Source organism: Variovorax sp. R-27 (genome assembly GCF_049913215.1).
Taxonomy (GTDB): domain Bacteria; phylum Pseudomonadota; class Gammaproteobacteria; order Burkholderiales; family Burkholderiaceae_C; genus Variovorax.
This window is the reverse complement of sequence record NZ_CP183984.1, coordinates 6,227,501-6,284,893: the sequence shown is the minus strand read 5'-3', so window position 1 is coordinate 6,284,893 and position 57,393 is coordinate 6,227,501. Positions and strand designations below refer to the sequence as shown.

45 protein-coding genes (2 of these 45 only partly in view) are annotated in these 57,393 nt (G+C 67.3%); 27 read left to right on the top strand and 18 right to left on the bottom strand.

Translation table 11 applies throughout. The features are described 5' to 3' along the window. Window positions 1–1,362: the 5' portion of a prolyl oligopeptidase family serine peptidase gene (locus tag ACN9MV_RS29435; protein WP_426390585.1), read on the bottom strand. The gene continues 702 nt to the left of window position 1, outside the view; only the first 1,362 of its 2,064 coding nucleotides appear in the window; the start codon lies at window positions 1,360–1,362; the stop codon falls past the left edge of the window. 211 nt (window positions 1,363–1,573) lie between these two features. On the opposite strand from ACN9MV_RS29435, the gene ACN9MV_RS29430 reads away from it, so the two are divergent. The 5 genes from ACN9MV_RS29430 to ACN9MV_RS29410 all read left to right on the top strand — a co-directional run bounded on the left by ACN9MV_RS29430 (window position 1,574) and on the right by ACN9MV_RS29410 (window position 5,994). Then, on the top strand, window positions 1,574–3,262 hold the full coding sequence (locus tag ACN9MV_RS29430; protein ID WP_093057667.1) for a WS/DGAT/MGAT family O-acyltransferase: 1,689 nt from the start codon (window positions 1,574–1,576) through the stop codon (window positions 3,260–3,262). A 160-nt stretch (window positions 3,263–3,422) separates the two neighbouring features. Next, on the top strand, window positions 3,423–3,977 hold the full coding sequence (locus ACN9MV_RS29425) for a hypothetical protein (RefSeq protein ID WP_093057666.1): 555 nt from the start codon (window positions 3,423–3,425) through the stop codon (window positions 3,975–3,977). 52 nt (window positions 3,978–4,029) lie between these two features. Further along, the gene (locus ACN9MV_RS29420) at window positions 4,030–4,467 is read left to right on the top strand and encodes a phasin family protein (protein ID WP_426390584.1); all 438 of its coding nucleotides are present in this window, start codon (window positions 4,030–4,032) and stop codon (window positions 4,465–4,467) included. Window positions 4,468–4,489: 22 nt separating this feature from the next. After that, entirely contained in the window at window positions 4,490–5,125 is a 636-nt protein-coding gene (locus ACN9MV_RS29415) for a TetR/AcrR family transcriptional regulator (RefSeq protein WP_093057664.1), read from the top strand. Between the two features lie 89 nt (window positions 5,126–5,214). Next, window positions 5,215–5,994 carry an esterase/lipase family protein gene (locus ACN9MV_RS29410; protein WP_426390583.1) on the top strand — a complete coding sequence of 260 codons (780 nt, stop codon included), beginning with the start codon at window positions 5,215–5,217 and terminating at the stop codon, window positions 5,992–5,994. A 15-nt stretch (window positions 5,995–6,009) separates the two neighbouring features. On the opposite strand, the gene ACN9MV_RS29405 is transcribed toward ACN9MV_RS29410, so the two are convergent. Genes ACN9MV_RS29405 through ACN9MV_RS29385 form a run of 5 tightly spaced genes read right to left on the bottom strand, consistent with a single transcriptional unit; the run spans window position 6,010 to window position 11,596 of the window. Further along, a complete protein-coding gene (locus tag ACN9MV_RS29405; protein WP_426390582.1) occupies window positions 6,010–6,546 on the bottom strand; it encodes a pentapeptide repeat-containing protein in 537 nt (178 codons plus the stop codon). Between the two features lie 2 nt (window positions 6,547–6,548). Beyond that, a complete protein-coding gene (locus tag ACN9MV_RS29400; protein ID WP_426390581.1) occupies window positions 6,549–7,796 on the bottom strand; it encodes a hypothetical protein in 1,248 nt (415 codons plus the stop codon). Continuing rightward, entirely contained in the window at window positions 7,796–8,143 is a 348-nt protein-coding gene (locus ACN9MV_RS29395; protein WP_093078957.1) for a PAAR-like domain-containing protein, read from the bottom strand. The genes ACN9MV_RS29400 and ACN9MV_RS29395 overlap by 1 nt, the downstream gene beginning before the upstream one ends. Next, a complete protein-coding gene (locus tag ACN9MV_RS29390; protein ID WP_426390580.1) occupies window positions 8,140–9,309 on the bottom strand; it encodes a DUF2169 family type VI secretion system accessory protein in 1,170 nt (389 codons plus the stop codon). Before ACN9MV_RS29390 ends, ACN9MV_RS29395 begins: the two co-directional genes overlap by 4 nt. Beyond that, complete coding sequence (locus ACN9MV_RS29385) at window positions 9,302–11,596, bottom strand: type VI secretion system Vgr family protein (RefSeq protein ID WP_426390579.1); 2,295 nt, start codon at window positions 11,594–11,596, stop codon at window positions 9,302–9,304. Before ACN9MV_RS29385 ends, ACN9MV_RS29390 begins: the two co-directional genes overlap by 8 nt. A 191-nt stretch (window positions 11,597–11,787) precedes the next feature. Here ACN9MV_RS29385 and ACN9MV_RS29380 point away from each other — a divergent pair, with 191 nt between their 5' ends. Further along, window positions 11,788–12,432: a hypothetical protein gene (locus tag ACN9MV_RS29380; protein ID WP_143042631.1), complete on the top strand. Its 645-nt coding sequence runs from the start codon at window positions 11,788–11,790 to the stop codon at window positions 12,430–12,432. Window positions 12,433–12,454: 22 nt separating this feature from the next. Here the strand turns inward: ACN9MV_RS29380 and ACN9MV_RS29375 are convergent, their stop codons facing one another. From ACN9MV_RS29375 to ACN9MV_RS29365, 3 genes are all read right to left on the bottom strand, one after another. Then, the gene (locus ACN9MV_RS29375; protein WP_426390578.1) at window positions 12,455–15,673 is read right to left on the bottom strand and encodes a bifunctional cytochrome P450/NADPH--P450 reductase; all 3,219 of its coding nucleotides are present in this window, start codon (window positions 15,671–15,673) and stop codon (window positions 12,455–12,457) included. A 381-nt stretch (window positions 15,674–16,054) separates the two neighbouring features. Continuing rightward, entirely contained in the window at window positions 16,055–17,314 is a 1,260-nt protein-coding gene (locus tag ACN9MV_RS29370; RefSeq protein WP_426390577.1) for a branched-chain amino acid ABC transporter substrate-binding protein, read from the bottom strand. Between the two features lie 26 nt (window positions 17,315–17,340). Further along, window positions 17,341–18,030, bottom strand: coding sequence for a TetR/AcrR family transcriptional regulator (locus ACN9MV_RS29365; protein ID WP_093078947.1), 690 nt, complete (start codon window positions 18,028–18,030; stop codon window positions 17,341–17,343). 85 nt (window positions 18,031–18,115) lie between these two features. Between ACN9MV_RS29365 and ACN9MV_RS29360 the strand changes: the two genes are divergently transcribed. The 4 genes from ACN9MV_RS29360 to ACN9MV_RS29345 all read left to right on the top strand — a co-directional run bounded on the left by ACN9MV_RS29360 (window position 18,116) and on the right by ACN9MV_RS29345 (window position 24,926). After that, entirely contained in the window at window positions 18,116–19,729 is a 1,614-nt protein-coding gene (locus ACN9MV_RS29360) for an AMP-binding protein (protein ID WP_426390576.1), read from the top strand. A 13-nt stretch (window positions 19,730–19,742) separates the two neighbouring features. Then, entirely contained in the window at window positions 19,743–23,036 is a 3,294-nt protein-coding gene (locus tag ACN9MV_RS29355) for a carboxyl transferase domain-containing protein (protein ID WP_426393212.1), read from the top strand. A 65-nt stretch (window positions 23,037–23,101) separates the two neighbouring features. Then, complete coding sequence (locus ACN9MV_RS29350) at window positions 23,102–24,421, top strand: SGNH/GDSL hydrolase family protein (RefSeq protein ID WP_426390575.1); 1,320 nt, start codon at window positions 23,102–23,104, stop codon at window positions 24,419–24,421. 133 nt (window positions 24,422–24,554) lie between these two features. Continuing rightward, window positions 24,555–24,926, top strand: coding sequence for a YXWGXW repeat-containing protein (locus tag ACN9MV_RS29345; RefSeq protein ID WP_093057657.1), 372 nt, complete (start codon window positions 24,555–24,557; stop codon window positions 24,924–24,926). A gap of 51 nt (window positions 24,927–24,977) precedes the next feature. On the opposite strand, the gene purU is transcribed toward ACN9MV_RS29345, so the two are convergent. Next, window positions 24,978–25,844, bottom strand: coding sequence for a formyltetrahydrofolate deformylase (purU, locus tag ACN9MV_RS29340; RefSeq protein WP_093057656.1), 867 nt, complete (start codon window positions 25,842–25,844; stop codon window positions 24,978–24,980). 69 nt (window positions 25,845–25,913) lie between these two features. Between purU and ACN9MV_RS29335 the strand changes: the two genes are divergently transcribed. The 5 genes from ACN9MV_RS29335 to ACN9MV_RS29315 all read left to right on the top strand — a co-directional run bounded on the left by ACN9MV_RS29335 (window position 25,914) and on the right by ACN9MV_RS29315 (window position 35,459). Then, the gene (locus ACN9MV_RS29335; RefSeq protein WP_093057655.1) at window positions 25,914–27,248 is read left to right on the top strand and encodes an aminotransferase class III-fold pyridoxal phosphate-dependent enzyme; all 1,335 of its coding nucleotides are present in this window, start codon (window positions 25,914–25,916) and stop codon (window positions 27,246–27,248) included. Window positions 27,249–27,373: 125 nt separating this feature from the next. Next, entirely contained in the window at window positions 27,374–27,943 is a 570-nt protein-coding gene (locus tag ACN9MV_RS29330) for a methylated-DNA--[protein]-cysteine S-methyltransferase (protein ID WP_426390574.1), read from the top strand. 184 nt (window positions 27,944–28,127) lie between these two features. Then, on the top strand, window positions 28,128–28,646 hold the full coding sequence (locus ACN9MV_RS29325; protein WP_256216883.1) for a hypothetical protein: 519 nt from the start codon (window positions 28,128–28,130) through the stop codon (window positions 28,644–28,646). A 14-nt stretch (window positions 28,647–28,660) separates the two neighbouring features. After that, the gene (locus ACN9MV_RS29320; RefSeq protein WP_093078939.1) at window positions 28,661–30,058 is read left to right on the top strand and encodes a CsgG/HfaB family protein; all 1,398 of its coding nucleotides are present in this window, start codon (window positions 28,661–28,663) and stop codon (window positions 30,056–30,058) included. Between the two features lie 73 nt (window positions 30,059–30,131). Then, window positions 30,132–35,459, top strand: a complete 5,328-nt coding sequence (locus ACN9MV_RS29315) for a beta strand repeat-containing protein (protein ID WP_426390573.1) — start codon at window positions 30,132–30,134, stop codon at window positions 35,457–35,459. 69 nt (window positions 35,460–35,528) lie between these two features. On the opposite strand, the gene ACN9MV_RS29310 is transcribed toward ACN9MV_RS29315, so the two are convergent. Then, window positions 35,529–36,398, bottom strand: coding sequence for a ChaN family lipoprotein (locus tag ACN9MV_RS29310; protein WP_426390572.1), 870 nt, complete (start codon window positions 36,396–36,398; stop codon window positions 35,529–35,531). A 303-nt stretch (window positions 36,399–36,701) separates the two neighbouring features. Between ACN9MV_RS29310 and ACN9MV_RS29305 the strand changes: the two genes are divergently transcribed. The 4 genes from ACN9MV_RS29305 to ACN9MV_RS29290 are packed head-to-tail and all read left to right on the top strand — an operon-like array spanning window position 36,702 to window position 40,854. Beyond that, window positions 36,702–37,211, top strand: coding sequence for a Csu type fimbrial protein (locus ACN9MV_RS29305; protein ID WP_093059963.1), 510 nt, complete (start codon window positions 36,702–36,704; stop codon window positions 37,209–37,211). A 31-nt stretch (window positions 37,212–37,242) separates the two neighbouring features. Then, the gene (locus tag ACN9MV_RS29300; protein ID WP_426390571.1) at window positions 37,243–38,010 is read left to right on the top strand and encodes a fimbrial biogenesis chaperone; all 768 of its coding nucleotides are present in this window, start codon (window positions 37,243–37,245) and stop codon (window positions 38,008–38,010) included. A 37-nt stretch (window positions 38,011–38,047) separates the two neighbouring features. Beyond that, window positions 38,048–40,357 (top strand): fimbria/pilus outer membrane usher protein, encoded by a 2,310-nt coding sequence (locus ACN9MV_RS29295; RefSeq protein WP_426390570.1) that lies wholly within the window; start codon window positions 38,048–38,050, stop codon window positions 40,355–40,357. Continuing rightward, a complete protein-coding gene (locus tag ACN9MV_RS29290; RefSeq protein WP_426390569.1) occupies window positions 40,324–40,854 on the top strand; it encodes a spore coat protein U domain-containing protein in 531 nt (176 codons plus the stop codon). Before ACN9MV_RS29295 ends, ACN9MV_RS29290 begins: the two co-directional genes overlap by 34 nt. Window positions 40,855–40,878: 24 nt before the next feature. Here the strand turns inward: ACN9MV_RS29290 and ACN9MV_RS29285 are convergent, their stop codons facing one another. Both ACN9MV_RS29285 and ACN9MV_RS29280 read right to left on the bottom strand, forming a co-directional pair. Next, complete coding sequence (locus tag ACN9MV_RS29285; protein WP_176929076.1) at window positions 40,879–41,157, bottom strand: BTH_I0359 family protein; 279 nt, start codon at window positions 41,155–41,157, stop codon at window positions 40,879–40,881. Between the two features lie 147 nt (window positions 41,158–41,304). After that, entirely contained in the window at window positions 41,305–42,495 is a 1,191-nt protein-coding gene (locus ACN9MV_RS29280; protein WP_426390568.1) for a DUF3108 domain-containing protein, read from the bottom strand. Window positions 42,496–42,636: 141 nt separating this feature from the next. On the opposite strand from ACN9MV_RS29280, the gene ACN9MV_RS29275 reads away from it, so the two are divergent. Further along, window positions 42,637–43,713: a fumarylacetoacetate hydrolase family protein gene (locus tag ACN9MV_RS29275; protein ID WP_093078929.1), complete on the top strand. Its 1,077-nt coding sequence runs from the start codon at window positions 42,637–42,639 to the stop codon at window positions 43,711–43,713. Between the two features lie 9 nt (window positions 43,714–43,722). Here ACN9MV_RS29275 and ACN9MV_RS29270 read toward each other — a convergent pair whose 3' ends face one another. Then, entirely contained in the window at window positions 43,723–44,502 is a 780-nt protein-coding gene (locus ACN9MV_RS29270; RefSeq protein WP_093078927.1) for a helix-turn-helix transcriptional regulator, read from the bottom strand. 89 nt (window positions 44,503–44,591) lie between these two features. On the opposite strand from ACN9MV_RS29270, the gene ACN9MV_RS29265 reads away from it, so the two are divergent. From ACN9MV_RS29265 to ACN9MV_RS29255, 3 genes are read left to right on the top strand one after another with little or no spacing between them, the layout of a single operon-like run. Continuing rightward, window positions 44,592–46,334 (top strand): FAD-dependent monooxygenase, encoded by a 1,743-nt coding sequence (locus ACN9MV_RS29265; protein WP_426390567.1) that lies wholly within the window; start codon window positions 44,592–44,594, stop codon window positions 46,332–46,334. Then, window positions 46,331–46,543 carry a DUF2783 domain-containing protein gene (locus tag ACN9MV_RS29260; protein ID WP_093059947.1) on the top strand — a complete coding sequence of 71 codons (213 nt, stop codon included), beginning with the start codon at window positions 46,331–46,333 and terminating at the stop codon, window positions 46,541–46,543. The genes ACN9MV_RS29265 and ACN9MV_RS29260 overlap by 4 nt, the downstream gene beginning before the upstream one ends. 36 nt (window positions 46,544–46,579) lie before the next feature. Then, window positions 46,580–47,554, top strand: a complete 975-nt coding sequence (locus tag ACN9MV_RS29255; protein WP_426390566.1) for a Bug family tripartite tricarboxylate transporter substrate binding protein — start codon at window positions 46,580–46,582, stop codon at window positions 47,552–47,554. Between the two features lie 21 nt (window positions 47,555–47,575). On the opposite strand, the gene ACN9MV_RS29250 is transcribed toward ACN9MV_RS29255, so the two are convergent. Then, entirely contained in the window at window positions 47,576–48,751 is a 1,176-nt protein-coding gene (locus tag ACN9MV_RS29250) for a toxin-antitoxin system YwqK family antitoxin (protein WP_426390565.1), read from the bottom strand. 1 nt (window position 48,752) lies between these two features. After that, window positions 48,753–49,166 (bottom strand): VOC family protein, encoded by a 414-nt coding sequence (locus tag ACN9MV_RS29245; protein ID WP_093178403.1) that lies wholly within the window; start codon window positions 49,164–49,166, stop codon window positions 48,753–48,755. Window positions 49,167–49,335: 169 nt separating this feature from the next. Here ACN9MV_RS29245 and ACN9MV_RS29240 point away from each other — a divergent pair, with 169 nt between their 5' ends. From ACN9MV_RS29240 to ACN9MV_RS29225, 4 genes are all read left to right on the top strand, one after another. After that, on the top strand, window positions 49,336–50,490 hold the full coding sequence (locus ACN9MV_RS29240) for a TraB/GumN family protein (protein WP_426390564.1): 1,155 nt from the start codon (window positions 49,336–49,338) through the stop codon (window positions 50,488–50,490). A 9-nt stretch (window positions 50,491–50,499) separates the two neighbouring features. Continuing rightward, window positions 50,500–50,871: a DUF2946 family protein gene (locus ACN9MV_RS29235; RefSeq protein ID WP_093079084.1), complete on the top strand. Its 372-nt coding sequence runs from the start codon at window positions 50,500–50,502 to the stop codon at window positions 50,869–50,871. A gap of 116 nt (window positions 50,872–50,987) precedes the next feature. Beyond that, window positions 50,988–53,276: a TonB-dependent receptor gene (locus tag ACN9MV_RS29230; protein WP_426390563.1), complete on the top strand. Its 2,289-nt coding sequence runs from the start codon at window positions 50,988–50,990 to the stop codon at window positions 53,274–53,276. A 29-nt stretch (window positions 53,277–53,305) separates the two neighbouring features. Further along, window positions 53,306–54,214, top strand: a complete 909-nt coding sequence (locus ACN9MV_RS29225; RefSeq protein ID WP_426390562.1) for a copper chaperone PCu(A)C — start codon at window positions 53,306–53,308, stop codon at window positions 54,212–54,214. Window positions 54,215–54,220: 6 nt separating this feature from the next. Here ACN9MV_RS29225 and ACN9MV_RS29220 read toward each other — a convergent pair whose 3' ends face one another. Next, a complete protein-coding gene (locus tag ACN9MV_RS29220) occupies window positions 54,221–55,936 on the bottom strand; it encodes a phospholipase D family protein (RefSeq protein WP_426390561.1) in 1,716 nt (571 codons plus the stop codon). Between the two features lie 95 nt (window positions 55,937–56,031). Then, window positions 56,032–57,393 carry the 3' portion of an ATP-binding cassette domain-containing protein gene (locus ACN9MV_RS29215; protein ID WP_426390560.1) on the bottom strand. The gene runs 543 nt beyond the window's last position, so only the last 1,362 of its 1,905 coding nucleotides appear in the window; the start codon falls outside the window, past its right edge; it ends in the stop codon at window positions 56,032–56,034.

Here is a 57,393-nt window from a genome sequence, read left to right as displayed (position 1 = left end):
GTTGGCCTGCAGGTCTTTGGCGGCGATCTCGAAGTAGGGCACGCGCGTGCCGTCTTTCGAGGTGGTGAAGTGCTGGCTCACGCGATAGCGCGAGGCGTCGAAGAAGGCGGGGCTGTCCTTCAGCACCTTGGGTTCGCCCTGGCCGATGGTGCCGATGTAGAGCGTGGTCGGCTGCAGGAAGCCGCTCACGGTGAGGAAGTAGTCGTCGTTCTCGTCCTCGTCGATGCCGCCCGCCGCGATGGTGGAGAGCGCGGGCGCGCCGCCGAGGCTTTCGCGCGTCCACGCACCTTTGCCGTTCGATGGCGGCGTGAGCACTTCGAGCCGGTTCACCACGTCGTGCATCACGTTGACGATCAGGTGGTGGCGCGTCCACGAGTGGCTGTCGAGTGCGGTCGTGTCGTCGGGCTCGAACAGCACGGTGAGCTCGCGCCGGCCCGCCATGTAGTCGTCGAACTTCGCGGCCAGCAGCGAGCCCGACTTGAAGGTGGTGCCGCCCACGGCCCAGTCGGTGCGCGGCTCGATCAGCATCCACTCGCGCGTGATCTCGGCCAGCGAATCGTCGGGCACGTCGATCTTGGCGAGCTTGCCGTCGGCGCCGCGCAGCCAGGTTTCGCTCTCGTAGAAGTCGATCTGGCGCGAGACGAAGTCGCGTTCGAAGCCGGGCGTGTTGTCGCGGTAGGCGCTGACGGACATGTCCTCGTGCGCGCCTTCGTACACCGTCACCGCGCTGGCCAGCGGCGTGCCGCGCTTCCATTCCTTCACGATGCGCGGGTAGCTGGAGCTGGTCATCGAGCCGGGGCCGAAGTCGGTGGCCACATAGAGGTGATCGATGTCTTTCCAGCCCACGTGGTTCTTGGCCTCGGGCAGCGAGAAGCCGCCTTCGACGAACTGCTTGGTTTCGAGGTCGAACTCGCGCACCACGTCGGCATCGGCGCCGCCGCGCGACAGCGAGATCAGGCAGCGCCTGTAGTCGGGCTCCAGGCAGTCGGCGCCGTGCCAGACCCAGTTCTCCTTGTCAGCCGCGGCCAGCGCGTCGAGGTCGATCACCGTCTCCCACACGGGCTGCGGCTTGCGGTATTCATCCAGCGTGGTGCGGCGCCACAGGCCCTTGGTGTGATCCTTGTCGCGCCAGAAGTTGTAATAGAAGCGCGGGCCGATCTTGCGGACCATCGGAATGCGGTCGTCCGAGTCGAGCACCTCGAGGATGCCCTGCTGGAGCGCCTCGAACGCGGGCGACTGCGCATAGGCCTGCACGGTGAGCGCGTTCTGCGCGCGCGCCCAGTCGAGCTGCTTCTCGCCGTCGATGTCCTCGAGCCAGAGGTTGTCGTCCTGATGCTGCTGCGGGGAGGGGCTGGATGTCATGGCCACAGTGTACGGAGCCTGTGTGAAACGGGCGATGTGAGCAGTTGTCGCCCTGCCCGCCGGGCACCTGGCACTTTTTCGCTACTTCGGGCAAACCCCTGTCGCGCTGGTGCCTTCCCCCGGTGGAAACACTGAAGAACCAGAGGCCCACGAACGCGATGCCCGCGCTATCCTGCCTAGCGGCGCATGCCCCACCAAGGAGACACAACACATGAAACACCTGAGCGGTCTTGATGCCACCTTCCTGCACCTGGAAACGCCGGAAATGCCGATGCACGTGGGCTCCCTGAACGTGCTCGACCTGCCCAAGGGCTACAAGGGCGACTTCTACGAAGACGCCAAGAACTTCATGGCCAGCCGCATCCACCTGGCCGACGTGTTCACGCGCAAGCTCGCGCTGATGCCCTTCGACATGACCAACCCGGTGTGGGTCGAGGACGACGACATCGACCTCGACTATCACGTGCGCCACATCACGCTGCCCAAGCCCGGAACCAACCGGCAGTTGCAGCAATACGTGGCCCGGCTGCATTCCTCGCTGATCGACCGCAGCCGGCCGATGTGGGAGTTCTACATCATCGATGGCCTCAAGAGCGGCCAGGCGGCGCTCTACACCAAGGTGCACCATGCGGGCATCGACGGACAGGCCGGCGTGGAAGTAGGCAAGGCCATCTTCGACCTCGAGGCCACCGGCCGCGTGGTGAAGCCGCCGCGTTCGCGTCCGCGCAGCAGCGGCTACCAGCTGGGCATGGCCGAACTCGCCACCGCTGCGCTGCGCAACACCGCGCAGCAGTACGTGAAGCTCTTCAAGATGGCGCCCGCCATCGCGCGTGCCATCGGCGGCCTCGCCAAGCCCGACGAGAAGGCGGCCGAGAAGGACACGGCCGCCGCACCGAAGAAGTTCAACCTCTTCGCGCCGCGCACCTCGCTCAACGTGTCGATCACCAACCAGCGCACCTTTGCCGGCCGCACCATCTCGCTGGCCGAGACCAAGTACATCGCCAAGCACTTCGGCGTGTCGCTCAATGACGTGGTCATGGCCACGGTGGCCGGCGCGCTGCGCCACTACCTGGCCGACAACAACGAGCTGCCGGCCAAGCCGCTGGTGGCGGGCGTACCGGTGAGCCTGCGCGAGGCGGGCGACCAGACGGCCAACAACCAGGCCAGCATGATCCTCGTGAGCCTGGCCACCGACATCACCGACCCGGTGCAGCGGCTGAAGGCGATCAACGCGTCGTCGACCTCGTCGAAGTCGACCATGAACCGCTTCAAGGCCGTGATCCTCGACGACTTCCCGACCTTCGCCGCGCCCTGGCTGGTGTCGGGCATCGCGTCGATGGTGGGGCGCTCTGGCATCGTCAACCTGCTGCCGCCTGCGGCCAACGTGGCTATCTCGAACGTGGCCGGCGCGCCGTTCCCGATGTACTTCGCGGGCGCGCTCGTCACCTGCTACTACCCGGTGTCGATCGCCAGCCACGGCACGGCGCTCAACGTCACGGTGCAGAGCTACAACGGCCGCATGGACTACGGCCTGATCGCCTGCCGCCGCGCCGTGCCCGACATCACCGAGATCGGCGACTACCTGTTGGCCGAGCACAAGCTGTTGATGGAGCTGACGCAGAAGCACCCGGCCGCCGCCGGTGCGGCGCCTGCGCCGGTGCCTGCGAAGACGATCGAGGAGCCGTCGGACGAGGCCGGGCACGCGCCCGTCGCCGCTGCAAAGAAGAAACCTGCCGCGCGCAAGAAGGCTCCAGTCAAGGTCGCAGCGAAGAAGGCACCCGTGAAAGCAGCTGCAAAGGCACCGGTCAGGACCGCGGCAAAGAAGGCCACGCCCAAGCCGCCAGCCCGCAAGGCCGCGCCGGCCAAGCGCTCCGGCAGCCCCAGGGCCGCTGCGGCATGATCGGCGCACGGGCCCCGGCCTGCTGAAAGAAAATTGGGGCAGTTGGACTAGTTTTCCGACCGTTCTAGTTTTTCAGGCCTAGGCCCTGCAGAAGAAGATAGGCCCATCGCGAAAGACATACCGTTTCCTTCGCGAACCTTTCAACTTCAAGGAAATCACCATGTCCACGCAAACCACCATCGCTTCCGCAGCTGTTCACGTCGTCGGCCAATACAACGACGCTGGCAAGACCCTGGTCGGCGCTTACCGCACCGGCGTGCATCGCCTCCTGGGCGGCGCCGCTTCGCGCTACAGCAACTTCCTCGGCAGCCGCCAGATTCCGCTGGTGAGCGAGCAGGTCAAGGCCAACCTGATCGGCGCGCAAGAAAAGATCAACGGTTTCCTGGCCAACCGCCTGGACATCGACACCAGCCGCATCGTGAACGTGATGGACCGCGTTGCCGCCGGCACCACCAGCGGCATCGAATCGGTCGCCAGCCGCGTGGCTCGCGTCGAATCGCCGGTCGCCACCTCGGTGATCAACGCCCTGGGCGCGCTGAACCAGCCGATCGCCACCGTCTCGGTGCAGATCGCCGACAAGATCGTCGCCGGCACCAAGCAGATCGAAGCCCGCGTGAGCGGCGCCGAAGAAGCCAAGCCGGTTCGCACGGTGAAGGCCAAGGCTGCCGCCGCCAAGAAGCCGGTTCGCCGCGCTGCTGCCCGCAAGGCGGCCTGACCCCCGGGGCGCTTTGCGCCCCTTTTCTTTTTTCCGGCATCTGGAGCACTGCATGGCGACCCGTCCTGACGAAACTGCAAAGTTGAAGAAGAGGGCGGCGCCTGCGAAGAAGAAGACGCCGGCCGCGAAGAAGGCGCCCGCGGCAAAGAAGCCCGCGGAGCCCGGCAAGGCCGAAGTCCTGCTGCGCGCCGGCCTCAAGGCGCTGGACAACGTGCGCAACGACGTCGCCAAGCGCCAGGCCAACGTGATCGAAGGCCTGCTCGGCATCGGGCAGGGCAAGGTCCCCAGCCTCGACAGCTTCGGCATCCGCAAGTTCGAGGACGTGTTCGACCAGCGCGTCGCCACTGCCATGCAACGCCTGGGCATGCCCGGCCCCGCCGAAGTGCAGGCCCTGCGCGACGAGATCGCGCAACTGCGCGAACGCGTCGCGCAACTCGAAGGCGAAGGCACCGGCGCCGCCACCTCCCGTGGCCGCGGCGCCAAACGCTGAGCGACAACCCGACAAGCCGGTTGTGGCCAGTTCCAACACCACACGCGACCGCATCCTGCAGGCCAGCCTCGCGCTGTTCAACGCGCAAGGCCTCGCGGCCGTGTCGACCCACAAGATCGCAGCCGAGCTCGGCATCAGCCCGGGCAACCTGCACTACCACTTCAAGGCCAAGCAGCTGATCGTCGAATGGCTGTTCCGGCGCTTCGAGCAACGGCTCGAGGCCCTGAACGGCTCGTCGGCATCGATCGCGGCCATCGACGACCTCTGGCTCGCGCTGCACCTGCGCTTCGAGGCCATCGACGAATACCGCTTCATCTACCGCGACATGGCCTTCCTGGCCAGCGAATACCCGGCGCTGGGCCAGCGTGCGCAGGCCCTCACCGCGCAGAACCTGCTGGCCGCGCAGACGCTGTGCGAAGGCCTGGTGGCCTCGGGCGTGATCGAAACCAGCGCGGAGCAGGCGCGCATCCTTGCGCTGCAGATGGTCTTCACCACCACCTGCTGGCTGTCGTTCGAGCGGCTCGTGCCGGGGCGCGACGCGCTGGCGCAGGCCGACCCCGGTCTGGCGGCTTTCTACACGCTCACGCTGGTTTCCCCGTATGTTTCCAGCGAATCGAGGGCTTACCTTGATTACCTGAGGGGCAAATACCTCGGATAAATGACGTTGTTGTCCGACGGGGCATTGATTCTTTCGGCCTCATGTTCGTCTTGAAGAAGATAAAAACCAAAAAGGATCCATCCATCATCATGACCACCGCCACCCACGCCAAGGAACCTGTCGCGCCACCGTCGCGCCTGCTGCTGCTGGCCGAAGCCCGCGCACTCTGGGAAACCGGCGCCGGCATCGCCATGTGGCCGCTGCTGCAGCTCACGCCGCGCGGCGACGGACACCCGGTGCTCGTGCTGCCGGGCCTCGTGGCGGGCGACGGCTCCACGCTGCTGCTGCGCCGCTACCTGTGCAGCCGCGGCTACGACGCGCACGGCTGGGGTCTGGGCCGCAACTTCGGTCCGCGCGAAGGCGTGGAAGACGGCATGGTCGAGCTGCTGAAGACCCTGCACGACAACAGCGGCCAGAAGGTCAGCGTGATCGGCTGGAGCCTGGGCGGAGTGTATGCGCGGCTGCTGGCGTCTTCCTATGCGCCCATGATCCGCAACGTCATCACGCTGGGCAGCCCGTTCTCCGGCAGCCCGCGCGCCACCAACGCATGGCGCGTGTACGAAGGCGTGAGCGGCCAGAGCTCGCACGACCCGCGCCGCATGAAGTTCGTGCAGCCCACGCCACCCGTGCCGACCACCTCGATCTTCAGCCGCACCGACGGTGTCGTCGCATGGCGCTGCAGCATCGAGAAGACCGGCCCGCAGTCGGAGAACATCGAAGTCATCGCCAGCCACCTGGGGCTGGGTGCGCACCCGGCAGTGCTCTATGCGGTGGCCGACCGGCTGGCGCAGCCCGAAGGCGAGTGGAAGCCCTTCAATCGCGGGGTGCTGGGGCCGCTGGTTTATCCGGACCCTGACCGCGACAGCTGAGTCGCGGGGCTTGCCTCAGGCCTGCGGATCGTCGTTGTCGACCGTCCAGGCAGCTGGCGGTGAAGAGATCGGGTCGCCATCGGGCCCGAACGCGAAGTCACCGTTGCCCGAGACCAGAAGATCGCCCGCCAGCCGGACGTTGACGAAGCTGCATCGGTTGAAGCGTGTCCGGATCATGGCCGCCTGCGAAAAATCGACATCGACGAGGCGGCACGAGGAGAACACAGTCCCGGAGAGGTCAGTCCTGAACAGCCGGGGAGATTGCAGGGTGCAGCCCTCGAACGCGCAGTCCAGCAATTCGGCCTTGGCCATGTCCACCGATTCGAAGCGGCATTCTTCCAGCCGGTTGCCGATCCAGGTGCAGCCATTCAGCGCCTGGGGCGCTGCAAAGCTGGCGCCCCGAAACAGCGACATCGCGATGGTTGCCCCCGAAATGTCGAGCTCGCTCCATGAGATGCCGGACAGGTCCGCATGGCTCAGATCGACTCCTTGGCCTTCTGCCTGGGCGACCAGGTTCGTGACGACGTCCGCTTGGGAGACTTTCTCTTGCATGATCAGTGGAAGATAACTCGATTGTTGAGGCCTGCATTGCCCACCGCAGTCTGCAGTTCGCCGATGTGCTGGGGCGACATCTTCATCGTGTCGACGATGACGTTCTCGCCGACGCCCACTTCTTTCTGAATCAACGCCATCGCATCGGGTGTGTTGTAGCCGCGCGGCGCGTACTGGGAGTTCCAGCCTTTCACGTCCCACTTCTGGCCTGTGGTGTCGATGAACTCCGATGCCCCGGTGGGATCGCGCGTGATGGGGCCAGGCAGCTTGCCTTGCTCTTCCAGTGAAAGCCCGACCTCCGCTTCTCTGCGTGTCTTGGTCGTCGCCTTGCCTCCTTGCGCCGGGTCCTTGGCCAATTCCTCCAGTCTTTGCGCGCGCTCCTGTGGAGACATGGGACGGCGCGCGACCACCGTGCCCTCGCGTGCGCTGGAAGTGTTGCGTTGCACCCTTTCAGGTACGACTTCCCGCGGTTTGCCCTCCACCGTCCGGCTAATCGGCTCCAATGGCGCCCCGCGCACCGATTCACCGGGCCGCGGAAGCGGCTCTGCTACGCGCTTGCCGCCGCCCAGGCCGACGTGCGCCGTGGCGACGTCGAACATGCTGGCGCCGAACTGGTTGGCCGCGGCAACCTGCTCTTCAGAGCCGCCGAGTACACGCGTGGCCGCACCGGGGGCGCCGAAGATCGGGCCCAGCAAGGCGATGCCCAGCGAGTTGCCGAAGCGCAGATTCTGCGCACTCAGCCAGGCACTTTCGCTGCCGGAAAGCCCGTTCTCCCAGCGTGGCCCCGGCGTATAGACATCCTGCAGGAAAGAGACTCTTCTCTTGAGTTCCAGGGACTGTTCGGGCGGCAAGGGATTTTTGCCGGTGTAGTGGTCGTTCAGCTGCTGGAGCTTGTCGTCCAGCGCCGACTTGGGGATTTCATCCGGCATCTTTTCGCATGCCTGCTGAAATGTCTTCGCGGCCTGCAGCGCATCTGTAGGCTCCAGACGCGCGTCGCGACCAGTGCCGATCCACATCCGCTCGTACCACGGTATCTTTTCGAAGTCTGCCTTTTCCCGCTCGTACCGCTCGCTGCAGATGCCGGGCCGGCGCCGCACCATCGGCCCCTTGGGCACCTCGAAGGTCAGCACCCTGCCGAGCGTGCCGTTGCTGTTGAAAGAGGGGGGCGAAAAGGAGGAAGAGGGCGACGACGAGGAAGACGTGGACAGCACCTGTCCCAGCGTCTTCTTGTCATCGGGAATCGAGCTCATCAGGCGGCCCCATTCATCTCGCAGAGATCGCCGTGGCGGGCCACGGGGCGGCTCTCGACGAAGACCGTCTGCGAGCCGGAGATGATCTTCACGTTGCCCGCGCCGAGCGAGACCCCCGAGCGTACGCCGCTGCCCGCGTTGCCCGCCACGCCCTTGACGATGCTGTCGACCATAAGCACCTTCTCGCTGCGCGCGAACACGGTGTGCGAGTAGGCCGCTTTCTCGGGCGGAAGGATCGACACGATGTCGAAGGGAACCACCTGGTTGCCGACGATGCAGAAGTCCGGCGCCACGTTGACCACCATGAACCGCGACTCCGCATCCGCGATGTGCTTCTCGGCGCTCATGCAGGCACTCCCTGGGGCATGCCGCTGCCTGCGGGAGCCTCGGCGATCGGACGGTCGAAGAGGTCGACCGTCACGGTGTCGAGCGCCTGGTCGAGCGTGAGCCGCCAGGTCAGGTGCACGAGCATCTCGTCGAGGTCGATGTGCACGGTGTCGAGCTTCATGGCTTCGCTGCGCTCGATGCCGTCCCCGTTCCTGCACAGCGCCTCGATCCACAGGTGCGGGAGCTGGGTCTCGGTGCAGGGCGTCGAGGCGAAGAAGCCGCTCATGCGAAGGGATTCGTCGCCCCGCAGGCCACCGGCCACGACCTGGTCGGCGGGGGCGTACTGGAAGAAGCGTTCGTCGAAATCGTCGGCGTAGTCCATGTAGGGCTGTCCAGCGTGGCGTTCGCGCCAGGCGTCGTCGTAGGTTCCCGCCAGCGCGACACGCGGCTGCCAGAAGCGCGCGACCGGCCCGAAGCCGACGGGCTGGGCGTCCTTGTGGTTGGCGTGCTGCAGCGGTGCATCGGTGTGCTCGATCTGCGGGCCGGGGAACGGCTGTCCGGCGGCATGGCGCGCCCCGGGATGATCCTCGCGGGCTGCGCTACCGAACCATCCGGTGCCGCAGGGGTTGGCCGAGTGGGTGCGGGGCGGGGCCGATTCGTCGTCGCCCTGGTCGAATCCCCATCCGCCGTAGGCGAGCTCGTAGCGCAGCGGCACGGCGAGCGTGGGCTGCGCGTCGGACAGGCTGCGCTGCGCGGCGTCCGGCTGCCAGTCCCAGTGGCGCGGCCCGGTCAGACGCAGCGCCTTGTGCAGCAGCGGTGCGTCATGGTGCCTGTGCACCTGCAGCTCCGCGCGCCAATCGCGCCTTGGCGTCCAGTCGAGGGCGTGCGCGGTGCCCGTCACGTAGACATCGGCGTCGGGCTTGAGCAGCAGCACGTCGGTCGCCATGCGCAAGCTCGACAGCGTGGCGTGCGCGGCATCCCAGGGCTCGTCGGCGAAGACCGGGCCGCGATGAAACGCCGCCGGTTCGAGCCGGCCGGGCGCGAGCACGAAGCTCGCGCACACCACCACCACGTCGTGGAAGCGCCGCCCCTTGCCCATCTTGTCGAACTGGAAGTGTGGAAAGGGGGTGCCGTTGCGCAATTGCCTCAGGCGCGGCGCGGGGATCGGCGGCGCGGGCTCAGCCATGGGCGTTGCCCTTGTCCGCCGCCAGCATTCCGACGCCGGCGGAGACCGCGGCCGAGACAGTGCCGAGCACTTGTGTCGCATGGCCTGCAGCTTCGCCGCCTCCACCGCCGCCCCCGGCCACCTGCTGGGCGATCGAGGCGAGCTGCCCCGCCTTGCCAAGCAGGTCGGCGGGGTTGCCGCCCATCAGTGCGCCCAGGCTCGCCAGCGGGCTGCCCGGCGGCTCGGCCGGCGGTGGGGTCGGCACCGCGTTGGGTTGCAGAGCGGCGCCACCGCCCATGGGGTTGAGCCAGATGTGCTCGCCGTTGACGGTCACGTCGTCGCCTTGCGCCGTGATATTGATCTTCTTGCCCGTGACGGCAATCGAGCCGTCGGCCTTGAGCTGCACCACCGACGCGCCCACCCGCAACGAGATGGTCTTGCCGTCCATCTCGATGTGGCTACCCTTGTCTCCGCCCACGGACAGCAGGTACTTCTCGCCGACCTTGGTGGTCTGGGTCTTGCCGACCATGGTGTTGTCCATCATGCCGACGACGGTGTTGCGCAGCATGCCGACGTTGAAGGAGTAGGCCAGGCCGATATTCACCATCTTGGCGAGGCCCACGTTGTGCATGTAGGCCATGCCGATCGTGGCCATCTGGTTGCGGCCCACTTTCTTGCTGCGGTCGCGGCCCACCGAGTGGGTTTCGTCATGCTCGACCTCGATGTCCTGGTTGCGCTCGGCGTGCAGCCACACCTGTTCCTGGCCTTTCCTGTCCTCGAAGCGCAAGGCATTGGCGTTGGCACCGCTGCCGCCCTCGGAGCTGCGTGTGAGCAGGCCGCTCTGCGTGGCGTTGTCGGGCAAGCTCCACGGCGGCATGTTGTCGGCGTTGTAGACGCGGCCCGTCACGATAGGCCGGTCGGGGTCGCCATTCTCGAAGTCGACGATCACCTCTTGCCCGATGCGCGGGATCTGGATGCCGCCGAAGTTGGTACCTGCCCAAGGCGAGGAAACACGAATCCAGCACGAACTGTTCTCGTCCTTGGTGCAATAGCGGTTCCAGTGAAAGCTCAGTTTCACGCGGCCGTATTCGTCGGTCCAGATCTCGCGGCCCGCCGGACCTGTGACGATGGCAGTTTGAGGCCCCGTAGTGCGCGGCCTTGGCTCCGGTGGCACTGGCGCACGAAAAACCTTGCTCGTCGGGATGACCTCGAAGTCCACCCGGCATTCGAACTCCTGCTGCGAGCTCGCATCGCCCACGTCTTGCAGTCGCAGGTGTGTGTTCGTCACGAGGTACTGCCGATTCGCTTCGTTCTGGGGATGGCGCTCCAGCGTGAGCAGACAGCCCGGCACCACCGCACGCAGGTTGCCCGAGCCGCTGGCACGCTCGCCCTGACTGCCGGTCTCCTCCATGCGCGTGCGCACCAATTGCTCGCCTTCGGATTCGACGACGTAGTCGCCTGGCCATCTGTAGCGCTCCCATGTGTTCTGCGCGGTCTTGCGCGGCATGGCACTGACCTGCTGCAACTCGGCCTTGGGACGCTTGAAGTCGAAGTCGTCGGTGACCCAGCGGCCGCTTTGCAATTCCTCATGCGCATTGAAGCGGTCGCAGCGTTCTTCGCGTGCGGTCGCGTCGGCGGCATGGAAAGGAATGGTCTGATAGCCCGCGTGCGCGAAGGGCTGGTGAGAGGCCATGTCGTCCACAATCACCAGCTTGTGGTTGTTTTCTTCGTGCACGAAGCAGTAGTACAGACCCCACTCGTGCAGCAGCCGGGCAATGAAGTCGTAGTCGGTCTCCCCGTACTGGACCTGGAACTCACGAGCCGGATAGCTTCGCGTGGCCCGGATCTCGAAGGGCAAGCCGTACTTGCCGAGAACAGTCTTGACGATGCCCAGCACGTCTTCGTTCTGGAAGATGCGGTAGTCGCTCGTGCGCGTTGCCAGAGTGAGCCAAGGCTCGACGACGGCTTCGTACAGCGCGCGGCGATTTTCCAGCCGCAGGAAGCGCACGCGCGTGACCAGCCCTGAGATGTGGCGCTGCTCCGGACCTGAGCCGGGCCTGCCATCCAGAACGATGTGCGTGGTGAGCGTCTCGCCGATCAACTGCTTGATGGCGACATTGGCCGCCTGACGCTCGTTGTAGCCCTGCTGTTCGGGGGTGGCGAGGGTCAGGGTATAGCGAAAAAGACGGCTCAAACCCTCTTCGCCTTCAATCGCGATGGGCTCCAGTGCCGGCTCGTTGCCGAACGCAGGCATTGCAGACGAGGAAGCGGTGAGAACACGCGCAAGCTGCGCGGTGCCTATTGGCATGAAATCTCCCTGGTGTTCTGACTGACGAAGCAAATCGTAGCAATTCGAGCCTGAAACGCCAGTAGCACGATAGGTTGCTATCGCCCCAACAATCTGGGGGGACCGGGCGGGCGTTTTGCAAAGCCGGCTCGCGTGACCATGACTTCCGTCACTTGTGCCGCAGCGGCCCCGCCCAAAACAATAGCGGCGCCATGTACCCCGACCTGCCGCCCGTCTACCCCCGCATCAAGCACGTCGACTTCCTCGAGGCCGTGCAGCCGATGCTCGACCAGATCGAGGCGCGGGGCGGCAACCGCGAGGCGCAGACGCCCGTGGCCTACCCCTTCGCTGGCGATTCCGATCTGCTGATGACGTTCGCGCTCGACACGCCCACGCAGTTCATCACGCTGACCCAGGAGGGCATGGAGGAAACGGGGCTCGACCCGCAGTCGCTGTACGAACTCGCGATCGACAACATGCTCCGGCAGGTGGCGCACAACCTCGATACGCAGGACCTCGTCATGTACAAGGCGCTGGTGACGGGCGACGGCTTCGAGGCCTGCATGCTGCTGCTGCCGGACCTCTGGGAGCAGTTGTCGCTGGGGTTCAAGGGCGAGCTGATCGCGGTGGTGCCGAGCCGCAGCGTCATCTACTTCATGGACAGCGGGGCGAGCTTCGAGGCCCGGGGGAAGTCGATCACGGCCGAGACCATGCTGGGCCTCATGTGCTCGGCTGCCGCCGAGGTCAAGGCTGAGGCGGGGCCGCACGGCCTCTCGGACAAGGTGATGGCGCTGACCCCGGATGGCTGGCACGTTCGCGGCACCTTCGAGGACCACGCGTCGGCACTGGAGGCCTGACGAGGCCTGCGCAGTCTTCCTTTCAGCTGCCGGCCCACACGTCCAGCACGTAGCGCTGGTCGGCAATCATCTTGTCCATCCACGCCGTGCTGTCTTGCCCGTGCTCGCGCGCAAGGTCGCTCAGCGTGCGGCGCACGTCGGGCTCCATGCGCGAGCCGTCGCCGCACACATAAACCACTGCGCCCGCTTCAAGAAGCTTCCACACTTCGGCCGCCTGCTCGCGGATCAGGTCCTGCACATAGACCTTGCGCTCGCCCGCGCGCGAGAACGCGGTGTGCAGCTTCATCACGCCGCGGTGCGCCCAGGCCTGGAGTTCGTCGGCATAGATGAAGTCCTGCTCGGGATGGCGGCAGCCGAAGAACAGCAGCGCCTCACCGAGCGCATTGCCCGCCTCGACCTGTGCCGCGCGCTCCTGCAGGAAGCCACGGAACGGCGCGAGGCCAGTGCCGGGGCCGACCATGATGATCGGCCGGCTCGCATCGTCCGGCAGCCGAAAGCCCTCGGCCGTGGTCTCGCGCACCACGCCGTGCACCGTGTCGCCGGCCTCCGCGCGCGCCAGGAAGTTGGAGCACACGCCCTCGAAGGTGCCGATGCCCGACTTGGCCGGGCCGCTCACCACACCCACCGTCACGCTGCACTTGCCCGGTGTCATCGTCGGCGACGAAGAGATCGAGTAGTAGCGCGGCGACAGCGGCGACAGCATTTCGAGAAACACCGCGAACGGCACCTGGCAGGCGCGGTGCTCTTCCAGCAGGTCGAGCAGCGATTTGCGCTTGTGGAGCACGTCGGCCTTGTATGCCGCCTGCGAAGTCTCGTCGCTGCCCGACAGCGCCGCGAGCCTGGGCTTGGTGAACGGGCACTCGGTATATGCCGCGAGCGTGGCGATCTGCTTGCGCGTGGCCACGTCCTGCAGCTCGACGTAGTCGCCCAGCAGGCGGTCGACCGCAATCACCTGCTCCACCGGCAGCGCTGCCTTGCGGCCCGCGCCTGCATGCAGGCGCACGTGGGCCGTGCGGTCGAAGCCGAAGCGTGCCATCGCGCGTTCGACCTGCGCCGGGCTGTTGCGCGGCACCACGCTCAGGTGGTCACCGGCGCGGTAGATCAGGCCCTCGGGCAGCATCAGCTCGACGTGCCGGGTGGAGCGGCCGGCTTCTCCGTTGCCTCCGCTTTGCAACTCGCGGTTCTCGATCACCCGCAGCGCCACTGCGCCCAGCGCATCGACGATCGCGTTCTTCTGCGGCGGCGGCAGCTCTTCGAGCGTGTAGAGCGGTTCGCTCTGCACGGGCGTGTCGGCGCCGGTCTTGATGTCGAAGGCCTTCACCAGCTCGGGCCAGAGCGCGTCGCTCCAGTCCTGGAAGGCGCCGTCCATGTCCTCGCGCGCATCGCCTTCGCCGCGCGAATGCACGCGTGTGGCGCCGAGCGCTTCGAGCCGTTCGTCGATGCGGCGCGGCACGGCCTGGTAGGTGGCGGCCCAGTCGGTGTTGCCGCAGCCGAACACGCTGAAGCGCACGCCGTTGAGCGAATCGTCGGCCTTGTCGAGCCAGCGATGGAACTCGGCCGCGTTGTCAGGTGCTACGCCGTTGTACGAGGCGCAGACGATGGCCACTGCGCCGTTGGCCGGCAGCCGCTCGGCATAGTCGTCGAGCGAGGCCAGCTGCGTGGAGAAGCCGCGCATTTCGCCGGCCTCGGCGAGTTGGCGCGCAAGGTCTTCGGCTGTGCCGAGGTTGGAGCCCTGCAGCACCAGCAGCGAGGTGCCGTGGCGTGCAGCCTGGGGTTTGCGCGCGGCAGCTTGCACGGGCTGCACGGGGGCTGCGGCTGCGTCGGTCATGTTGCCGCGCGGACGCGTGGCCGGATCGCGCAGCAGCGCCTTGATCTTGAAGTTCTCCGGCTTGATCGTCAGCGCTTCCTTGATCTTCAGCTTGTAGCCCGTGTGATCCACGAGGTTGAAGCGCTGCAGGATCATGCCCAGCGTGAGCACCGCCTCCTGCAGGGCGAACTGCCGCCCGATGCAGGCGCGCTGCCCGTTGCCGAAGGGCTTGAATGCGTTCACTGGCCGCTCGCGCTCGGCTTCGCGCGTGAAGTTGTCTGGGTTGAACTGATCGGCATCCTCGCCCCAGATGCCCTTGTCACGATGCAGCGCCAGCGCATGCATGATGATCATGTTGTTCTTCTTGATCGTGTACTGGCCGCCGATCTTTGTGTCTTCCTTGGCGCGCATCGAGATCGCGGGCGCGGTCGGGTACAGGCGCAGCGACTCTTTCAGCACCTGCATCACGTACTGCAGGCGGTTGACCTGCGCGTAAGTGGGCTTCTGCGTGGTGTCGGGGCCGAACACGTTGTCGACCTCTGCCTGCGCCTTGGCCATGGCCTCGGGGTTGTTCAGCAGGAAGTAGATGGCAAAGGACAGCAGGCCGCTGGTGGTTTCATGCCCCGCGATGAGAAATTCGATGCACTCGTCGCGGATCATCTTGTCGGTGAGCTGCTCGCCGCTTTTCTTGTCCACGCCCGCGATCATGTAGCTCAGCAGGTCGGGCTTGGTGGCGATGTCGGCGCCGCTCGTGCGCCGCTCCTCGATGATGTCTTCCACCATCTTGTGCATGTAGCGGATGTCCTTGCGCTGCTGGGCGAGCTCCTTCTTGAGCATCAGCTCTTCGAGCGGCAGGCCGCGGCGGTTCTGCACCGTCTCCAGCGTGCGCACCATCGCATCGACGAAGGGGTGGAAGCCTTCGCGGTAGAACGAGTTGAAGCGATAGCCGAAGCCGCACAGGCCGATGGTGTCGAGCGTGAGCGCTGTCATGTCGCGCACCACGTCCACCTCTTCGTCGAAGTTCAGGCGCTCCCACTTGGTGACCAGCTGGCCCGCGATGTCCAGCATCATCGGGTGATAGGCCTGCATCGCGCGCTGGCTGAAGTTGGCCAGCAGGATGTTGTGCGGCTTGGACCAGGTCTCCTCGTGCGTATCGGAGGTGAAGAGCCCGTGCGAGGCTGCCCGCAGCCGGCGCAATGCACCGCGCGTGCTCTTGTCGAAGCGCGGCTCCTCGCAGAGCTCGTCGACCAGCGCGGGCGACGACACCACGATCACCGGCATGCCCGGCATGTCCAGCCAGTAGATACCGCCGAGGTCTTGCGCGATCTTCCACATGTCGAGCACGGGAGAGTCGGACCCGATCGACAGCAGGTTCCCGACGAAGGGTTTCTTCGCCGGATGCGGGATCGGGTAGAGCGAGTTTTTGCCTGCCATGGGTTGTTGTGCCTTTGGAATGGACCCGCTTCGGATATCCGGGATGTAACAACCGGAGTATCCCGACGGCACGGGGGGCAGGCAGGACGGGGTTTCCCTTAGGCTGGGGAGTTCATTCAGGGCGCGCTCACACCGACGGGGTGCCTTGCTCCGCGAATGTCCCCCGGCCTGCGGCCTCCTCCTTTATTTCGCTGCGCAAGGCACCCCATCGGCGTGAGCGTTGGGCAGAGCGGTGGTTCATCGCGAGATCACCAGCAGCGTGCCCCTGTGCGAAGAGCACCGGGTGCTCCCCGCAGCGAAATAAAGGAGGAGCCGAAGGCGGGGGACATTCGCGGAGGGGAGTACCCGGTGTTCTTCGCACACCCCCTGAAAGTCAGCGAGTCAGGGCCGAACCATCTTGCACTCAGTCCCCTGCGCCAGCTCGTTCCCGGTATAGACCGCGTCAGTACGAAAGCCGTAGTTAGTGCCTTCCCAGCCCGTCTTCACGGTCTTGCCGTCCACCGGCACGATGGTGTTGACCACCTGCGGCAGCAACAACTGGTGGTCTTCGGCACGCATGCGCACCGGTCCCACCACAGAGTCGAATGTCAGGTCTTCGAGCGCCCGCGCCACCTTGATGGTGTCGGCGCTGCCGGCCTTGTTGATGGCCGCGGCCAGCAGGCGCGGCGTCATGTCGATGCGCGGCGCGAGAAAGTCCTTGCCCGTCTTGGCCTTGTAGGCCTTGGCCAGAGCGTCGACCTTCGGCGTATCGGCCTCGCCAGGGTGCCATTCGGCCACCCAGGTCAACTGCCCCAGTTTCGCCTGCGACACCGCAGTGACCGTGCCCGGCACCGAGCCCGCACTGTGGTTGAAGTAGCGCAGGTTGTAGCCCGCGTCGCCCGCGGCCTTCAGCAGCAGCGTCATGTCCTGACCCCAGTTGCCGGTGATGACCGAGTCGGCCCCGCTCTGCTTCACGTTGGCGATGTACGGCGCAAAGTCTTTCACGCGGCCGATGGGGTGCAGCGCCTCGCCGACGAACTGGATGTCGGGCCGCGCCAGGCCCACCAGCTGGCGGCCGTAGCTGGCCCACTGCTTGCCGTGTGCGTAGTCCTGGTTCAGCAGGTAGACCTTCTTCACATCGGGCGTCTTCTTGATGTAGTTGGCCAGCGCCTTCATCTTCATCGCCGTGTTGGCCTCGGTCTGGAAGTGCCAGAAGCTGCAGCCCTTGCCCGTCATCTCGGGGTCGATGGAAGAGTGATTCAGAACGATCAGCTCCTTGCCCGGGTTGCGCTGGTTCCAGCGCGCCACCGATTGCACCAGCGCCGTGACCACCGACGAGCCCGAACCACCGGTGACGATCGCCTTCGCACCCTGGTCGATGGCCGCCTGCAGCGCGCTCTGGCTCTCCTGCGCCGAGAGCTTGCTGTCGAACTGCAGCAGCTGCAGCTTCGTTCCACCCAGCACGCCGCCCTTGGCGTTGATGTCTTCGATGGCGTACTGCGTGTGCATCAGCATCAGTTCGCCGACGTTGGCAAAGGGGCCGGAGAGCGGATCGATGTAGGCGATCTTGTAGGTCTGCTGTGCTTGCGCGTGCGCGGCGCCGGCAGCGGCCAGCAGGCAGGCAAGGGCGATCCGCGCCAATGGCGCCTTCTTCAACTTCATGGTTTGTCTCCGGGGTGGTTGTCTTGTCAGTTCTTCGCTTGCAGCCCGATCACGCGGCTCGCGAGCTTCGTGAGCTCGGCAACCACCTCGTCGGGCGACAGGCGTCCACCCGGGCGGTACCAGCTGTACAGGAAGCCGGGCAGGCTGCAGGCCGCGAGCGCGGTGATCTTGGTTTCCGCAAAGTCGAGGTCGCCGTCGCGCCGCGCTTCTTCGAGCAGCGGGCACAGCAGGTCGTAGAAGTGGTGCGCCAGCTTCTTCTGCGCCGCGATGTACTCCGGCCGGTACACCTGCGGCTCGCGGTAGGGGAAGAAGGCGACGGGGTGGTGCGTGATGGTCGCGCGAATCAGCCGCTCGATGCCCTCGAGCACCTTCTCGCTCGCGCGGCGCGGGTCGGTGGCCGCGAAGTCGAGCGCGGTGAAGCAGTCGACCGCCGGGCGCCACGACAGCGTCTCGAAGATCTCCTGCTTGTCGCGGAAGTAGTAGTACACGAAGGGCTTGGTCACGCCCAGCGCGCGCACGATCTGCGCCATGGTCGTGTTGGCGTAGCCCTGCGCGGCGAAGAGCTGCGCGGCCGCCTGCAGGATGCGCTCGCGCTGCAGATCGGTGCCCTGCGTGGCCGCGCGCTGGCGGCCAGTGCCCTGGGGCAGATGCGGCTGCGCCGTCGTGTCGCTCTGGTCTCCAGAGGGTTTGTGCCGTGTCGCGGAAGTTATACCCATGGGTAGGATTGTTCGTGCACCATGCACCATTGGCAAGCGCCTGCCCGGTGCAGGCGGCTATCGATAACCCTGAGAAAGTGACGCCATGGAGACATTGCCCGACCGCCCGCAGCAGCCGCTGCACGAGTACCTGCGCACCCACGCACGCGAGCGTGGCGGCAGCACCGCCTGCCTCTGGTACGGCCATGCGATGAGCTGGGCCGAACTCGACCGCGCCAGCGACGCCTTCGCGGCGCGCCTGCAGGCGCTGGGCGTGAAGAAGGGCGAGCCCGTGGTGCTCTTTCTCAACAACTGTCCGCAGTACCTGGTCGCGCACTTCGGCATCCAGAAGATCGGCGCCATCGTCTGCCCGAGCGGCCCGCTCAACAAGGAGCACGAGCTGGCCTACCAGGTCAACGACCTGAAGGCGCGAGTGATCGTCGCGGCCGCGCCGCTGCTGCCGGTGGTGCGCAAGGTGCAGCCGGAGAGCTCGATCGAACACGTGTTCGTGGTGCACTACGCCGACCTGCTGCCCGACCCGTCGTCGCTCGACCTGCCGGCCGAACTGGCCGCAGAGCGCAAGGCCGAACGCAGCGTGCCCGAAGACTGCGAAGACTTCCTGGCCGTGATGCGCGGCAACGCCAAGCAGCAGCCCGTGGTCATCGACATGGACGACGTGGCGCTCATGACCTACACATCGGGCACCACGGGCCTGCCCAAGGGCGCGATGCTGAGCTACGGCAACGCGCTCTTCAAGACGCGCGCCGCGGCCGACTGCAACGGCGTGGGGCCGGGCGACGTGCTGCTGTCCATCGCGCCGCTGTATCACATCGCGGGCATGCTGATGGGTGTCAACGTGCCGGTGCTGACCGGTGCGGCATCGGTGCTCTTGCACCGCTTCGACCCGCGCGCCGTGCTGCAGGCCATTGCCGCCTACAAGGTGAGCTGGTGGTACAGCATCGCGCCGATGAACGTGGCCTGCATGCAGGTAAGCGACATCGACAGCTTCGACCTGCGCAGCCTGAAGATGAATCCGGTGACCAGCTTCGGCATCACCTTCACCGAACCGCTGGCGCAGCAATGGCGCACGCACGCACCGAACTGCACTTCGTTCGAGGCGGCCTACGGACTGAGCGAAACCCACACCTGCGACACCTACACGCCGCACCATGCGCCGCGCTGGGGCACGCAGGGCATCGCGGTGCCGGGCGTGACCATCCGCATCATCGACACGGACACGCAGGCCCACATGCCGGTGGGCGAAGTCGGCGAGATAGTGCTCACCAGCCCAGGCACCTTCAAGGGCTACTGGAACAAGCCCGAAGCCACTGCTGCCACGCTGCGCAACGGCTGGGTGCACACCGGCGACATGGGCAAGCTCGATGCCGATGGCTATCTCACCTTCATCGGCCGCTTCAAGGAAATGATCAAGGTCTCGGGCTACAGCGTGTTCCCCGAAGAGGTCGAAACCATCCTCATCAAGCACCCGGCAGTGGCGCAGGCGGCCGTCATCGCGCAGCCCGATGCAGAGAAGGGCGAGGTCGTGAAGGCATTCATCGTGCGCAAGCCAGGTGCCGGGCTCGATGCCGACGCCCTCATCGCCTGGGCGCGCGACAACATGGCGAGCTACAAGGCGCCGCGCGCCGTGAGTTTCATCGACGCATTGCCGACGACCGGCGCGGGCAAGGTGCTGCGCCGCTTGCTCAAAGACAAAAGCTGAGAGGTTCCGTTTGCTGTTCTCCAAAGTTCTGATTGCCAACCGCGGCGAGATCGCCGTGCGTCTGGTGCGCGCGCTGCGCGACCTGGGCATTGCCAGCGTGGCAGTGCATGCGCGCGACGATGCGGCGGCGCTGCATGTGCAGCTGGCCGACACAGCAATCGCGCTCGATGCGACCGGGCCTTCGGCGTACCTCGATGTCGCGGCGCTCATCGCGGTGGCCAAGGCGCAGGGCTGCGATGCGGTGCACCCCGGCTATGGCTTTCTCAGTGAGCGTGCCGATTTCGCACAGGCCTGCGCGGACGCCGGCCTTGTCTTCATCGGCCCCACGCCGGAGCAGCTCGGCCTGTTCGGCGACAAGGCCCGCGCACGCGCACTGGCCACGCAATGCGACGTGCCCGTGATGCCTGGCAGCGCCGGCGCAGTGACGCTCGCACAGGCGCAGGCCTTCTTCGCCGAGCAGCATGCGCAGGGCGCGGGCGTGATGGTCAAGGCCATCGGCGGCGGTGGCGGGCGCGGCATGCGCGCGGTGCTGAACGCTGAAGAACTGCCCGAGGCGCATGCGCGCTGCATGTCCGAAGCCAAGGCCGCATTCGGCATCGAAGGCGTGTATGTCGAGCGGCTGATGCGCAATGCGCGGCACATCGAAGTGCAGGTGCTGGGCGACGGCCACGCCGTGGCCAGCCTCGGCGAGCGCGAGTGCACGCTGCAGCGGCGCTTTCAGAAGCTGGTGGAGATCGCGCCGAGTCCTTCGCTGCCTGAGGCCTTGCGCGCGCAGGTCACGCAGGCTGCGCTGCGCATGGCGAAGACGGTGGGCTATCGCGGCCTCGGCACCTTCGAATTTCTGGTCGATGCGGCATCGACGACGCTGCCCTTCGTCTTCATCGAGGCGAACCCACGCCTGCAGGTCGAGCACACGGTGACGGAAGCAGTGACGGGGCTGGATCTCGTGCAGTTGCAGATCGCCGTGGCAGCGGGGCAGTCGCTGGGCGAACTTGGTGTTGAACCCGATCGCACCGCACCGCAGCGCGGCTTTGCTGTGCAGTGGCGCATCAACGCGGAGACGCTGGATGCGCAAGGCAACGCGCGGCCTTCGGGCGGCACGCTCGCGCGCTTCGATCTGCCGGCAGGCCCCGGCGTGCGCGTTGACACGCACGGCTACGCGGGCCTTGCGCCTTCGCCGCACTACGACACGCTGCTCGCCAAGCTCATCGTGCATTCGCCGTCGCCGCGTTTCGAAGACGCGCTGCGCCGATCGCTGCGCGCGCTGGACGAATGCCATATCGACGGCATCGCCACGAACCTGTCGCTGCTGCGCGCCATCGCGGCGCGGCCCGAGTTTGCGACGCAGGCGGTGCATACGCGTTTCGTGGAGGCGCATCTGGGCGATCTGCTGGCGGTTGCGGCAGCGCTTGAAAAGCATGCGAAGAAGACGGTGGTGGCACCCGTAGCGCAAGCGGTCGTCACCGAGGACGACTCCGACGAGCTGACCGTCAAGGCCCCGATGCCAGCCCGTCTCGTGCAGTTCGAAGTTGCCGTCGGCGACGTGCTGCCCGCCGGCGCGCAACTCGGCGTGCTCGAGGCCATGAAGATGGAACACCTGCTGCACGCACCGGTGGCCGGCCGCGTGGTCGCGCTGCTGGCCGAGCCCGGTGACTACCTGGTCGAAGGCCAGTCGCTGCTGCAGCTGGAAGCCGTCGATGCGCAGGCCGTCGAGGTCGAGGCGCGCGCCGAGCACGACCTGGACGCGATCCGCCCTGATCTGCAGAAGGTCATCGACCGCCACGCGCCCACGCTCGATGCCAACCGCAAGGCTGCCGTCGACAAGCGGCACGCACAAGGCGGCCGCACCGCGCGCGAGAACATCGCCGACCTGTGCGACACCGAGTCCGACCCCGGCAACTTCATCGAATACGGCGCGCTCGCCATCGCCGCGCAAACGCGGCGACGCACGCTCGAAGACCTGATCGCCAACACGCCCGCGGACGGCATGGTCACGGGCCTGGGCAGCATCAACGCGAAGCAGTTCGGCCCCGAGGTGTCGCGCTGCGCCGTGCTGGCCTACGACTACACCGTGCTGGCCGGCACGCAGGGCATGCGCAATCACCACAAGACCGACCGCCTGCTGGCGGTGGCGCATCAGCTCAAGCTGCCTGTAGTGCTGTTCGCCGAGGGCGGCGGTGGTCGTCCCGGCGATACGGACATGCCGATCGTCGCGGGCCTGAACAACCACACCTTCAGCCAGTTCGCGGCCCTGTCGGGCAAGGTGCCCGTGGTGGGCATCGTGCATGGGCGCTGCTTCGCGGGCAATGCGGCGCTGCTGGGGTGTGCCGACGTGATCATCGCCACCAAGGGCAGCAACATCGGCATGAGCGGCCCCGCGATGATCGAGGGCGGCGGGCTCGGCACCTTCGCGCCCGAGCAGATCGGGCCCAGCAGCGTGCAGTCGCGCAACGGCGTGATCGACATCCTGGTGGAAGACGAAGCTGCTGCTGTCGCTGCTGCGAAGCAATACCTGTCGTACTTCCAGGGCGCGACCGCCGACTGGCAATGCGCCGACCCGCGTACGCTGCGCCATGTGGTGCCCGAGAACCGCCTGCGCGTGTACGACGTGCGCGCCGCGATGCGCGGCGTGGCCGACACCGGCTCGCTGCTCGAACTGCGCGCGGGTTTCGGCGCGGGCATCGTCACTGCGCTTGCGCGCATCGAGGGCAGGCCGGTCGGACTGATGGCCAACAACCCGCACCACCTCGGCGGCGCGATCGATGTGGAAGCGGCCGACAAATCCGCGCGATTCATGCAGCTTTGCAATGCGCACGGCCTTCCAATTGTTTCGTTGTGCGACACGCCCGGCTTCATGGTCGGGCCCGAAATCGAGGCGCAGGCACAGGTGCGTCATGTGTGCCGCATGTTCATGGTGGCTTCGCATCTGCGCGTGCCGTTCTTCGCCGTGGTGCTTCGCAAGGGCTACGGACTGGGCGCGCAGGCGATGACTGCGGGCGGCTTCGACGCACCGGTTTTCACCGTGGCCTGGCCCACCGGCGAATTCGGCGCGATGGGGCTGGAGGGTGCTGTGCGGTTGGGTTTTCGCAAGGAACTGGCCGCTGCACCCGAGGGTGCGGAGCGCGATGCGCTGTTCAAGAAACTCGTCGCGCAGCAGTATGCGAACGGCGAGGCGATCCACATGGCGCAGACGCTGGAAATCGACGCGGTGATCGATCCGGCCGAGACGCGCACCTGGTTGGTGCGTGGCTTGTCTTCTGCCACGAAGGGCTCGAGCGTTGCTACTCTCTACGTAGACACTTGGTAACCCGGCCTTAGACCTCGTCACGCGCGGGGGAACAGTGGCTCCGTACACTGCGACGCTTTGCGCGCATGAAACTGGTTTCCATTTGGGCAGAGCGCCTGCGCGACGTGACTGTCGCGCACTGGGTGGCAGCCCTTTGCCTCGCAGTGCTGGCCGTCGGCGTGCAGGCTGTGACGCCCGACGACCATCCGCGGCAGCCCGCCGAGGCGCATTGGGTTGCGAGCTGGGCCGTGGCACCGGTCGATTTCACGGAGATGGCCGCAGCCCCCGGTGGTGCGAACTATTCGTCGCCTGCCGGCAATGACCTGCGCGGGCAGACACTGCGCCAGAAGGTTGAACTGTCGCTCGACGGCGAGCGCATCCGAATCCGCTTCTCGAACCGCTTCGGCAAGACACCGCTGCGCATTGCCGCCGCGAGCGCAGCACGCGGCACCGGCGCCGATGCGTTCTCGCCGACCACGCTGCGCGTGCTGCGCTTCGGCGGCCGCACCACCATGACCATTGCGCCCGGCGCGGACGCCTGGAGCGACGGCATCGACCTGCCGGTGCAGGCGGGCCAAACGGTGGTCGTGAGCGCCTTCTTCGACCGCACCACGCCGTTTGCCACTGCCTCCATGCTGGAGCCGGGCGCGACATGGGTAGCGCCCGGCAACGCAGTGATGGCACCGAAGCTGAAGAACCCCTCGCCACTGGTGCTGAACCAGATCGTGACCGGGCTCGACGTGCTCACCACCAAGTCCGTGCGCACCGTCGTGGCCTTCGGCGACTCGATCACGATGGGCACCTCGGAGGGCAACTTCGGGGCCTACCCCGACATGTTGGCCACTCGCTTGCGCGATACGCAGCGCGAAGGGCAAGACGTTGCGGTGCTCAATGCCGGCATTGGCGGCAATCGCCTGCTGGCCAACGGACTGGGGCCCAGCGGCCTCTCCCGGTTCGAGCTCGATGCGCTGCGGCAGAGCAGCGTGACGCACGCGATCATCCTTATGGGCACCAATGACATCGGCCGCACCCTGTTCGCCAAGGTGCCGGGCGCCGAGCTGAAGCCGCGCGACATGCCGACGGCCGAGCGCATCACCGAGGGGTTGGAGCAACTGGTCAAGCAGGCCCGCGCCAAGGGCGTGAAGGTGCTGCTCGGCACCGTGCCGCCATTCAGGAACACGCCTTACTGGAGCGAGGGCAACGAGGCCATGCGCGAAGCCGTCAACCGCTGGATCCGCGGCCAGCAGGACATCGACGGCGTCGTCGATTTCGATGCGGCATTGCGCGACCCTGCGGACCCGAAGGCGCTGAATCCGCTGTTCGATTCGGGCGACCACCTGCACCCCAACAAGGCCGGCCATGCGGCGATGGCCACGGCCATCGATCTGCGCGAATTGCAGGAGTGAGCGCTCGCCGGGGCGCTCGAAGGCGCTCAAAGGCGAGTCACAGCTTTACACAAGACTTCGTGCATTGCTTACAGGCGGTTCACATAGACTGGGCAGCATGAAGGCTCCTCCAACAACTCATGAGGAGTCCTTCATGAAAAAACTCGCATTGGCTCTTTCCGTCGGCGCTGCATCGCTTCTGTCGGTGGGCGCATTGACTGTTCCCACGGCCGCGCAGGCGCAACCCGTGGTCATACAGGTGGCGCCGCCCCCTCCGCGCTCCGAACGCGTGCCCCCGCCGCGCCGCGGCTATGTGTGGGCGCCGGGGCACTATGAGTGGCGCGGTGGGCGCCATGTATGGACCCGCGGCGTCTGGGTGCGTGCCCGTCCGGGCTATGCCTACCGTGCGCCGGAGTGGCGCGAGGAAGGCGGACGCTGGCAGTACAACGCAGGCCGCTGGGACCGTGACGGCGATGGCGTGCCGAACCGCTACGACCGTCGGCCGAACAACCCTAATCGCAACTGACGCTGAGCGGGATGCATGCCTCCGAAGTGGAGGCATGCTTTTTTCGGAGGCCTAGCGGAACACCACCGTGCGGTGCCCGTTGAGCAGCACGCGGTGCTCGCTGTGCCACTTCACCGCACGCGCCAGCACCTGGCTCTCGGTGTCGCGGCCGCGGGCCGTGAGGTCTTCCACGGTGTCGGTGTGGTCGGCGCGGGCCACGTCCTGCTCGATGATCGGGCCTTCGTCGAGGTCGGCCGTCACGTAGTGGGCGGTGGCACCGATCAGCTTCACGCCGCGGTCGTGTGCCTGGTAGTAGGGCTTGGCGCCCTTGAAGCTGGGCAGGAACGAGTGGTGGATGTTGATCGCGCGGCCGGCCAGGTTGCGGCACAGGTTGTCGCTCAGGATCTGCATGTAGCGCGCGAGCACCACGAGTTCGGCGCCTTCGGCCTCGATGATTTCAAGCTCCTTCGCCTCGGCCTGTGCCTTGGTCGCGGCCGTCATCGGGATGTGGTGGAAGGGCACGTTGTAGCTGGCGGCCAGCTGGTAGAAGTCGCGGTGGTTCGAGATGATGGCGCGCACGTCGATGGCGAGCAGGCCGCTCTTCCAGCGGAACAGCAGGTCGTTGAGGCAGTGGCCTTCCTTGCTGACGAGGATGACCGTCTTCATCGGCTCGGCGGCGGCGTGCAGTTGCAGCGTCATGCCGAAGCCGGCGGCGAAGGTCTTCAGCTCTTCGCGCAGCGTGGCTTCGCTGTGGTCGCCGCAGGCGAAGCGCACCCGCATGAAGAAAAGACCCGTGTCGTGGTCGTTGTACTGGGCGGCCTCTTCGATGTTGGCGCCGCGCTCGAGCAGGAAGCCCGACACGGCGTGCACGATGCCCGTCCGGTCGGGGCAGGAGAGGTTCAGGATGTAGGCGGGCGAGGTAGGCGTAGAGGTCGTCATCAGGGCGTGATTGTCGCAGGGGTGCCAGAATCGCGATTTTCCTCGACCACATAACCGCAGGAGACACGCATGGCCTTCCAGGACTTCAACATGGACAACCAGTGGTTGCCCTTCACCCCCAACCGTCACTTCAAGAAAGACCCGCGGGTGTTCGTCGCGGCCGACGGCATGGAGTTCACCACGCACGACGGCAAGAAGGTGATCGACGGCATCTCGTCGCTGTGGTGCGTGGGTGCGGGCCATAACCGCAAGCCCATCAACGAGGCGATCAAGAAGCAGCTGGACACGCTCGACTACGCCACCGCCTTCCAGGTCAGCAACGACAAGGCCTTCAAGGCGGCCGAGATGATCGCCTCGCTTGCGCCCGGCGATCTCAACAAGGTGCTGTTCTGCAACTCGGGCTCCGAAGCTGCCGACACTTCGATGAAGGTGGCTCTGGCCTACCACCGCGCGCGTGGCGAAGGCCACCGCAACGTGTTCATCGGCCGCGAGAAGGGCTACCACGGCGTGGGCTTCGGCGGCATGTCGGTGGGCGGCATTCCGGGCAACCGCAAGGTGTTCGGCTCGGCCTTTTTGCCGCGCGTGGACCACATGCGCTTCATCCATGACCCGGTGAACCACGCCTACATCCACAACGAGGAGCCGGTGTGGGCCGAAGACCCGCTGGTCGAGCTCGAAACCCGCATCCTGCCGCTGCACGACCCGAGCAACATCGCCGCGATCATCGTGGAGCCCGTGGCCGGTTCGGCCGGCTGGTACCTGCCGCCCAAGGGCTACCTGAAGCGCCTGCGCGAGATCTGCGACAAGCACGGCATCCTGCTGATCTTCGACGAGGTCATCACGGGCTTCGGCCGCATGGGCACCAACTTCGCGTCCGATTACTTCGGCGTGGTGCCCGACATGCTGAACTTCGCCAAGTGCGTGACCAACGGCGTCATTCCGCTGGGCGGCGTGATCTGCCGCGACAAGCTCTACGACGCGATGATGAAGACCGACGCGCCCGAGCACGTGGTCGAGTTCTTCCACGGCTACACCTACTCGGGCCACCCGGTGGCCTGCGCAGCGGCCATTGCCACGCTCGATCTCTTCAAGGAAGAAAACCTGTTCGCGCGTGCCGGTGAAATGGGCAAGGTGCTGGGAGATGCCTTCCACAGCACCTTCAAGGGCCTGCCCAACGTCATCAGCATCCGCAGCCTCGGCCTTGCCGCGGCGGTGGAGCTCGCGCCCATCGCGGGCACGCCGGGCAAGCGCGCCTATGAAATCTTTCTCGACTGCTTCCACAAGGGCGCGCTGGTGCGGCCAGCGGGCGACGTGCTGGTGATTGCGCCGCCGTATATCGTGGAGAAGTCGCACATCGACACGCTGGTGAACACGCTGGCGGATTCGATCAAGGCACACGCCTGAGCGGGAAGGCAGCGCCGGCGTGAGCCGGAGATCGATGTCCGGATACGGCGAGTGAAGGCGGCAGGGAGCGCGCAACATGTGAATGTTCGCGGCCCTGCCGCCTTCTCTTTTGTGAGGACACGATCATGAAGCTGCAACTGAGCCATCTGGCTTCGCCGATGGGCGAACTTCTGCTGGTCACCGACGCTGCCGGTGCCATTCATGCGCTGGATTTCGCGGACCATCGCGCCCGCCTGCATCGCCTCCTGCGGGAACTTCACGATGAGGTGGAGCTGACCGAAGGCGCCGCGCCGCAAACGGTGGCCGACGCCCTCGATCGCTACTTCGACGGCGATCTCACGGCCATCGAAACGCTGCCCGTCGCAAGGCTGGGCAATGCGCTGCAGCAGCAGGTCTGGGAGGCGCTTCGCCGCATTCCTGCAGGCCGCACGACCAGCTATGGTGAACTGGCGAAGCAGCTCGGCTTCGACGATCCGCGCGCGGCCATCGATGTCGGTGCCGCCAACGGGTCGAATCCGATCAGCATCGTCGTGCCGTGCCACCGTGTGATCGGCAAGAACGCAGACCTCAAGGGCTACGCCGGCGGTGTCTTCCGCAAGCGGCATTTGCTGCAGCACGAAGGCGCGCTGCCGGCTTCCGACGCGAAGCCCCGAGGCGAAACCGTGGTGCCCGAGACGATTCAACTCGCGTTCTGAACCACGGCGCCGCACGCCGTCGGGATCGACCCGGGCCCGGGTTGGCCCTTTTCATTTCTACCGGTTCCCGGGATACCTCCTACCGGTTCCCGGGATACCGGCCGTGGCCGTCGATCCCTAGCATCCCCTCCCGAAACGTAGCACTTATGAGTTCATCAAGTGCGTCTTCCAGAGAGGGACCGTCATGCAACGCGTATTTCTTATGGCACTGGTGTGTGCGCCTTTGGCTGCGCTCGCCAACAACGTCGGCGAGAACGCCGCATGGCAGTTCCAGACCAGCACCGACAAGGTGAACCAGGCCGCGATCCAGGACATGATCCGCAAGCAGAAGAGCGGCTACTACTCGGCGCCGGTCTACAACACGACCAACAACATCGGTCGCCAGTACAACTGCAACGTCTCCGCGACCTCCACGGGCAACGACGGCAACAACAGCACGGTCGCGAATTCGCCGTCCACTTCGGGCGCGACTTCGAATGCCTCGGGCAATGACAGCCGCACCGCGGTGGGAACGCTCGGCGGCGCGACGGTGGGCACCACGCAAGCCAACTCCGGCGCGGTCGGCTCGGCCATCGTGGGCGGCACCAGCACGCAGGTGCAGGGCGCGGCCAACCAGGCTCTGAACTCGAATCAGAGCAACTCGGGTGCGCAGACCGCGAGCGTCGGCGGCAGCTCGGCGTGCGCGTTCGGCGTGCTCAATTGAACGGGGCACGCGACATGCAATACCCCATCACCCGCACCTTCGCTCTCGCAGCCATCGCCACGGTGGCGCTCGCCGGTTGCGTCTCCGCTCCGCAGCAACGCTTTGCGCCCAACGAGGCACCCGTGGTGCTCGGCCCCTCGGTGCGCGACAACATCACGCCGATGGAGGCGGTGCTCGCCTGCTACGCCGACCACATCGCGGCCACGCGGCGCCCGCCCATCGTCATCGGCGTGGGCGACGTGAAGGACTACACCGGCAAGTACAGCATCAACGAAGGCAACGCGATCACGCAGGGCGGCGCGCTGATGGTGTATTCGGCACTCGGCAAGCTTGGCGGCGCGGTGAGCATCGCCGAGCGCTTCGACCCGGTGATCGCCGAGCGCGAGCTCGCGTACGCCGACCGCCGCCAGCTCGGTGACGGCCGCACGCACCAGGTCGGCGGACCCAACGGCGGGCAGGCGGTGCCGTGGCTGCCGTACTTCGGCGGCACGATCAACAAGTCTGATTACTTCATCGTCGGCGGCATCACCGAGCTCAACTACAACATCAACTCGGGCGGCGCGGAGTTCGCGGTGAACCAGGTGGGCGTGAAGGCGCGCACCTTCAGCCAGTCGGTGAGCGTGGACCTGCGCATCGTCGACACCAAGTCGCTGATGGTGGTGCGCACGGTGAGCCTCACCAAGCAGTTCAATGGCTACGAAGTGGGCCTGAACGTGTTCCGCTTCTTCGGCAGCAAGCTGTACGACGTGGACATCGGCGCCAAAGGCCAGGAGCCTGTGCAGATGGGCGTGCGCGCGGCGCTCGAAGAGGGCGTGGTGCGGCTCATGGCGGCCGTCACGCAGGTCGACCACCGGCCTTGCATGACGATGCGCCCGGGCGCCGGCGAGCAGATTCCTGTCGTGCCCGCGGCCGACCTGCGCAAGGTCGACAACCCGGGCGATGCCGCCGTAGGCGGCGCGGCCGTGACCTCGCCCGTGGTGCAGAGCGGCGTGGCCGTCAATGCCGCGGGGCAGGGCGGCGCGCGCCTCACGGGCACGGCAACGCAGGTGTCCTTCGACTTCGGCGCGACCACGCTCGGTGGCAGCTCGCTTGCGCTGATCGACCAGATCGCGGGCCTGGCCAAGAAGGGCTCGACCGACATCGTGCTGGTGGCGCGCGACACCGAGAACTGGGACGCCCGCAAGCGCGACGAGCTCACCGACCAGCGCATCGCCGCCGTCACCTCGGCCCTTGCCAACCGCGGCGTGGCACCGGGCGCCATCAGCCTCACATGGCGGCCCGATGCCGCCGACACGTCGATCCACCGCGACGGCCCGGGCCTGCAGGAGATCGCCAAGCTGCGCATCGGCAGCGCGGTGGTCGGCGGCGCCGCGCCAACCTCTTCTTCCGACGGCGCAGTCAAGGGCGACTGACCTGCCGTTCCGCGCGCATCGCGCATCCACTTTCCGACCCAGACCGCTTCCACAACATCCGAGGAGTCACGCCATGAAAGCACGCAAGATCCAGAGCCGGGCCGTACGCGCGCCCATGTTCAGCCGCAGCAGCATCGGCACGGCCGTCGCGATGGCGCTGATTGCAGCAGCCTCCGGCGCACAAGCCGCGGAGACTTCGGTCGACGCTGCCTACAACGGCACCGCCACCGGCACGCCGACGGTGAACTCGGACATCAACAACACCGGGGCCGTCAACGCCACCATCACCAGCGCCACCGTGGGCACGACCTCCACCGGCACGCCGCTGAATCCCAACCCGGTGGCGATGAGCACCAGCGGCAACCTGGTCGGCGCGAGCGCCACCGGCAACAGCTTTGCCAACAGCATCCAGCCGGCGCCCGGCACGCCGGTGAACAACGCCGCGACGCTGGGCGTGGCGACCAACACCGGCGTGATCAACAGCGCAGTGAGCAGCAGCAAGCTGGCGGTGGAATCGAGCACGCTGCAGACCGGCAGCGTGGTCAACGCGGACAACACCATCTCGGCCACCACCACGCTCAACAGCGGCAGCTCGGTGGTCTCGGGCGCCGCCGCGGTCGGCGCCTCGCCGCAGGCCGGCACCTCGGTGCTGACCTATCCGGCGGGCGCACCGCTGTTCGATGCCAAGGGCAACATCGTGGTGACCTCGCTGCAGTCGGCCACGGGCGCGAGCTCCAGCGCGCAGGTGCTGGGCAACACGGTCGACCTGATGCTGACGGCGAGCCCGGGCATCACGCTGACCACCGCTGCCGTGCTCGAACGCAATTCGATCTCGGCGGTGCTCAAGGCCAACAGCGCCACCAGCACGGCCGAAATCCAGTCGGGCGGCGCGCCGGCTTTCGCGGGCTCGGCGGTGGTCGCGAACCTGCAGGCAAACGGCAACGGCATCCTCGCCGCCACGCACAGCGCAACCAATACGGGCTCGGTGATCACGGGTCTCGTGAGCGGCGTGCCAGCCGGCGGCTCCAACGTGCTGCAGGGCTCGCTGTCGGTGCAGGGCAATGCGATCTCCAGCGCGGCCACGGGCAACGAGGCGCTCGGTGCCACCGCCGGCACGGCGGGCAACCGCATCCTGATCGACGACGTGACGATCGCGGGCACCGGCACGGCAGCCACCGCGGCCAACAACAGCATCCACAACGGCGTGGGCGTGACCAGCAACGTCAACAGCGACCTGGCCATCGTCAACAGCCAGGGCAACATCGGCGTGACCACCTTCGCCCAGACCGCGGGCGCACAGATCCTGGCCGGCGTGCAGTCGAGCAAGAACAGCCAGGTCGCGCTCGCCGACAACAGCATCACGGCGGACGCCACCGGCAACACGGCGTCGAGCGCGATCGCCAGCGGCAAGAACGCGGCTTCGTTCACCGGCACGGCGGCGGTGTCGAATCAGCAGGCCAACTCGGCGGCACCGCTGACGGCGTTCCTGCTCCCGTCGGTCATCTCGGCGCAGACGGGCGAGTCGCCCGGCACGGGGCAGACCAGCGGCAGTTCGGTCACCGTGTCCGGCAACACATCGGCGGCCACCGCGCAGGGCAACCAGATCACGCAGAGCCTGGCGATCCAGGCAGCCACGGTGGCACTGGGCAACGGCAACGCCGTGCTCACGGGCGGCACCGACTCCGACGGGCGCGTGTCCGCCAGCGGCGCGGCGACGCTCACCAACCTGCAGGGCAACTACAACGGCAGTGGCCCCGCGGCGCTCAACTTCGGCTCGCAGATCCTGCTGACCGCCAATGGCGGCGGCGCACCGGTCGCGAACAACACGCTGGCGCTGACCGACAACCGGCAGGAAGCCGTGGCGCTCGGCAGCGGGGCCACCAACACGCTCACGCTCAGCGGCAACTCGGTTGGCACGGGCGCGGGCATCGCGAGTGTGCAGATGTCCGATGCGACTTCCGGTGCCGGCGCGGCGCTGTTCGCTCCTGAAGCGCGCATCACGGTGAACGGCAACCTCACGGGCGGCTCGGTCGCGCTCACCGACAACCTGCAGCGCGCCATTGCCTACGGCAACTCGGCGACGAACACGCTGGGCGTGAGCACGGGCAACCTGGCCGTGGCGCCAGGCCCGTTCCTGGGTACGCCGGCCTCGACCGTCACGGTCGATGTGCTCAGCGGACTGCCGTTCAGCAACGCGGCCGGCGCCCTGCCGACGGTGACTGCAGCCTACGGCATCCTGAACGACCAGTCGGTGCAGGGGAACATCGGCAGCTCGGCGACCGGCTCCAACACCTTTGCGGCGAACGTCAACGGCAATGTCTCGGCCGCCAGCGTCGCGAACAGCGACAACGCCTTCGTCGCAGCCACCTACGGCAACGACGCAGCCAGCGGCGTGACGCTGGGCCTGAACAACGTGAGCGGCTCGAACGCCTCGATCGCCAACGTCACCAACACGCAGGCTGTGGCGGGCACCAACACCGTCATCTCGGCCATCGCGGCCGGCGGCATCGTGGCGCGCACCACGGTCACGGGCACGCTGAGCAACGGCTCGGTGTCCAGCTCGGACAACGCGGCGCAGGCACTGGCCTACGGCAGCCGCGCCACCGGCAACACGGTGAAGGTGACGGGCAACAACATCGACACTTCCGGCCTCTCGCTGGCGGGTGCGACGCTGACGGGCAACGTGCTCGCCACCACCGCCGCCTTCAGCGTGCAGAACGCGCAGTCGGGCCAGGGCACGGTGTCGGCGCAACGCAGCGGCGGGCCTGAAGTGCAGACCACCGTCACCGGTGCCATCAGCAACTCGAAGGTGGACGCCAGCGGCAACACCACGCTGGCCGGCGCGACCAGCAACAGCGCCGTCAACGGCGTGAGCGTGGATGCGGTCGGCGTCTCGACCACCACCGCAGTGCAGAACCTTCAGCTCACCAGTGCGGCGGTCAGCTCGCTGACCGGGCAGGAAGGCGCGCTGCTCAACAACAAGGACGGCGTGCAGGTGGTGCTGGGCGGCGCGAGCATCCAGAACTCGCAGGTCACTGTCGACGGCAACGCCGCCGGCGGTTCGGCCACGGGCAACGCTGCCGTCAATCGCATCGACGTGAAGGGCAACACCATCGCCGTAGGCGACGGCTTGCCGCTTGCCGGTGCGACCAGCCTCGCGGGCCTGGCAGGTGCGGTCGGCGATCATGCGCTGTCGAGCATCCAGCTGGTGACGAGCCCGACGATCTCTTCCAAGGTGGCAGCCGCCTTCGGTGTCGACACGGCGCCCGGCGCGGTGATCTCCGGCTCGACGCTGAGTGCTTCCGGCAACACGCAAAGCGCGAAGGCCGTGGCCAACACGGGCAGCAACGCCATCACGCTCGCGGCCACCGATGTGTCGGCCCGCTCCGCGCTGCTGTCTGCACAGGGCAGCACGGCGGCGGTGGAGTCGCGCTCGTTCATGCAAGCCTTTGCGCCGGCCTCGGTGACGGGCTCGTCGGTGAAGCTCTCGAACAACAGCAACTCGGCGCTGAGCGTGATCAACGACGTGGACAACAAGGTCGCCGTTGCGGGCGGCTCGTCTGTCGCATCCTTCGTTCCCGCGATCATTCTTCAGGGGGCGCTGCCCGGCAACACCGCGGCGCTGGGCGACCAGGTGCTGGTGAACCGCCAGTCGGCCGGAACCTCGGCCACCAGCACCGCCGACACCGCGATCTACAACGAAGACAGCCTGGTGCCCGCCAACGCGGGCCTGGTCAACAGCAGCTTCACCGCCTCGGGCAACTCGACGTCCTCGGAAGCAGCAGCCAACCGCGCGACGAACGCTGCCTCGCTGACCGGCGGCGCATCGCAGTCGGCCAAGACTGCGGTGCTGAATGCGCAGGACAGCAACGCAACCGTGGCAGCCAACGCCAACAACGTGACCAGGCTCACGTTGACCGGCCCCAACGCGCTCACCGGCAGCAGCGCCACGCTCGACGGCAACATCACCAGCGCAGCCGCCACCGGCAGCGCTGCCACCAACAGCATCGACGTGAAGAGCAGCACCATTGCCGGCAGCACGCCGCTGCCGGCCGTGGCCGCAGCCGGCCCGGCGCTGTTGGTGACAGTGACGGCAGACCACGCACTGGCCAACGTGCAGATGGGCACCGGGCCTGTGTCGGCCACCGCGACGGGCATCGTGGGCATCGACACGGCACCGGCATCCATCGTCGGTACCTCGACGCTGGGCGTGACGAACAACGGCCAGAGCGCGAAGGCCGTGGCCAACACGGCGCTCAACAGCGTGACGCTCGCGGGCTCCAACGTTGGCGCGCGCTCGGCGCTGCAGTCGACGCAGTCGGGCACCGCCGCGGTGACGGCAACGTCCACGCAGGAGCTGTTTGCACCGGCCGCATCCACCGCCTCGACAGTGCGCCTCTCGGGCAACAGCAACACGGCGCTGGGCGTGATGAACGACGCGACCAACACGCTGAGCGTGAGCGCGGTCAACACCCTGCCGCCGGGCGCGACGGGTTCTGCCACGCTGAACGAGACCGGCAGCGCCGACAACGTGGTGGCCACCGGCGACCACGTGCTGTCGAACCGCCAGTCGGCCGCATCGACCGTCAGCAGCACGGCCAATACGTCGATCCACAACGACGACAACGCCGCACCCACGCCGGGGCTGATCAACGGCGCGCTCACCATCTCGGGCAACAGCACCTTCGCAGAGGCCACGGCCAACCGCGCGGCCAACACCGCCACGGTGGCGAGCAGCGCGACGCAGGGGGCCAGCGTCGGCATCGTCAATGTGCAGGGCAGCACGGCCGACGTGACGGCGACGGCCAGCACGGTGGCGAATGCGACGCTGGCCGGCGCGGTGCCGCTCAACGGCAGCAGCGTCTCGCTCGACGGCAACACCACCGTTGCCCTGGCGCGCGGCAATGCGGCGACCAACGTGCTCGAGTCCAGCGGCGGCAGCAGCTACGGCGGCGCGGCGACAGTGGGTTCGTCGAGCCTGGTCGGCACGCCGCTGGCGCTGAACGTCGGTGCGAGCGCGGCCATCCTCAACAGCCAAAGCAACTCGGGCGCGGTGTCGGCAACCAGCGTGGGCACGAGCTACCAGGTGGCGCTCAACAGCACCGGGGCTGGCGTGTCGAGCGGCTCGGTCGGCGTCACGGGCAACGCACTGGCGGCGCAGGCCGTCGGCAACAGCGCGACCAACCGCTTGACGCAGACGGCGCTGAACACGGGCGCGCCGAGCGCGGCCATCGGCAACTACCAGGTCAACACCGGCGCAGTGACGGCCACGGTGACGAGCGTGAACTTCGGGGTCGGCGTGTCGGGCGCTGTGGGCAACAGCACGCTGCGCACCACGGGCAACCAGATCACGGCATCGGCCACGGGCAACTCGGCGGTGTCGGCGATTACCTCGCGCTGAGCTGCTGCGTACTGAAAGAAAAAGCCGCGGGCCTTTGGGCTCGCGGCTTTTTTCTTGTCGATGGGGCGCTCAGGCTTTCGGTTGCGGTCTTGCCTGCCGCTTGAACTCTGCGCAGTAGTCTTTTTCGGGCAGGGGCGGTGTCCGCCATGTGCGGTCGTAGTCGCCCGCCACCGCTTCGGGCGAAGGAGCAGCCGGCGCGGCCATCAACCGCACCGTAGCGACCTTGACGTCGTCGGGCAGGTGCTGCGGCACGCCGAGCGTGCGCACGACGTGGCCGGCTCCGGCGATCAGCAGCACCGTCTGGCCCGGGCGTTTCGCCTTGACGATGGCCTGCGCCATCGCACGGTCGCGGCCGACCTGGATGCGCGTCATCGGGACGATCTGCGACTCGGGGAGCATCCTGCAGTGGCCATCGCGCACGGCGTCCTGCTGCGCGGTGTAGGCCTCGCCGTTGAGCTGCACGTCGAGCGAGACGTCGGCCATGGCGTCTTTCATGCGGACGCGCGGCAGGTTGGCGCCGACCACGGGCACGCCCGCGCGCACGGCGGCCATCACGGCGGGGCCGTAGCTGGCCCAGGGCCAGGCCTTGTCGCTCCAGTCGAGGGCGGCCTGCACCTGGGCCTCGGTGGCGGTGGGCGTGAGCTGCGCGGTGCTGCGGCCTTCCTCGGCCATCTCGAGCGCCAGCGCGGCGAGGTGGCCGCGCGCGACCAGCGCCTCGACGGTTTCGCGTTCGATGACATGGTGCTCGGGCGCGTCGTGCTGCTCGCCGAGCAGCAGGGCATCGATCGGTTGGAGCGCTGCGACGCGGCGTGCGATGGGCGCGTCGGGCGCATCGGCGCCGGAAGAGGACAGCGCCGAACAGCCCGTGAACGCGGTGGCGGCGAGCAGGGGGAACAGCAGGAATCGGGAGGCCCGGGTGGGCCAGTTTGGAGGAGGCATCGCGCCATCGTATGCCCTAGGCATGCGCGCGCAGTGCCGTCCATTTCCTCCTGTGCCTGTCGTCCGCGCCCTCCCGCTTTTTTCGTTCGCGCGCTGGCCAGGCAACCGCCGCCGAAGTTCCGGTGGATTTACCGCTGAACACTTCTGAAACTTTTAACTGACAGCCTGCTAATTTTTTACTAAGTCTTTGGGTTTACTCGGCCCGTCGCGAACAAGTCATACCAAAGACCACATGTGACTCGCGATACGGGCCGGATATCCATCTATCCGGGGAGTTCAATTTCCGACACTTACGGGGTAGATATGAATAACTTGAGACTCGGTGGCGCCATTGCCACTGCCCTGGTGGCGCTTGCCGTGCTGCCGCTCCAGTCCGCACACGCCACGACTGCCACCACGACCTTCAAGGTGACGGCCACGGTGCTCAGTTCCTGCGCCATGGCCACGCCCGACACGCTCGCGTTCGGAAGCTTCACCCCGGGCACTGCGCTCACCGGCGCGACCTCGTTCACCGTGCAGTGCACCTACGGCACCACCTACTCGCTGGGCATGAGCGCAGGCACCAGCGGCTCGGTGACGGCCCGGACCATGACGAGCGCCACGGCGACGAGCGGCTACAACAGCCTGTCGTACGGTCTCTACAAGGACTCCTCGTATGCGACCAACTGGAGCAACAGCACGACGGGGTCGGACTACACCGGCACAGGTTCGGCCGTGACCCATACGGTCTACGGCAAGGTCCCGGCCGCCCAGTACGCAGTGGCGCCCGCAACGGACTACACCGACACGATCACCCTGACGCTCACCTACTGAGCGTTCACGGTCCATGTCCCTCGATTGGGCTATGCGCCAGCTCCTGCCGCGCGCGGCGATCATCCTCGGTTCGGCGGCGGCGATGGCCGTCTCGGCCGTTCCTGTCGACGTTCGGGCCGCGAGCATCCAGATCGCGCCGGTCCGCGTCGTGCTGCAGCCCAACCGGCCGGTCGCTTCGCTGGTCGTGACCAACGACGGTGCCAGCGAGATCTCGATGCAGGCCGAAGTCATGAGCTGGGCGCAGAAGGACCAGCAGGATGTCTATGCGCCTACGCGCGAGGTGCTGGTCAATCCGGCGATCTTCCGGATTCCGGCCAATGGCCGGCAGATCGTGCGCCTCGGCCTGCAGGTGCCTGCGCTGGCCGACGAGCGCAGCTACCGCATCTTCCTGAGGCAGTTGCCGCGCGACAAGGCGCTGCCAACGGGGGCCGAGGGGGCGGGCGCTGAATTGCAGACGCTGCTGCAACTGGTCTTGCCGATCTTCGTGCCTCCTTCGTCCCCTGCGGGAGCGCCTTCGGTCGCGTGGCATCTGAGCGCGTCGGCGCTGACCATCGACAACCTGGGGCGCGAGCACATCCAGATCACGCAAGTCACCGTGCGCCATGCGGATGGCAGCGAACTCTTGCGTCAACGTATGTCGGTTTACGTGCTGCCGCAGCAAAGCGCCAGGTTGCCGGTCGCACTGCCTTCACTGCCGCCGGGCGCCAGACTCCAGCTCGAAGCGCAGGCGGACTCCGACGTGCCGCTGTCCCCCGTCTTCCTGCAAGTTCCCGGTGCGACGGCTGCAGCAGCTCAGTAGCCTGGTCGCTTTCGCTTGCTGGCTGCCGGTGGCACACATGGCGCAGGCCCAAGTGATTGCAGACGACCGAGCGTTCACCCCGGTAATCATCGACGTCGAAGTCAATGGCACGGCAGAGGGGCCTGCACGCTCTGCGCTCCGGCACGGGGGCAAGCTGTTGTTCAGCCGTGCCGATTTGCAGGCGTGGCGCGTCATCGTTCCCGCCCAGGCGACGGCCGTGGTCGAGGGGGGCGATTACTACGACCCCGCTGCGTTGCCCAATGGCAGCGTGGCGCTGGAAGAAAGCACGCAGACGGCGCAAGTGCGCTTGCCCGTGACGGCATTCGTGGCCAGTGCACTCACCGGCAAGGCCGCGAACCGGCCGTCGCCGACGCCTTCCGTCAATGCCGCCTTCGTCAACTACAACATGGCGTTGCAGCACGACAGCAACGGCACTGCCGCATCGGGACTGCTCGACAGCACGGTTTCGGGCCAATGGGGATTGCTGGCGAACAGCGTGCTCGTCGGCCAGTCGGCCTATCAGAATGCAACGGGCCTTTCGTCGTTGAGCAAGATGGTCCGGCTCGACAGCTACTACCGCTACGACGACCCGGATCGCCTGACGCGGCTGACGGTTGGCGACGCCATCACGCAGAACGCCGCGTGGTCCACGCCGTCGCGCTTTGCCGGGGTGCAGTTCGGCACCCAGTTCGGGTTGAGCCCCGGGTACATCAGCTATCCGGTGCCGTCGCTCACGGGCGGATCGGCCGTCGCATCGACGCTCGAAGCCTACGTGAACAACACGCTGCACTATCAGGGGCAGGTCGATTCGGGCCCGTTTTCGTTGAGCAACGTGCCGGTGCTCAGCGGCGCGGGTGAGATGAGCTTCTCGGTGTCCGACGCGCTGGGCGTGCGGCGCACCGTCACGACGCCTTACTACGTGAGCACGAATCTGCTGCGCGCGGGCTTGTCGGACTACTCGGTCAACGTGGGGTGGAGCCGCCTCAACTATGGCCTTCAGAGCAATGAGTACGGCAGCCCGTTCGCTGCCGGCAACTGGCGCCGCGGACTCAGTGAGACGGCCACCATGGAACTGCATGGCGAGGCCGGTGCGCAGGTTCAGGTTGCTGGCGCCGGCCTGACCTGGGTGTGGGCGCCGCTGGGGGAGTTCGGACTGCACGGCGCGGCCAGTCGCTCGCAGGACGCGGGCAGCGGAACGCTCGGGCGCGTCTCGTTTGCGCACATCGCTCCCGAGTGGAGCTTCTCGGCAAGCCGGCAATCCGCCAGCGCAGGCTTCATGCAGGTTGCATGGCTGGACAGCCAGACGCACACGACCGGGCAGACCCAACTGTTCCTGGGGCGCTCCCTTGGCCGCCGCTATGGCAGCCTGGGCCTGGCCTACACGGCATTGCGCTACAGCGGCGGCGACGAGGCCAAGGTGCTTTCGCTCAACCATTCCATTCAGCTCGGTGCCGTGTTCCTGAACACCTATGTGGCGCGCACCGACTCGGGCGCCACGGCGAATCGCCAGCGCGTCGCATCGGTCGGCTTGAGCCTGACCCTTCCGCTGGGCGACCGGCAGACCGCATCGGCCACGACCAACCGGCAGAACGGGAAGACCACCACCACGGTCGACGTCAGCCAGGCGACTCCGAGCGATGAGGGGCTGGGCTGGCGCGTCGTTGCCTCGAATGGCGAGACAAAGCGCGCCCAGGCCGAGGCAACCTGGCGGACCCCCTATGCGAGCTTCAACGCGCAGGTCGTCGACCTCAACAAGGAGACCAGCGCCAGGGTGCTTGCCGAGGGCTCACTGGGCTATACGTCGGGCATGTTCTTCGCGGCGCAATCGTCCAGCGACGGCTTTGCGCTGGTGACGGTGCCTGGCGCGGCCGGCATCAAGATCTACCGGGAGAACAACCTGGCGACGACGACCGACGGCGAGGGGCATGCCCTCGTGACCGGGCTGCGTGCCCATGAGCTGAACAAGATCAGCGTGGACAACGGCGATCTGCCGATTTCGGCGCAGGTGCACTCCGACGTGCTGCAGGTCGTGCCGTCGTACAAGGGCGTTGCGGCGGCCACCTTCGACATCTCGCGCGACCTGAGCGCCACCATGCAGATCCGGCTGCCCGACGGGTCGCCGCTGCCGGCTGGCATCGACGTTGTCGGCGAAGGCCGTCCGTTTCCATTGATCACCGGCTACGGCGGCACGCTGCAGCTCGATCGCCCCCGTGCGGGCGAACGCTTCGAGGCGAATTGGCGCACTGGCCATTGCAGTTTCACGGTCGGCCCCATTCCGACCACCGGCACGCTGCCACAAATCGGGCCCTACACATGCGAAACGATGCTTCCAACTACAGCGCGCTGATCTGGGTTGCCGGTCTGATTGGCGCGCTGGCTGCCGCGTCGGCACATGCGTCATGCACGTCGACGGGGCTCGGGACGCCGACCTGCTCTGCCACCATCAGCGCGACGGCCCTGAGCTTTGGAAACTACAGCGCGGCCACGACGAGTGCCACCACAAGTACCGGCACCATCACGGTGTCGGCCACGTTTTCAGGAAGTGTCTTCGGAACCAGCACCTTGAGCTATACGGTCAGCCTTAGTGCGGGGAATTCGGGAACGACCACGAGCCGCTATATGAGCTATGGCAGCTACACCCTGAACTACAACCTGTACACCAGTTCGACCTATGGGACGGTCTGGGCGACCAGCACGGTGTCGGGCAGCGCGTCCGCCTCAGGTGGGTTCGGGACCAGGACGGCAAGCACCACGCACACCGTCTACGGTCGCCTGCCTGCCGGCCAGTACACGGCTGCGCCGGGCAGCTATACCGACACCATCACGGTGACCGTGACCTACTGAGTCGTTGTTTCCGGGGTTTTCGGCTCAGTGCACCAACACGGGGGTGTGGGCCAGCTCGGCATAGCCTTCGAGCGTGTCTTCGACCTCTTCCTGGGTGGGAGTGTTGAGCTGCCAGGCGGCGATCTGCTGCTGGAACAGTTCGGCCCAGGAGCCGTCGAGGTATACCTCCTTGCCCGAACGCTTGTCCACGATCTCGAAGCCATGGCGCTCCAGAACCGGCACATTCGGCTGCGCGGGCTCCTCGCCTTCATTGGGCTGCACGTGTACGACGACGAAAGACTCCGAGTCATAAAGCATGTTCATGGCGGGCCCTGTGAGTATGTCGATGGCGTTCATGGGGTTTAGATAGCAATCAACGCGCCAGTTTCAAGATAGGTTGTCTATTTGTAAAACCAACAGGCTAATCGGCATATCTCCAGGACCTTTTGCTTCGATAGTGTGACTTTCTCCTCAATTCGAGGGGCCTGCGGGTAGGGGTTTGCGCAATTGGGCGTCAGCGAAGTCGCCGTTTGCTTCCGTCTGCCTGATGCGCACGGGCAGATAACCGTACGCCGGCGCAAGCCAGAGCTCCAGTTTTCTATCGAAATCCCGGCGCGGGTTGCGGGTGAGCTTGCGCGCGGTGTATTCGCCGGCCGGGAGGGCTATCTTTTCCTCTTCGCCGACCACGAAGACCCAGACGTCGGCATCGCGTGGCCCCACGGTCTGGACCGAGATCCGGGTGCCCGCCGGATAGCGATCCGGGCTGGCCGCCAGCAGGCCGCCGAGCTGCATCATGACGCTCATGCGGTCCTGCGCGCCGGCCAGCAGGGGCACGGGGGGCGTGTTGTTGCTGAACACGATCTGCCCCTGGTCGCGCACGAAATGCGACGCCACCTCGGCCTTGCGGCTTTCGGAGTACCGCTCGGGCTCTAGGCCGGAGGGGCCGATGCGGCCGGTGCTGTGCCAGTTGAGCAGGGTGAAGAACACCGCCTTGAGCGTCAGCCGCCCATCGTAGCGGGAGCCATCCTGCAGCCAGACGAGCTCACCGAACACGCCCCGCTGCGGGGAGGCCCCCACCTGGCCCGTGGCTTCGAAATCGAGCGTGACCGAACCGGGGATCCTCAGCGCCTGGGTGCCGGCGATGGTTCCCGAGGCTTCGCTGCCGCCGGCCGTCTTGGTGCCGCTGCCCGTGCCACCGGCAGGGGAAGACGCACCAGCCGGGGCGCTGGCGGCTGCTTCGGGCGGTGCTGCTCCTGAATCGGGAGCAGCCTGGGCCGTCAGGTCGGGTGTTTCCGGAGCAGGGGGCACGGAAGCGTCTGGCTCCGGCGCCGGCGTAACGGCCGCAGGAGCCGGCTTCGGACGGGGCGCCGACGGCTCGCGGGGCCGGCGCGGCTTGGGCGGCGGTGCTGGCTTGGCTTCCGCCGGGGCGGCAGCCGGCGCAGCGGGCTTTTCAGAAGCCGGCGGCGCGATCACGATCGTCCGCGTGCTGAACTTGCTCGCCAGTGGCGAGGGTTCCGGCCCGATGGCCACCGGCGCCAGCCCGAGCACCAGCAGGTGGATCAGCGCCACCAGCAGCGTCAGACCGATCAGCACCCGCCACGACGGACGCCCGGGCAGGCCGGGAGGCAGCAAGGAAGAAGGAGGGGCGACGAGCGTCGACATCAGTGTGTGGAGTGAGGCGCCGGCCCGGAGGTTCACGAAGACCACCTCGGTACACTGCCGCCCGTTCAACCAGTTTAAGTGGGAGCGGCGCCCGGCCTCGTGCACGCGCCGTGTCCCGCGCCATCACGCACGCACCGCATCATGAAACTCGCCACCCTGAAGGACGGCTCGCGCGACGGCCAGCTCGTCGTTGTCTCGCGCGACCTCACGCTCGCCCACTACGCCACCGGCATCGCGAGCCGGCTGCAGCAGGTGCTGGACGACTGGGGCTTCATGAGCCCGCAGCTGCAGGACCTGTACGACTCCCTCAACACCGGCCGCGCGCGCCACGCCTTCCCCTTCGATCCGTCGATGTGCATGGCCCCGCTGCCGCGCGCCTACCAGTGGGCGGATGGCTCGGCCTACATCAACCACGTCGAGCTGGTGCGCAAGGCGCGCAACGCCGAAGTGCCCGAGAGCTTCTACACCGACCCGCTGATGTACCAGGGCGGCAGCGACGACTTCCTCGGCCCGACCGACGACGTGATCGTGCCCAGCGAAGCCATGGGCATCGACTTCGAGGCCGAGATCGCCGTCATCACCGGCGACGTGCGCATGGGCTCCACGCCCGACCAGGCGCTCGACGGCATCCGCCTCGTGATGCTGGCCAACGACGTGAGCCTGCGCAACCTGATTCCGGCCGAGCTGGCCAAGGGCTTCGGCTTCTTCCAGAGCAAGCCCGCCACCGCCTTCAGCCCCGTGGCCGTGACGCTCGACGAGATCGGCGAGGCCTGGCAGGACGGCCGCGTGCACCTGGCGCTGCAAAGCAGCTGGAACGGCCGCAAGGTCGGCATGTGCGACGCCGGCCCGGAGATGACCTTCCACTTCGGCCAGCTCATCGCCCACATCGCCAAGACACGCAACGTGCGCGCCGGCAGCATCGTCGGCAGCGGTACCGTGAGCAACAAGGGCGTGGAGAAGAACGGCCACATGGACTGGCCCAAGGGCTATTCGTGCATCGCCGAGAAGCGCTGCATCGAGACCATCCAGACCGGCCAGCCCTATACCGACTTCATGAAGTTCGGCGACACCATCCGCATCGAGATGAAGGGGCTCGACGGGCGTTCGCTGTTCGGCGCGATCGACCAGGAGATCGTGTCGACGGCCGGGCGGCCGAAGGAGGCGCCGGTGTCGCTGGTGAAGCCCGCCCCGGCGCAGGAAGAGACCGCGGAAGACTGAAGCCGCGTTTCAGCCCGGACCGGCACCGCGCAGCAGTTCTTTCTGCGACCGTATCCCCAACCGCCGGAACGCCCGGTACTGATGCGTGCGCACAGTCGTCAGCTCCACGCCGATCTCGCGCGCAGCTTCCTTCGCCGTCTTCCCAGCCATCAGGTGGCCGATGACCTCGCGTTCGCGCAGGCTCAGCCTCAGCAGCCGCGAGGCCAGCGTGGGCTCCACCGCCTCCCTTACGGCCACAGCGCTGCGGCCATGCGCCGCGGTGGCGTCGGCCAGCAGCGTGGCGTGCGCCTCGATGCGCGCGAAGTCCGATGCATCGAACTCCGGCTGCGCGAGGCTGCGGTAGAAGCTCACCGCCACGCGCTGCCCCGTGGGCAGCAGCAACAGCACCGACGCGCGCTCGCGGATGCCGACGTCGCCATAGCAGGCGGCGCGGTAGGCCGGGTCGGCCACTTCGTCGGCGTGCTGGTGGCCCAGCCATAGCTGCGCGCGTTTCGGCAGCTTGCGCGCAGCGAGCCAGGCCATGTTCGGGTCGAGCAGGTCGAAGCGCTGCGCCACATAGCGTTCGGTGGTGCGCTCTGCCGTGCTGCCGTAGCTGCTGGCGGCAGACACCGCCTCGATGCGGCCGGTGGCATCGACCACGAACACGGTGCAGAAAGTCACCGGCATCACGCGCTGCATCGCCTTGAGGTAGCTGGTTGCCAGATGCGGCGTGCCCACGCCGGAGAGCACGTCGCCGACGACGGCTGCGGCCAGCGCGGTGTCGGTCGGGTGGATGCGCCAGCGTCTCATGCGTGAAGAAAAAGAAGAGCAGTTCGGGTAAGTACCTCGTACGAAGTTATGACATTGACGGCCCCCGCGCATCGGGACAATCCCGTCGGATGACGAACTCTCCCGATGCCGCCAGCGGCCCCGTGCCTCCGCCGGCCAGCGCCACTGAACTGCCGCCGTCGGTCGGCGCCTTCCACTACACGCGCTACAAGCCCTGGACGCCGCCGCTCGAAGAAGGCGGTATCGAACCCGGCCGCCATCCAGTGGTGATCGCGGGCGGTGGGCCGGTCGGCATGGCGCTTGCGCTGGGGCTCGCGAGCCACGGCGTGCGCAGCGTGATCCTCGAAGCCGACGACACGGTGTGCGTGGGCAGCCGCGCGGCCTGCATCTCGCGGCGCAGCCTTGAAATCATGGAGCGGCTCGGCGTACTGCCCGGCTTCATGGCCAAGGGCCTGCCGTGGACTGGCGGTCGCAGCTTCTACAAGACGGCCGAAGTGTTCCGCTTCGAGATGCCGCACGACGCGCAGCAAAAGCTGCCGCCGATGATCAACCTCGAGCAGTACTACGCCGAGCACTATCTGCTGGAGGAAATCTTCCGCCGCAACGAGCAGACGCCGGGGCTCATCGACATCCGCTGGGGCACCGAGCTCACCGGTCTCGCGCAAAGCGATGAGGGCGTGACGCTCGACGTGCGCAACGTCGAAGGCGCCTACCGGCTGCACGGACAGTGGCTCGCGGCCTGCGACGGCGGCCAGAGCTTCGTGCGCAAGGCGATGGGGCTCGCGCTCGAGGGCACGGGCTATGAAGGCCGCTACGTGATCATCGACATAGAGCTGCACAGCGGCCATCCCACCGAGCGCCGCGCGTGGTTCGACCCACCGTGGAACCCCGGCTCGACCGTGCTGATGCATCGCCAGCCCGACGACATCTGGCGCATCGACTACCAGCTGCGCCCCGGCCAGAGCACCGAAGAAGCGCTGCAGCCGCCGGCTGTGGCCGAGTTCGTGCAGCGCCACCTCGACGCCATCGGCGAAGGCCACCTGCCGTGGAAGACGGTGTGGACCTCGGTCTACCGCGCCGGCGCGATGACGCTCGACAGCTATCGCCACGGCCGCGTCGTGTTCGCGGGCAACGCGGCGCATGCAATGCCGATCTTCGGCGTGCGTGGGCTTAACTCGGGCTTCGACGATGCGGACAACCTCGCGTGGAAGCTGGCGTTCGTGGCCAGGGGCTTGTCAGATGCGGCGCTGCTCGACTCGTACTCGCATGAGCGCATCGCGGCCTTCCACGTGAACGCCGAGAACGCGATGCGCAGCACCGAGTTCATGTCGCCGCCATCGCGGGGCTTCGACCTGCTGCGCGAGGCGGCGCTGTCGCTGTCGGAAGCGCATCGCGGCATTGCGCAGCTCATCAATCCGCGCCAGACGCAGGCCGTGCGCTATGTCGATTCGCCACTGTCTAGCGAGGGTGACGGACTGCCGACGGGTCCGCTGCCGGGCGAGGTGATGCCCGAGCAACAACTCGCGCAAGGCCACCTCACCGACTGGATCGCGCCGACCTTCACGCTGCTGGTGCTGCGGCCCGATGTGGCCCCGCTGCCTGCAGCCGACATTGCGCAGGCACTGCAGGGCGCGCTGCCCTTCGTCGTGCGCAGCATCGCGGCCCCGGGCATCGACGGCGTCGACGGCGCCGACGCGCATGCATCTCCCGCCGTCTTCGAAGCGCTCGGCGCGCAAGACGGCGCGGTCTACCTGCTGCGTCCCGATGGCCACGTGGCCGCGCGCTGGCATCGCCTGCCGCCCGGCGCCCTGCAACCTGCACTGGCCCGCGCGGCCCAGGAGCCCCTCGCATGACCACGACACCGCTGAACCCCGACGCCCGCGACCGCCTCTATGCCGAGTGCGCACGCGCCATCACCGAGGCGGGCGCCGAGCGCGAATCGCTGTTCCTGGCGCGGCTTGCGCTGCTGCTGTTCGAGCAGGTCGGCGACGAGGCGCGCTGCCGCGCCGCGCTGGCCGATGCGCTGCACGAGCTGCCCGTACCATCGCTGTCCGCTTCCTGATTTCCAAACCAATTACAAACGACTGGAGACTGATCCATGGATCGCCGCACCCTTCTCGCCACGCTCGCTTCCGGCGCCGCAGTGGCCGCCACGCCTTTCGCCCACGCGCAGGAGTACCCCGCGCAGCTCATCAAGTGGGTTGTGCCCTATCCGGCGGGCGGCGGCACCGACGTGATCGCGCGCGTGCTGGCCGAATCGATGCGCCAGACGCTGGGCCAGCAGATCGTGGTCGACAACCGCCCCGGCGCCTCGACCAACATCGGCGCCGACCTGGTCGCCAAGAGCAAGCCCGACGGCTACACGATCCTCTCGGCCGACAACGCGGTGCTGGCCTTCAACGAGCACCTGTTCAGCAAGCTGCCGTTCAACCCCGAAAGAGACTTCACCTACATCGGCGCGATCGGCAAGTTTCCGCTCGCGCTGGTGGTGCATCCGGACTTCCCGGCGAAGAACTTCAAGGAGTTCCTGGCCTACGTGAAGGCCAATCCCGGCAAGGTCAACTACGCCTCGCCCGGCAACGGCTCGCCGCACCACCTGGCAATGGAAATGTTCAAGGTGCGCACCGGCACCTTCATCACCCACATTCCGTACCGCGGCGCGGCGCCGGCCATGGCCGACGTGATGGGCGGGCAGGTGCCCTGCATGTTCCTCGACCTGGCCTCGGGCCTGTCGATCATGCAGAGCAACAAGGTGCGGGTGCTGGCCATCGGCTCGGGCGCGCGCAGCAAGCTGCTGCCCAACGTGCCGACGCTGGCCGAAGTTGGCGTGCCCAACACCGAAGTGTTCGCGTTCCAGGGCATCCTCGGCCCGGCCGGCCTGCCGCCCGCGGTGGTGAACAAGCTCAACGGCGACCTGAACAAGGCATTCGGCACGCCCGCCGTGCAGAAGCGTTTCGAAGACTTCGGCATGGAGGCGATGCCGGGCTCGCCGGCGCAGTTCGCGGCGCTGTCGCGCGCGGAGTCGAAGCGCTGGGGCCCGATCATCAAGCAGGCCGGCATCAAGCTGGACTGATGCCGGCAACCGGCGTTTGCCCTAGCGGGTAAACGCCTTTCGCGAGCCGTCTTCGAAGACTTCGTCGTCCCGCTGCAATTCGCCGCTTTCGTCCCAGGTGCGCTCGCGCGTCACGCGGCCCTTGGCGTCGAAGCTCGACTCGGCCAGCAGCGTGCCCTTCTCGCTGAAGCGCTGGTGGGTGCCGACCGGAATCTGCCGGTTGCGGCCCGCGATCTCGTAGCGGCCCTGCGCGGCGCGCTGGCCGCTGTCGTAGAACTCGGTGATCTCGACCGCGCGCGCGTCGCCGCTGCCGCTGTATGCCGACTTGCTGCGCGGCTGGCCGTTGAGGTAGTAGCCGTCGTCGACGATCGGCTCGCCCGCGCTGTTCCAGCGCTGGTCGCGCACCAGCGTGCCTTTTTCGGAGAAGGCCTGCTCGCGCACGCGGATGCTCGCGCGCTCGACCAGCAGGTACACCGTCTCGCGGCGCTTGATGCCTTCGGACGAGTAGTTCTGCTCGGTGCGCTGGTTGCCCACGGTTTCGTCCAGCGATGCGGTCTTGCCGTTGTCGTAGAAGCTCTGCGAGCGCACCCGCTTGCCCGACACGAAAGAAAGCCGCGAACGCAGGCTGCCGCGCGCGTCGAACAGGTCGACCTGCGACGGGCCGGTGCCCGTGAAGCCGCAGAGCTTGGCGTCGTCCGCCACCGGCGCGAGCGTGGGCGCGTCCGCGCAGCGCAGGGCCGAAAGCTGGCCGTTCTCGGTGAATTCGACCGACGCGCGTTCGCTGCCGCTGCCGGTGTCGGGATAGAAGATGGCGCGCCGCAGCTTGCCGTCGGGGTAGAAGTTGCGCACCAGCCCGCGCTCCTGGCCGTCGTCGTAGGTGGCGTCGCGCAGCACGCGGCCCGTGGGCGAGAACTCGCGGGCGCGGCCGTGCAGGTTGCCCTTGGCGTTGAGGCTGTGCTCCTTGGCGAGCTTGCCCTTCTCGTAGATGCGCACCAGGCCCATCGACACGCCGTTCTGGATCTGCTCTTCGCGCTGCAGCTCGCCGGTTGCGTGGTCCTTGCAGCGCAGCAGGCCGGTCTTGCCGGCGGTGCTGCTGCCGTTGGCCGGGTTCACGCTGCGGCCGTTGAGCTCGCAGTCGAGCTGGGCATGCGCCGCCGTGGCACAGAGGAGTGCGAAGAGTGCGGCGGCGCCGCGAGGGGCGATCCGGCGCGGGGTCATTTCACTTGTCGTACAGCGTTTCGAGGGAGCGCAAGCCCTTGATCTCGATCGGGTTGCCGAACGGGTCGAAGAAGAACATCGTCCATTGCTCGCCCGGCTGGCCCTCGAAGCGCACCTGCGGCTTCAGCACGAACTCGGTGCCGGCGGCTTCGAGCCGCGCGGCCATTGCCTGCCAGTCGGGCAGGGCCAGCGCGAGGCCGAAGTGCGGCATCGGCACCATCACGTCGCCGACGCGGCCGGTGCGGGCGGTGGCGAAGGGCTCGCCGAGGTGGAGGGAAATCTGGTGGCCGAAGAAGTCGAAGTCGACCCAGGTGTCGGTGCTGCGGCCTTCGGCGCAGCCGAGCACGTCGCCATAGAAGCGGCGGGCGCCGTCGAGGTCGCGAACGTTGAAGGCAAGGTGGAAGATGCTCTGCATGGTTTCGGATTATGGGCAGCGGTGCTGTGAGAATGCCGGACTTTCTTTCATCGTGGAGCAAGCCTTGCGGATACTCCGGGTCCTCGCCGCGCGGATGCGCGGCATGCATGTCATCGCGCGGATGCGCGACATCCTCTCTCTTCTTCCTTCCGCGCCGGATTTCCGGCGCATGCCACGCCAGATCCTGGCTGGCGCGTGCTGTGTGTTCAGCTTCGCGGCGGCACATGCCGCCTGCCCACCATCGGCCATCGCCAGCCTCGAGAAGCCGGGCATGGGCGTGCGCAACGGCGTCGACCGCGGGGTGCTCTGGCGCATCGAGCGCGACGGGCGCACCTCGTGGCTCTACGGCACCATCCACGTCGGCCGCGGCGACTGGGTGCGACCCGGCCCGACCATCCAGAAGGCGCTGACGCAGAGCGACACCCTCGCGCTGGAACTCGACCTGCGCGACGAGGCCACCGCCCGCGCCATGGCCCGGCCGGCCGACCCGGAGCTGCTGGCGCGCATGCTCAGCGGCGAGCGCGCCCGCCGGCTGGAGCGCCAGAACTCTGAAGCTTGCGTGCCGCCGGGAACGCTGTCGAAGCTGCAGCCGATCCTGCAGGTCACGGCGCTGGCCGGCCTGGCGGGGCGTGCCGATGGGCTGTACCCGGAATTCGGCGTGGACGAGACGCTGGCGGTCTCCGCCCGCAACAGCAGCAAGCCGATCGTCGCGCTCGAAAACGCGGCTGAACAGATCAAGGTGCTGACGGGCGAGTCCGAAGCCGAAGAAGCCGAGCAGGTCGATGCGGCACTCGACGAGCTGGAGTCCGGCAAGCTGCGCGGCCAGCTCAAGGAACTGGCCGATGTCTGGGCGCGCAGCGACGCGGCCAAACTGGCTAGCTATCCCGAGTGGTGCGACTGCCTAAAGACGCCTGCCGAGCAGCGTCTGATGAAGCGCCTGCTCGACGACCGCAACCCGAACCTGGCCGATGGCATCGAGCGCCTGCACGCCGGCGGCAAGGGCGTCTTCGCGGCGGTCGGGGCGTTGCACATGATCGGCCCGCAGGGGTTGCCCACGCTGATGGCTGCGCGCGGCTTCACCGTGACACCGGTGCTGACCAACGCACAGGCGCAGACGGCGCAGCCGATGCCCGCGCTCGCGGCGCCATCGCCCGCGCCAAGGGCCGTGCGCGGCGGCAAGGCCGTGAAGGGCCAGCGCGGGCAGGCGGTGCAGAAGGGCGGCAAATCGACGAAGGCGGCACCCGCCGCCAGGGGCGCCAAGGCCCCCGCCAAAGCGCCAGCCAAGGCCGCGGCCCCTGCCGCCAAGGGCAAAGTGCGCAGATAATCGCCCGCCATGCACGCGTTGCGAACCCACACCCGCTTCCTCGGCCTCGTCGGCCGCTGGGTGCTGCTGTGGTTCGTGATGTCGCTGGGCGTGGCGGTGGCGTCGCCGCTGGTGAATCCGCAGTCGATGGAGCTTGTGTGCTCCAGCGCCGGCTCGATCAAGGTGGTAGTCCACACCGAAGACGGCGCGCAGGAAATGGGCGCCTCGCACATGGACTGCCCGCTGTGCGTGCTGACCGGCGCGCCGCCGCCGGCCATGGCGGTTCCGGTTTTCGATCTTCCCTTGCCGCTGGGCCGCGTGGTCCAGTCCATTCCCGCCGCGCGCCTGGCCGCGGCCACCGCGGCGCCGCTGCCGGCGCGCGGGCCCCCGACTTTCTCCTGACGCTCTCAAAACCATAGCTGCATACGCACGACCGAGTGCGTGTGCGGCCTGTCTGGCTTGAAGTTTCGTGGAGAAGGTTCCTCTTGAAAAAGCATTCCCGCGCCCTGGCGATCGCCATGGCATTTCCTCTTGGCGCGCCCGCGCTGGCGCAGCAGCAGCCCGCCGAAGCGCCTGAAAGCGGCACCGGTGGCCGTTCGCTCAGCACCGTCACCGTGAGCGGCGGCCGGCCGACCTCGCTGCCGGCGCAGATCCCCACCACCATCGAAGGCGTGACGCACGACCAGATCGTCGAAACCGTCAACGCCACCGACAGCGAAGACGCGCTCAAGTACCTGCCGAGCCTGGTCGTGCGCAAGCGCTACATCGGCGACTTCAACCATGCCGTGCTCGCCACCCGCGCCTCGGGCACGGGCAACAGCGCTCGCTCGCTGGTCTATGCCGACGGCATCATGCTGTCGAACCCGCTGGGCAACGGCGCCACCTACGCGCCTCGCTGGGGCATGGTGTCGCCGGAAGAAATCGAGCGGGTCGACGTGCTCTACGGGCCGTTCTCTGCTGCCTACCCCGGCAACTCGGTGGGCGCGGTGGTCGACTACGTGACGCGCATGCCCACGCAGCTGGAGGCGCACGTCAAGCTCAGCGGCTTCGTGTCGAACTTCGATCTGTACAACAGCCATTCCTCCCCGGCCGGCCAGCAGCTCGACCTGTCGCTGGGCAGCCGCAGCGGCGACTGGTCGTGGTGGCTCAGCGCCTCGCGTACTCACAGCAAGGGGCAGGCGCTGGTGTTCGGCAACCGGCTGGTGAGTGCGGGCACGATCGGCAGCGCAGGCACGCCCGTGACCGGCGCGGTGCTGGGGCTGAACCCGTCGAACCAGCCGTGGTGGCTGGTGGGCGGCTCCACCATCTACGACACCACGCAGGAGCAGGCCAAGCTCAAGGTGGCGTACGACTTCTCGCCCACCGTGCGCGCCACCTACACGCTGGGCGCGTGGAACAACACCACGCACGGCGGCGTCGACACCTGGCTGCGCGATGCGCTCGGGCGGCCGGTGTACGGCGGCCGCGTGAACATCGGCGGGCGCACCTACAACCTCGATTCACCGAGCGCCGCGCTCGCACCGACCGAGACCGCGCTCACTCACTACATGCACGGCCTCTCGGTGAAGAGCCACACCGGCGGCGTGTTCGACTGGGAGGTGGCGGCGAGCCTGTTCGACTATTCGAGCGACACCTCGCGCACGCCCACCACGCCGCTGCCGGGCGCCTTCAGCGGCGGGCCGGGCCGCACCACCGACACGGGCGGCTCCGGCTGGAACACCTTCAAGGCGGCCGGCACCTGGCGGCCTACCGGCTCGGCCGAGGGCGTGGGCGCGCACGTGGTCGACTTCGGCTTCCAGCAGGACACGGCGCGCCTGCGCACCAGCGTCGGCAACACGCTCGACTGGATCAACGGATCGCCCGTCACGCCGTTCTCGGCCTTCAACGGCAACACCCGGCTGCAGTCGCTCTACGTGCAGGACACCTGGCGCTTCGCGAAGGACTGGAAGACCACGCTCGGCCTGCGCCACGAGCGCTGGGAAGCCTACGGCGGCCAGCTCGGCAGCGCGGCCACGCTGCTGAACTTTGCGCCGCGCAAGAACAGCTACGACTCGCCCAAGGCCGCCATCGCCTGGCAGGCCACGTCCGACTGGCTCCTCAAGGCCTCGACCGGCCGCGCGGTGCGCATGCCGACGGTGAGCGAGCTCTACCAGGGCTCGATCAGCGGAAACCAGATCATCAACACCAATCCGAACCTGCGCCCCGAACGCTCGTGGACCACCGAGCTCAGCGCCGAGCGCGACCTGAAGGGCTGGGGGCTCGATGGCGTGCTGCGCACCACGCTGTTCTTCGAGAACACGAAGGACGCGCTCTACACGCAGGCCCTCACCAACCTCGTGAGCACGGTGCAGAACGTCGACGCCATCCGCACGCGCGGGCTCGAGGTGGCGATGAATGCGGTCGATGTGGGCGTGCGGGGGCTCGACCTCGGCGGCAGCCTCACGCTGACCCGCTCGAAGATCACCGCCAACAGCGGCTTTCCCGCCAGTGTCGGCCACGACCAGCCGCGCGTGCCGAAGGTGCGAGCCACGCTGCTCGCCACCTACCGGCCGGACGCCAACTGGAGCTACACCGTCGGCGCGCGCTACAGCGGCAAGCAGTACGGCACGCTCGACAACAGCGACCCCAACGGCTTCGCGTACATGGGCTTCTCGAAGTTCTTCGTGGTCGACGCGCGCATACGCTACCGGATCGACAAGCAATGGAGCGCGTCCTTCGGCATCGACAACCTGAACAACAACAAGTACTGGGCCTTTCACCCGTACCCGCAGCGCACCTACGTGGCCGAACTCAAGTTCGACCTTTGACTCTTTCACTCCAACTGCAAGGACACGATATGAACAAGACTTCGATGACCGCCCTCAAGACCGCTGCTGCCTGCGCCATGCTGGGGGGCATGGGCGCCGCCGTGGCGCACGTCACCCTGCCGCCGGGCGGTGCCACCGTCGGTAGCGACTACAACGCCGCTTTCCGTGTCGGCCACGCCTGCGAAGGTGCCAAGGCCACCACCGGCCTCGCCGTGCGCCTGCCCAAGGGCTTCGTGCTGAGCGACGCGCAGGAGCGCAAGGGCTGGAAGCTCGACGTGCAGAAGAGCGGTGATGGCGAAGTGCGCTGGACGGCAGAAAAGCCCGAGAACGCGTTGCCCGGCAGCGAGCGTGCCGAGTTCGTGCTGCGCGGCAAGGTTCCCGCGACGCCCGGCACGCTGTGGTTCAAGGTGCTGCAGACCTGCGATACCGGCGTGGCCGACTGGGCCGAGGTGCCGGCCTCGGGCAGCTCGACCGCCGGCCTGAAGAGCCCGGCCGCCAAGCTGAACGTGGTGGCGCAGGGCGTGGCCACGGTCGACGTGCGCGACGGCTGGGTGCGCCAGTCGGTGCCGGGCCAGAGCGGCACCGGTGCCTTCATGAAGCTCACTGCGCCCACCGGCGTGAAGCTGGTGAGCATCTCCACCCCGGCCGCCGGCATTGCCGAAGTGCACGAGATGAAGATGGAAGGCGACACCATGAAGATGCGCGAACTGACCGGCGGCCTCGACCTGCCCGCGGGCCAGACCGTCGAGCTCAAGCCCGGCGGCTATCACGTGATGATGATGGACCTGAAGGGCGCGCTGGCCAAGGGCGGGACCGTGCCGATGACGCTGAAGTTCGAGGACGCCAAGGGCGTGAAGACCGCGCTGGACGTGACGCTGCCGGTGGGGGCGCCCGAAGGTGCCGATGCAGGCGGTTCGGCGCACCAGCACAAGCACTGACGGCGTCTATAGCAGCTGGTCGGGCGCCAGCGGCCCGAAGAGCTTGAGCAGCAGCCGCAGCGTGGCGCTGGCATCGGGCTCGGTGGTGGTGTCCTTCAGGCCGCTGCCCTCGGGCGCGCGCCACAGCAGGGAGCCGTCGACCAGCTCGACATGCCACGAGCGCTCGCGCATGCCGCGTTCGATCTGCTCGGACGCGGCGCGCGAGAGTTCGTTGCTGCGGATCAGCAGCGCGATCTCGGTGTTCTGCAGTTGCGATCGCAGGTCGAGGTTCATCGAGCCGACCACCAGCAGACGGCCGTCCATCACCAGCACCTTGGAGTGCAGCATGGCGCGCGATTCGCCGGTGGCGCTGCTGCCGCCCGAGGAGCCGAAGACGTTGCCGAAGCCCGCCTGCTCGCTGCGCAGTTCGTAGAGCTCGATGCCCATTCCGAGCAACTCCTCGCGGTGGCGCGCGTAGCCCACGTGCGCCACCGGCGCGTCGTTCGAGGCCAGCGAGTTGGTCAGCACGCGGATGCGCACGCCCCGGGTGCGGGCTGCGGAAAAGGCTTGCAGCATGTCTTTTCCGGGCACGAAGTAGGGCGAGATGATGAGCAGGTCGGCGCGCGCCTGGCCGATCAGCTGCAGCAGGCCTTCGACCACGGTGTCGCCGCTGGCGGCCAGATCGGACGCGGCTTCCAGCGAGGCCGCACCGGGCGAGGTGCCGGCCTTGTCGCCGGGCCGGCTGACCACGAGGCCCGGCGCCTTCGCGCTTTCGGGGCCCGAGTCGGCGGGGATCTTGCCGGGCTTGTCCGCCAACATCGCGGCCGGCGCCCAGACGAAGGTGGCGGTGCGCAGGTCCAGCGGCTTCTCGTCCCAGGCGCGGGCGCGCTGTTCGGCGGTGGGAGGGGCGTTGTCCGAGGCTTTCTGCTGGCTGGCAGATTCCTCGGCCAGCTCCTGGTCGGCCTTTCTCGCGCGGTCGCGCATGGCCTGCAGCTCCTCGCGCGTGACCAGCGATTGCACCGGGTAGGCGCGCTCGTTGTTCCAGTAGCTGTCGAAGCTGCGCGAGAGGTCTTGCACGATGGGTCCGGCCGCCAGCACGTCGACATCGACGAAGTTGCCGTTTGTCGCGTTGCCGAAATACGCATCGCCGAGGTTGCGCCCGCCCGTGACGCCGAGCACGTTGTCGGCCAGGAACAGCTTGTTGTGCATGCGCTGCTGGATGCGCGAGGCGTCATCGATCGAGTTGAGCAGGCGGCTGAAGGTGGAGTCGCGCGAGCCGGCCAGCGGGTTGAACAGGCGCATCTCGATGTTCGGTATGAAGGCCAGGCCCAGCACCAATGCGTCGCGGCCGGTGGTGTGGAAGTCGTCGAGCAGCACGCGCACCCGCACGCCGCGCTCGGCCGCCGAGCGCAGGCCGCGCAGCAGGCGGCCGGTGCTGGCATCGGCGTGGATCGCGTAGTACTGCAGGTCCAGCGTCTTCTGGGCACCCTCGATCAGCGCGAGCCGGCTGCCGTAGGCGGCCTGCGGACCGCCCAGGAGCAGGAAGCCGGATTCATAGCGGGCCTTGTCGGTCTGCCGGCGCTGCTGCACCAGATCGGCCATCGCGGTGCCGGCGGCTGGTGAGGCGAGAGCGGTCGAGACGGGCCGGTCGACGTTCTGGGGCAGCTGTGCGCAGGCACAGAGGATCAGCAGCGCGAGAAGCGCAGTGGAACGGCGCAAGAACGTCTGGAAGGAAAAAGGCATGCGGCTTTCCCGGGGCTTGGAAGGGTGAGCCGCATATATAGCCTAGTCGGCGCCCGCCCGGCGTCGGACGGGCGGACGATCGGCGCCGACGGGTGTCAGCGTCCGGCGGTGAGCTCTTCCTGGCGCTCCAGGGCGGAGAGCAGTTCGTCGTCGATCCTGGCGTGGCGCTCGGCCAGTTCGGCGGCGCGCGACGCGTCGCTGGCGTAGATGGCGCCGCCGTCGAGTTCGAGCATTTCGGTGATGCGGGTCTGCTCGGCTTCGAGTGCTGCGATCTGGGCGGGGAGGGTGTCGAGTTCTCGCTGCTCTTTATAGGAGAGCTTCTTGCGGGCGCCTGCAGCCTTGGGGGCGGAGGCTTCCGCCGCGGCCGGGGCGGGTGCGGGGGCTGGCGTCGGGGCGGGTGCCGCGGCCGCGCGCTGCTCGGCGATCTCTCGGGCGCGCTTGGACTGGATCAGCCAGTCCTGCACGCTGCCTTCGTACTCGCGCCAGCTGCCGTCGCCTTCGTAGGCAATGGTGCTGGTGACCACGTTGTCGAGGAAGGTCCGGTCGTGGCTCACGAGGAACACGGTGCCGTCGTAGTCCTGCAGCAGGTTTTCGAGCAGTTCCAGGGTGTCGATGTCGAGGTCGTTGGTCGGCTCGTCGAGCACCAGCACGTTGGCCGGGCGCGCGAACAGGCGCGCCAGCAGCAGGCGGTTGCGCTCCCCGCCGCTGAGCGAGCGCACGGGGGAGTTGGCACGCGCGGGGGAGAAGAGGAAGTCCGAGAGGTAGCTCTTGACGTGCTTCTTCTGCGAGCCGATCTCGATCCACTCGCTGCCGGGGCTGATGAAGTCTTCCAGGGTGGCGTCGAGGTCGAGCTTGTCGCGCATCTGGTCGAAGTACGCCACCTGCAGGTTGGTGCCCCGGCGGATCTTGCCGCTGTCGGGTTCGAGCTCACCCAGGATCAGCTTCAGCAGGGTCGTCTTGCCCGCGCCGTTGGGGCCGAGCAGCCCGACCTTGTCGCCGCGCAGGATGGTGCCGCTGAACTTGCGGATGACGGTCTTTTCGCCGAAGGATTTGGTGGCCTCGGTGAGCTCGGCCACGATCTTGCCGCTGGACTGGCCGGAGGCCACGTCCATGTTGACGCTGCCTTGCACCTCCCGGCGGGCGGCGCGGCTGGCGCGCAGTTCCTGCAGGCGGCTGATGCGGCTCTGGCTTCGGGTGCGGCGGGCTTCCACGCCCTTGCGGATCCAGATTTCTTCCTGGGCCAGGAGCTTGTCGGCCTTGGCGCTGATGACGGCCTCCTGGGCGAGCTGCTCTTCCTTCTGCAGCAGGTATTGCTCGAAGTTGCCGGGGTAGGAGCCCAGCTTGCCTCGGTCCAGCTCCACGATGCGGGTGGCGACGCGGTTCAGGAAGCTGCGGTCATGGGTGACAGTAACGACGCTGCCCTTGAAGTCGATCAGCAGCTGTTCGAGCCATTCGAT

Bases quoted from the DNA above. Each gene is read 5' to 3' on its own strand.
- ACN9MV_RS29430 (WP_093057667.1), top strand. From the start codon at position 1,574: ATGAAACACCTGAGCGGTCTTGATGCCACCTTCCTGCACCTGGAAACG.
- ACN9MV_RS29425 (WP_093057666.1), top strand. From the start codon at position 3,423: ATGTCCACGCAAACCACCATCGCTTCCGCAGCTGTTCACGTCGTCGGC.
- ACN9MV_RS29420 (WP_426390584.1), top strand. From the start codon at position 4,030: ATGGCGACCCGTCCTGACGAAACTGCAAAGTTGAAGAAGAGGGCGGCG.
- ACN9MV_RS29410 (WP_426390583.1), top strand. From the start codon at position 5,215: ATGACCACCGCCACCCACGCCAAGGAACCTGTCGCGCCACCGTCGCGC.
- ACN9MV_RS29405 (WP_426390582.1), bottom strand. From the start codon at position 6,546: ATGCAAGAGAAAGTCTCCCAAGCGGACGTCGTCACGAACCTGGTCGCC.
- ACN9MV_RS29400 (WP_426390581.1), bottom strand. From the start codon at position 7,796: ATGAGCTCGATTCCCGATGACAAGAAGACGCTGGGACAGGTGCTGTCC.
- ACN9MV_RS29395 (WP_093078957.1), bottom strand. From the start codon at position 8,143: ATGAGCGCCGAGAAGCACATCGCGGATGCGGAGTCGCGGTTCATGGTG.
- ACN9MV_RS29390 (WP_426390580.1), bottom strand. From the start codon at position 9,309: ATGGCTGAGCCCGCGCCGCCGATCCCCGCGCCGCGCCTGAGGCAATTG.
- ACN9MV_RS29385 (WP_426390579.1), bottom strand. From the start codon at position 11,596: ATGCCAATAGGCACCGCGCAGCTTGCGCGTGTTCTCACCGCTTCCTCG.
- ACN9MV_RS29380 (WP_143042631.1), top strand. From the start codon at position 11,788: ATGTACCCCGACCTGCCGCCCGTCTACCCCCGCATCAAGCACGTCGAC.
- ACN9MV_RS29375 (WP_426390578.1), bottom strand. From the start codon at position 15,673: ATGGCAGGCAAAAACTCGCTCTACCCGATCCCGCATCCGGCGAAGAAA.
- ACN9MV_RS29370 (WP_426390577.1), bottom strand. From the start codon at position 17,314: ATGAAGTTGAAGAAGGCGCCATTGGCGCGGATCGCCCTTGCCTGCCTG.
- ACN9MV_RS29365 (WP_093078947.1), bottom strand. From the start codon at position 18,030: ATGGGTATAACTTCCGCGACACGGCACAAACCCTCTGGAGACCAGAGC.
- ACN9MV_RS29360 (WP_426390576.1), top strand. From the start codon at position 18,116: ATGGAGACATTGCCCGACCGCCCGCAGCAGCCGCTGCACGAGTACCTG.
- ACN9MV_RS29350 (WP_426390575.1), top strand. From the start codon at position 23,102: ATGAAACTGGTTTCCATTTGGGCAGAGCGCCTGCGCGACGTGACTGTC.
- ACN9MV_RS29345 (WP_093057657.1), top strand. From the start codon at position 24,555: ATGAAAAAACTCGCATTGGCTCTTTCCGTCGGCGCTGCATCGCTTCTG.
- purU (WP_093057656.1), bottom strand. From the start codon at position 25,844: ATGACGACCTCTACGCCTACCTCGCCCGCCTACATCCTGAACCTCTCC.
- ACN9MV_RS29335 (WP_093057655.1), top strand. From the start codon at position 25,914: ATGGCCTTCCAGGACTTCAACATGGACAACCAGTGGTTGCCCTTCACC.
- ACN9MV_RS29330 (WP_426390574.1), top strand. From the start codon at position 27,374: ATGAAGCTGCAACTGAGCCATCTGGCTTCGCCGATGGGCGAACTTCTG.
- ACN9MV_RS29325 (WP_256216883.1), top strand. From the start codon at position 28,128: ATGCAACGCGTATTTCTTATGGCACTGGTGTGTGCGCCTTTGGCTGCG.
- ACN9MV_RS29320 (WP_093078939.1), top strand. From the start codon at position 28,661: ATGCAATACCCCATCACCCGCACCTTCGCTCTCGCAGCCATCGCCACG.
- ACN9MV_RS29315 (WP_426390573.1), top strand. From the start codon at position 30,132: ATGAAAGCACGCAAGATCCAGAGCCGGGCCGTACGCGCGCCCATGTTC.
- ACN9MV_RS29310 (WP_426390572.1), bottom strand. From the start codon at position 36,398: ATGCCTCCTCCAAACTGGCCCACCCGGGCCTCCCGATTCCTGCTGTTC.
- ACN9MV_RS29305 (WP_093059963.1), top strand. From the start codon at position 36,702: ATGAATAACTTGAGACTCGGTGGCGCCATTGCCACTGCCCTGGTGGCG.
- ACN9MV_RS29300 (WP_426390571.1), top strand. From the start codon at position 37,243: ATGCGCCAGCTCCTGCCGCGCGCGGCGATCATCCTCGGTTCGGCGGCG.
- ACN9MV_RS29295 (WP_426390570.1), top strand. From the start codon at position 38,048: ATGGCGCAGGCCCAAGTGATTGCAGACGACCGAGCGTTCACCCCGGTA.
- ACN9MV_RS29290 (WP_426390569.1), top strand. From the start codon at position 40,324: ATGCGAAACGATGCTTCCAACTACAGCGCGCTGATCTGGGTTGCCGGT.
- ACN9MV_RS29285 (WP_176929076.1), bottom strand. From the start codon at position 41,157: ATGAACATGCTTTATGACTCGGAGTCTTTCGTCGTCGTACACGTGCAG.
- ACN9MV_RS29280 (WP_426390568.1), bottom strand. From the start codon at position 42,495: ATGTCGACGCTCGTCGCCCCTCCTTCTTCCTTGCTGCCTCCCGGCCTG.
- ACN9MV_RS29275 (WP_093078929.1), top strand. From the start codon at position 42,637: ATGAAACTCGCCACCCTGAAGGACGGCTCGCGCGACGGCCAGCTCGTC.
- ACN9MV_RS29270 (WP_093078927.1), bottom strand. From the start codon at position 44,502: ATGAGACGCTGGCGCATCCACCCGACCGACACCGCGCTGGCCGCAGCC.
- ACN9MV_RS29265 (WP_426390567.1), top strand. From the start codon at position 44,592: ATGACGAACTCTCCCGATGCCGCCAGCGGCCCCGTGCCTCCGCCGGCC.
- ACN9MV_RS29260 (WP_093059947.1), top strand. From the start codon at position 46,331: ATGACCACGACACCGCTGAACCCCGACGCCCGCGACCGCCTCTATGCC.
- ACN9MV_RS29255 (WP_426390566.1), top strand. From the start codon at position 46,580: ATGGATCGCCGCACCCTTCTCGCCACGCTCGCTTCCGGCGCCGCAGTG.
- ACN9MV_RS29250 (WP_426390565.1), bottom strand. From the start codon at position 48,751: ATGACCCCGCGCCGGATCGCCCCTCGCGGCGCCGCCGCACTCTTCGCA.
- ACN9MV_RS29245 (WP_093178403.1), bottom strand. From the start codon at position 49,166: ATGCAGAGCATCTTCCACCTTGCCTTCAACGTTCGCGACCTCGACGGC.
- ACN9MV_RS29240 (WP_426390564.1), top strand. From the start codon at position 49,336: ATGCCACGCCAGATCCTGGCTGGCGCGTGCTGTGTGTTCAGCTTCGCG.
- ACN9MV_RS29235 (WP_093079084.1), top strand. From the start codon at position 50,500: ATGCACGCGTTGCGAACCCACACCCGCTTCCTCGGCCTCGTCGGCCGC.
- ACN9MV_RS29230 (WP_426390563.1), top strand. From the start codon at position 50,988: ATGGCATTTCCTCTTGGCGCGCCCGCGCTGGCGCAGCAGCAGCCCGCC.
- ACN9MV_RS29225 (WP_426390562.1), top strand. From the start codon at position 53,306: ATGAACAAGACTTCGATGACCGCCCTCAAGACCGCTGCTGCCTGCGCC.
- ACN9MV_RS29220 (WP_426390561.1), bottom strand. From the start codon at position 55,936: ATGCCTTTTTCCTTCCAGACGTTCTTGCGCCGTTCCACTGCGCTTCTC.